A 55,219-nucleotide genomic window follows, 5' to 3' on the forward strand; every position below is an offset into this window, starting at 1 on the left:
GTGTACGACTTCCCTCACATCCGGGCGAGCCTGGGGAGATCTCTTATTGATAAATTGTCGATATTTTATCGAGAATGTATGCTACCTGTCGCGAGGCACAGCGTGCATCGTCCGACGAATCGGCTGCTCTCGACCCAATCCAGGATTTCGATGACTGAACCCCGCATCTTTCCGTTCGGCGATACCGCGCTCGTCTGCGAGGCGCCGCCGCCTGCCACGCTTGATTGCCAGCGCCGCGTCTGGGCGGCCGCGCAGGCCGCGCGCGACTGGCCGCATGTGCTTGAAGTGGTGCCCGGGATGAACAACCTCACGGTGATCTTCGATCCGCTCGAAGCCGATCCCGACGATCTGGCCGCGAAGCTCAAGGCCGCCTGGAAGCGCGCAAACGACGCGCCCGCCGCCGGCCGCGACGTGGAGATTCCCGTGCAGTACGGCGGCGAGTACGGCCCCGACCTGAAGGCCGTCGCCGATCACACGGGGCTTTCCGTGAAGCAGGTCGTCGAGCGGCATGCAGGCGGCGAGTACATCGTGTTCTTTCTCGGCTTCCAGCCCGGCTTCGCGTACATGGGCGGGCTCGAGGACGCGCTGCACACGCCGCGCCGCGCGGAGCCGCGTCTCGAAGTGCCCGCCGGCTCTGTCGGCATCGGCGGTGCGCAGACGGGCATCTATCCGGCGACGTCGCCGGGCGGCTGGCAACTGATCGGCCGCACGTCGCTCAAACTCTTTGACCCGTCGCGCAATCCGCCGACCCTTCTCCAACCGGGCGATCGCGTCCGCTTCACCATCGCAGGGCTACACGAATGATCGACGTGATACGCGCGGGTTTGCTGACGACGATCCAGGATCTAGGACGCCATGGCCACCGGCATCTCGGCGTCGCGATGGGTGGCGCGCTCGACCGGCTTTCGCTCGAAGTCGGCAACCGGCTGGTCGGCAACCGGCCCGATGCCGCCGGGCTCGAAATCACGTTCGGTCCGGCCGTGCTGCGTTTTCTGCGCCCGGCGCGCGTCGCGATCACGGGCACCGAGTTCGGCGCGACGCTCGACGGCAAGCCCGTATATTCATGGTGGAGCCTGCCCGTCAAGGCGGGCGAGGAGCTGACGTTGAACACGGCGAAGCGCGGGATGCGCGGCTACGTGTGCGTCGCGGGCGGCATCGACGTGCTGCCGATGCTCGGCTCGCGCAGCACCGATCTGCAAGCCGGCTTCGGCGGGCTCGGTGGCCGCGCGCTGCGCGACGGCGACCGCCTGCCCGTCGGCGCGCCGCGCGCGGGCGCCGGCTCGGGTTTCTCGCCCGACGCGCCCGAGTTCGGCGTGAAAGCGCCCGCGTGGTGCAAGTTCGTGCTCGTCGACGAGCCCGTGCGACGCGGCCGTCATCCGTCGGGCGTCGCGTGGGCGCCGCCCATCCGCGTGCTGCCCGGCCCCGAGTACGACAGCTTCACGCCCGAGGCGCAAAAGGCTTTCTGGAACGACGAGTGGCTCGTCACGCCGAACAGCAATCGCATGGGCTATCGGCTGTCGGGCAGCGAACTGAAGCGCACGCAGAAGACCGATCTGCTGTCGCACGCGGTGATGCCCGGCACGATCCAGGTGCCGCCGAACGGCCAGCCGATCATCCTGATGAGCGATGCGCAGACGACGGGCGGCTATCCGAAGATCGGCGCCGTGATTCACGCGGACTTATGGAAGCTCGCGCAGGTGCGCCTGAACGGCGCGGTACGCTTCATTCCAGCGACGCCCTATGAAGCCCGCCAGGCGCTGATCGAAGAACGCAAGTACTTGCGGCAGATCGATGCTGCAATCGGCATGCATGAAGAACGCTGCGCGCGCGTTGCCGCGTCCGCAGTGGCCTAACCAAGAGGACATCATGGAAATCGACTTGAACGCCGACCTCGGCGAAGGATGCGGCTCCGACGAAGCGCTGCTCGATCTCGTCAGCTCGGCCAATATCGCGTGCGGCTGGCACGCGGGCGGACCCAACGCGATGCGCGACTGCGTGCGCTGGGCGGTGCAGAAAGGCGTGTCGATCGGCGCGCATCCGAGCTTCAACGATCCCGAGAACTTCGGCCGCAAGGAAATGGACTTGCCCGCAGGCGAAATCTACGCGGGCGTGCTGTATCAGCTCGGCGCGCTATCGGCGATCGCGCAGGCCGAGGGCGGACGCATCGCGCACGTGAAGCCGCACGGCGCGCTCTACAACCAGGCCGCGCGCGACCCGAAGATCGCCGATGCGATCGTTTCCGCCGTGCACGACTTCGATCCGTCCGTCGCCGTGTTCGCGCTGGCGAACAGCGGGCTCGTGACGGCCGCGCACAACGCTGGGCTCGTCGCCGTCGAGGAAGTGTTCGCGGATCGCGGCTATCGCGCCGACGGTTCGCTCGTGCCGCGCAAGGAGCCAGGCGCGCTGCTCGACGACGAGGACGAAGTGCTCGAGCGCACGCTGATGATGGTGCGCGAGCAGCGCGTGAAGGCCGTCAGCGGCGAGTGGGTGCCCATCAACGCGCAGACGATCTGCCTGCACGGCGACGGGCCGCATGCGCTCGCGTTCGCGCGCCGCATCCGCGCGGCGCTCGAAGCGGCGGGCATCGGCGTGCACGCGGCCAGCGCGGCGCGCGTCTGATTCCAGCACACAGGCCACACGCACCCGTCAGCAACCGGCGCCCCGCTCTTCGCGGGGCGTTTGCCAGAACGCAACGGCAACGGTTGTCGGCGATTTTTTGAAGCACCAGAAGTTCGGCAGTAGCCGGGCAGTAGCAGCAGCAATGACAGGCAGTCAGCCAAGCGGCCATCGAAGAGCCGCATGGCAAAGAAGGCATCCGCGCCGACATGGCCCGGAGTCACGAGAGTTCGCCGCCACGCGCGGTGTCCCAACGCAGGACCACCTCAGGAGATCCAGATGCAGTCAACCGTCAACCTGTGGCCGCTCATAGGAGTTGCCGTCATCATCGTCGGGTTCGTATTGCGCTTCAACCCGATGCTGATCGTGGCCGCCGCCGCGGTCATCACCGCCATCGCCGCGCATTTTCCGCCCGACAAGATTCTCGCTGCGATCGGCAGCGGCTTCATCAAGACGCGCAATATCCCGCTCATCATCCTGTTGCCGCTCGCGGTGATCGGCCTGCTCGAACGGCATGGGCTGCGCGAGCGCGCGCAGACGTGGATCGCGAGCATCAAGGCCGCGACGGCCGGGCGCCTGCTGATCGTCTATCTGCTCGTGCGTGAACTGACGGCTGCCGTGGGCCTGACGGGGCTCGGCGGTCATCCGCAGATGGTGCGTCCGCTGATCGCGCCAATGGCCGAAGGCGCGACGGAAACGCGCTTCGGCAAATTCAGCGACGCGGTGCGCTACAAGCTACGCGCGTTCGCGGCGGCAACCGACAACGTGGGCCTCTTCTTCGGCGAAGACATCTTCGTCGCGTTCGGCGCAATCGTGCTGATGGTCACGTTCCTGAAGGAAGCGGGCATCACCGTCGAGCCGATGCACGTCGCCGTGTGGGGCATTCCCACGGCCGTCAGCGCGTTTCTGATTCACGGCTTCCGGCTCTATCTGCTCGACCGCAAGCTCGAGCGCGAGTTGCGCGGCAACGCGGCATCGCAAGCGAGCACCAACACCAACGACAACAACGCGGCAGGCAAGCACACCACTCAATCGGCTACACGCGCGACAACCGGGGACGACGCATGACACTCACCATTAACTATCTTTTCTGGCTGGTCGGCATCGTGCTGCTCGTGATCGGCGGCATGATCGTCACGGACAAGGAACATCCGCGCCGTTTCACGGCGGGCGGCTTCTGGATCATCTATGCGGTGATCTTTCTCGTCGGCGACAAGCTGCCAGTCGAACTCGTCGGCGCGCTCGTGATCGCGATGGCGCTGATCGCCGGCTTCGGCGGCGTGACGGCGGGCAAGCCGAAGGTGCTGTCGGAGGCCGCGCGCAAGGCGAGCGCCGCGCGTCTTGGCAACAAGCTCTTCTTCCCCGCGCTGACGATTCCCGTCGTCACGGTGGTCATCACGCTCGGCGCGAGCCATCTGGTGTTCGGCGGCACGCCGCTCATCGAGCAGAAGAACGTCACGCTGATCGGCTTCGGCATTGGCTGCGTGATCGCGCTGGCGTTCGCGTGCATGATGACGCGCGACACCGTCGGCCAGTCGATGAAGGAAGCACGGCGTCTCGTCGATGCGCTGTCGTGGGCCGCCGTGCTGCCGCAGATGCTCGGCATGCTCGGCCTGGTGTTCTCGGACGCGGGCGTCGGCAAGGCGGTTGCGCACGTGACGACGGCCTATATCAGCCTCGACTACCGGCTGATCGCGGTGGCCGTCTACTGCATCGGCATGGCGCTCTTCACGATGGTGATGGGCAACGGCTTCGCGGCCTTTCCGGTGATGACGGGCGGCGTCGGCGTGCCGATTCTCGTCAACGTGTTTCATGGCAACCCGGCCGTGATGGTCGCGATCGGCATGTTCTCGGGCTACTGCGGCACGCTGATGACGCCGATGGCCGCGAACTTCAATATCGTGCCCGCCGCGCTGCTCGAACTGCCCGACAAGAACGCGGTGATCAAGGTGCAGGTACTGACGGCGCTGCCGCTGCTCCTCGTGAACATTTTCCTGCTGAACTTCCTGATGTTCCTGTAGCGGTAGCGCTCCGGCTGAAGCGAAGCGGCAAGGCGGCCTTTTCCATAAAATACGGACCGCCTGCGCCGCGTGCCTGCATGCACGCGCAACGTCAGATTCAGTAGGCGTCGACGACGAAGCCGCGCTGCCGGAGCAACTGCAACACGCCCTTCGGACCGCCCAGATGCAGCGCGCCGATCGCGACGAACACAGGCTTGTTCGGCGCGGCGATCAGCAGCATCCGGTTGACGAAACGCCGGTTGCGGTCGAACAGTATCTTGCTGTCGACCTGCGCGGAAATACGCTTGTCGCGCGCGAGCTTCTCCGACTTCGCCGCTTCCCACGCGGCGATCGCATCGGCATCGCCGACACGCCATAGCCGGTGCAGGGTCTGCACATCGGCGACGTTATCAGCGGGCGTCTGCACGAGATCCTGCGCGAGCATTTCGCGCTGCTGCGCGAGCGTGAGTCCCGTGAACGCGCGCATCTGCTCGCCGAGCGTCTCCAGTCCGACGATCCTGCCCTTCTGCTTCAGATAGACGTTCTGCAACTGCGCCTCCGTTCCGAACTCCGTCTGCAAGCCGGCGCTCAGCGAATCGTAGGTTTCCACCAGCAACGCGGCGAGCCAGGGCCGCATCTTCCTGATCTCATCGAGCGCGGCGGGATTGCCGTGCAGGCGCATCGCGAGCTTGTGCCACAGCGGCTCGGGCAGCAGCTTCGGCAGGCATCGGTACGAGCAGACACCGTACTTCGACACATCGTCCTGCGACACGAGCAGGTCGTCGGGCGACAGTTCGAGCGCGAGCGTCGGCGATGCAGCGAGCGCGCCGAGTATCGGCGGACGGAACGGCTGGGCGGGCGGATAGTCGTTCGGATCGCCGACATGCAGCGTGCCCAGCAGATAGATCGTGGTCGTGCCGCGCGTGGCGACATAGAAAGGCATGCGCGCCGGTTGCACGCGCACGGGCCCGCTTGCCATCGTGCCGCTCGCGGTCGACGGCGGCGGATTGAAGCCGGGCAACGTCGCGCGCGGCTGCGAAGCATTGCGCGAACCCGGCACGGGCACGGCGGGCCGTCCCGCCTGGTTGGCCTGCGCGCCTTGAACGGTCGTGTTCGCGGCAGCGCCCGCGGCGTGCGCCGGAACAATCACGGCATCCAGCCAATGAAACGAAAGCTGCGCGGCGGCGAGCATGGCGCACGCGACAACGTATGCAGCCCGCCGCCGCATCGACACAGCGCGCGCGCCGCGCGCATGACCGACATGCGAACGACGCGCGTGACGGCGCGCAAGACGACGCGCCGCCACCCCATCATGCATTCGTGTCGTCTCCCACCTCTTCGGCGCGATGACACGACACCTGACGGCCATCCACTTCGCGCAGCTTCGGCTCTTCCTTGCGGCAACGCTCGATCGCATACGGGCAGCGCTGATGGAACGTGCAGCCCGACGGCGGATTGAGCGGCGAAGGCATTTCGCCTTGCAGCTTGATCTGGATGCGGCGGTCGGCTTCGAAGATCGACGGCGTCGCGGACATCAGCGACCGCGTGTACGGATGCCGCGGCTTGCTGAAGATGCGCTGCTTGTCGCCGAGTTCCGCGATGCCGCCGAAGTACATCACCATCACGTCGTCCGCGATGTGCTCGACCACCGACAGGTTGTGCGAGATGAACACATAGCTCGTCTTGAACTCGTCCTGCAGGTCCATGAACAGGTTCAGGATCTGCGCCTGGATCGACACGTCGAGCGCGGAAACCGGCTCGTCGGCGACGACGATCTGCGGATCGAGAATCATCGCGCGCGCAATCGCGACGCGCTGACGCTGGCCGCCCGAGAACATATGCGGATACCGCTTCGCATGTTCCGGCCGCAAGCCGACGATGCGCATCATGTGCGCGATGCGCTCCGTGCGTTCGACCGCGTTCAGTTGCGTGTTGATGGCGAGCGGCTCGTTGAGCGTTTGCTCGACGGTCTTGCGCGGATTCAGCGACGCGAACGGGTTCTGGAACACCATCTGCACGCGGCGGCGCAGTTGCGCGATCTTCTCGTGGTTCGCGCCCGCCACGTCCTCGCCGTTGATCAGGAGACGACCGGACGTCGGCGATTCGATCATCGTCAGCTGACGCGCGAGCGTCGACTTGCCGCAACCGGACTCGCCGACTACGGCGAGCGTCTTGCCGCGTTCGAGTTGAAACGACACGCCGTTCAGCGCCTTTACGGTGCCGTGGCCGAACATGCCACGCTTCACGTCATAGTGGCGCGCGAGGTTGTCGGCGACCAGCACGTGATCGCCTGCGGGCTTGCGTGCTCCATCGTCGGGGCGCCGCGTTTCGGGTACTGCATTCATCGTGCGCCTCCGTGTTGAATGGCATCGCGAACCAGGTTCAGCGGCTTGATGCAGCGAACCTGGGCTGCGGCGTCGTGGTCAGCCATTGACGACAGCGCGGGCCGTGCCTTGTTGCAGTCGTCGACGACGTACTTGCAGCGCGGCGCAAACAGACACCCCTTCGGGCGATCGTCGCGTCCCGGCACCATGCCCGGCAGCGCGGCAAGACGCACCGCGCCGACGTTGTGCTCGGGAATCGCCGCGAGCAACGCTTCCGTGTACGGATGATGCGGCGCGCTGAAGATATCGGGCACGCGGTTCGTTTCGATGATCTCGCCCGCGTACATCACGGCCACGCGCTGCGCGACTTCCGACACCACGGCCAGATCGTGCGAAATCAGCACGAGCGCCATGCCGCGCTCTTTCTGCAACTGCACGAGCAATTGCATGATCTGCGCCTGAATGGTCACGTCGAGTGCCGTGGTCGGCTCGTCGGCGATCAGCAGCTTCGGATTGCATGCGACAGCCATCGCGATCATCACGCGCTGATTCATGCCGCCCGACATCTGATGCGGGAACGTCGAAATGCGGTTCTTCGCGTCGGGAATGCCGACCTGGTCGAGCAGCTCGAGTGCGCGCTTATGCAGCGCGTCGCCGTGCAGGCCTTCGTGCAGCTTCAGCACTTCCTTGATCTGATAGCCGACGGTGTAGCTCGGGTTCAGGCTCGTCAGCGCGTCCTGGAACACCATCGCCACATCTTTGCCGATGATCTTGCGGCGCGCCTTCGGCGTAGCGTTCAGGAGGTCCTTGCCGTTGAACGTGACTTCGTCGGCGGTGACGATGCCCGGCGCGTCGATGAGGCCCATCAGCGCCATCATCGTCACGCTCTTGCCGGAGCCCGATTCGCCGACGACGCCCACCACTTCGCCCGGCGCCACGTCGAGATTGATTCGATCGACAGCGGGCATGCCGCTGAAGTTGACCGCCAGATTGCGGATGGTCAACAGATTTCCGTTGGTAACGTTTTGCATGTCAGGCCAACCGTTTGAGTTTCGGATCGAGTGCATCGCGCAGCCCGTCGCCGAGCAGGTTGATCGAGAGCACCGAGATCAGGATGGCGAGACCGGGCATGGTGACGATCCACCATGCGCTGTCGATGTAGTCGCGTGCCGACGCGAGCATCGCGCCCCACTCCGCCGACGGCGGCTGCACGCCGAGGCCGAGGAAGCCGAGCGCGGCGGCATCGAGAATCGCCGACGAAAAGCCGAGCGTGGCCTGCACGATCAGCGGCGCCGTGCAGTTCGGCAGCACCTGCGAGAACATCAGGCGCAGCGTGCCCGCACCCGCGACGCGCGAAGCCATCACGTACTCCTTGTGCAGTTCGCCGAGCGCCGATGCGCGCGTGAGACGCACATAACCCGGCAGCGCGACGATTGCGATGGCAAGCATCGTGTTCGTCAGGCCCGGACCGATGATCGCGACGACGGCCACCGCGAGCAGCAGCGACGGCAGCGCGAGCAGCACGTCCATGATGCGCATTATCGGCGTGTCAGCCCACTTCTCGAAGAACGCGGCGATCAGGCCGAGCACGATGCCGGGGATCAGCGCGAGCATCACCGACACGAAGCCGATCCAGAACGACAGGCGCGCGCCGTACATCAGACGCGAAAGGATGTCGCGGCCAGCTTCGTCGGTGCCGAGGATGAACTTCCAGCTGCCGCCGTCGAGCCATGCGGGCGGAATCTTCACGGAATCGCGGTACTGCTCGATCGGGCTGTGCGGCGCGATCAACGGCGCAAAGACCGCGACGAAGATCAGCACCAGCACGATGATGCCCGCGCTGACGGCGCCGCGGTTGCGCGAAAAGTTGGTCCAGAATTCACGTGCGGCGATGGCACGGCCGCTGGGCGGCGTGACCGCCTGGGGGACGGTGTTTTGAATGTCAGCCATCATGCCTCCCGCCGAGCCGCCTCAAGGGAGGCATGCGCCCCCCTGGGGGACAGCGAACGAATGTGAGCGTGGGGGTACATATTCATTACCTCGTATGGCGAATGCGTGGATTGAGCACGCCGTACAGCAAATCGACGACGAGGTTCACGACGATCACAAGCGTTGCGATCATCAGGATACCGCCCTGCACGACAGGATAGTCGCGCCGGCCGATCGCATCGATCAGCCATTTGCCGATGCCCGGCCACGAGAACAAGGTCTCCGTCAGCACCGCGCCCGCGAGCAGCGTGCCGACCTGCAGACCGATCACCGTCACGACGGGAATCAGCGCGTTACGCAGCGCATGCACGACGATCACGCGCGCCGGCGACAGGCCCTTCGCGCGAGCCGTGCGGATGTAGTCCTCGCGCAGCACTTCGAGCATCGACGAACGCGTCATCCGCGCGACGACTGCGAGCGGAATCGTGCCGAGCACGATTGCGGGCAGGATCAGATGCGAAAGCGCCGAGCGGAACGAGCCTTCGTCGGTGCCCGGCAACAGCGAGTCGATCAGCAGGAAGCCGGTCACGTGCGGAATGTCGTATTCGACCGCGATGCGGCCCGACACGGGCGTCCAGCCGAGCTTCGACGAAAACATCATGATGAGGATCAAGCCCCACCAGAAGATCGGCATCGAATAGCCGGTGAGCGCCGTGCCCATCACGCCGTGATCGACGACGGTGCCGCGCCGCAGCGCCGCGAACACGCCCGCCGGCAGCCCGACGATCAGCGCGAACAGCATCGCGCAGAACGACAGCTCGACGGTGGCGGGAAAGCGCGCAAGGAACTCGTCCATCACGCTCGTATTGGTGATGATCGATGTGCCGAGGTTCCCCTGCAGCGCATGACCGACGTAATGGAGGTACTGGATGGGCAGCGGCTCGTCGAGTCCGAGGCGATGCATCGCGGCTGCGTGCATGGCCGGGTCGACGCCGCGCTCGCCCATCATCACTTCGATGGGGTCGCCCGGGATCAGGTGGATGAGCGCGAATGCGAGGATCGTGATACCGATGAAAGTCGGTATGACCATCCCGATGCGGCGCAAAACGAATCGGAACATGGTTCGTCCCTATGGTCTTGGTGAGAAAAAACGCAACCGGCGACGAGGGCTCGTGACCCCGGTCGCCGGACCATTTCGACCAGTCTTCTAACCGAACGAAAAGCGTACTGCGTCTGGGACGCGGCGGGCAACGAAACCCGCCGCATCGCGAGATTTACTTCATCGTCACGCCGTCGAAGCGTGCATAGCCCAGCGGCTCGATACGCATGTCGACGACCTTCTTGCTGACAGGCTGATACACCGTCGAGTGAGCGATCGGCGAGAACGGCAGCTGCTGCGCGAAGATCTGCTGAGCCTGCGTGTAGGCCTTCGTGCGATCCGCCTGAGCCGTCGTTTCGCGGCCCTTCTTCACCAGATCGTCGAACGGCTTGTAGCACCACTTCGAGAAGTTGTTGCCGTTCACCGCGTCGCAGCCGAGCAGCGTGCCGAGCCAGTTGTCCGGGTCGCCGTTGTCGCCCGTCCAGCCGATCAGCATCGTGTCGTCTTCGCCCGCGTGCGCGCGCTTGATGTACTCACCCCACTCGTACGTGACGATCTTCGCCTTCACACCGATCTTCGCCCAGTCGGCCTGGATCATTTCCGCCATCAGGCGGCCGTTCGGGTTGTACGCGCGCTGCACGGGCATCGCCCACAGCGTGATGTCGAAGCCGTTCGGGAAGCCTGCCTTCGAGAGCAGCGCCTTCGCCTTCTCGGGATCGTAAGCCGGCATCTTCAGGCTCTTGTCGTACGACCATTGCGTGGGCGGCATCGGGTTCGTCGCGGCCTGGCCTGCGCCCTGGTAGACGGAGTCGATGATCGCCTTCTTGTTGATCGCCATGTCGAGCGCCTCGCGCACTTCGAGCTTGTCGACGGGCTTGTGGCTCACGTTGTACGCCAGATAGCCGAGGTTGAAGCCCGGCTGCGACGGCATGTCGATGTTCGAATCGGCCTTCAGCGGCGCGATGTCGGCGGGGCGCGGATAGCTCATCACCTGGCATTCGTCGCGCTTGAGCTTCTGCACGCGCACGCCCGGATCAGGCGTGATCGAGAAGATCAGCTTCGACAGCTTGACCGTGTTCGGCTTCCAGTAGTCCGGGTTGCCGTCGTAACGGATCGTCGCGTCCTTCGTGTAGCTGCGGAAAATGAACGGGCCCGTGCCGACCGGCTTCTGGTTGATGTCGGCAGCCTTGCCTTCCTTCATCAGCGAATCCGCATATTCGGCAGACAGGATCGACGCGTATTCCATCGCCAGGTTCTGGATGAACGGCGCGTTGACTTCCTTCAGCGTGAAGCGGACGGTGTACGGGTCGACCTTCTCGACCTTCTCGATCAGCTTGTCGAGGCCCATGTCGGTGAAGTACGGGAACTGCACCGGGTAGGCTTTGCGGAACGGCTGATTCGGGTCCAGCATGCGCTGGAACGTGAACACGACGTCATCCGCATTGAATTCGCGCGTCGGCTTGAACCAGGAAGTCGTGTGGAATTTGACGCCGTGGCGCAGATGGAACGTGTACGTCTTGCCGTCCGGCGAAACGTCCCACTTCTCTGCAAGGCCCGGCTCGACCTTCGTGCCGCCGCGCTCGAATTCGACGAGACGGTTGTAGACGGTGAACGTGTTGGCCGTGAAATCCACGCCCGTGGTGTACTGCGCCGGATCAAAGCCCGCTGGACTCCCTTCGGAGCAGTAGACGAGGGTCTTGTTCGGAATATCGGCGGCGTTCGCCAGTTGGGCTCCTGCCATCGATGCCGCTGCCGTCGCGACCAGCATCGTGAGCCGAGCCGCGCGCAACAGTTTGTTTTGCTTCATGTTTCCTCCAGGTTCAGCGCCGGCAAAAACCAGCGTAGCGCGATATTACTGAGCTTTGCCAGGGGCCACAAGCGGAGGAAATTCCTTGTGTTGACGATCGGAAACAGCTGTGCGCAGGACTGCCGCGGGCCGCGCGGCAGCCATCCCGGACTAGAGCGAACTTGCATAAAGAAGCGTCGAATTCGTTACTTCAGGCCGACGTTCCAGAATTGCGTCGGGCCAAACGGGTCGATTTTGAAGCCTGTGATCGACTTCGACAGCGGCTGATAAACGGTCGAATGTGCAATGGGAGTGAAAGGAACCTCCTGCTTGAAGATTTCCTGGGCCTCGGTGTAATCCTTCGTGCGCGTCGCCATGTCGGTCGTGCTGCGCGCCTGCTTGATCAGGTCGTCGAAAGGTTTGTAGCACCATTTGGAAAAATTGCTGCCGTTGACGGCGTCGCAGCCGAGCAGCACGCCGAGCCAGTTGTCCGGGTCGCCGTAGTCGCCTGTCCAGCCGATCAGCATCGCTTCGTGCTCGCCGCTGTGCGCGCGGCGAATGTACTCACCCCACTCGAAGGTGACGATCTTCGTCTTCACACCGATCTTCGACCAGTCCGCTTGCAGCATTTCGGCCATCAGGCGCGCGTTCGGGTTGTACGGGCGCGAAACGGGCATTGCCCACAGTGTGAGATCGAAGCCATCGGGGTAGCCCGCCTGCTTCAGCAGCGCTTTCGCCTTATCGACGTCATACGGCGCGTCTTTCAGATTCTTGTCGTAGCCCCATTGGGTCGGCGGCATCGGGTTCGTCGCGGCTTGGCCCGCGCCCTGGTAGACGGAATCGATGATCGCCTTCTTGTTGACGGACATATCGAGCGCGCGCCGAACGAGCACGTTGTCGAGCGGCTTTTTCGTCGTGTTGTACGCGATGAAGCCAAGGTTGAAGCCCACCTGATGCGGCAGCGCGATCGACGAGTCCGCCTGGATCTGCGGGATGTCGGCGGGCTTCGGATAGCTCATCACCTGGCATTCGTTGCGTTTGAGCTTTTGCAGACGCACGGACGGGTCGACGGTGATCGCGAAGATCAGCTTGCTCACCTTCACGACGCCCGGTTTCCAGTAGTTCGGGTTGCCGTCGAAGCGAATCGAATCGTCCTTCGTGTAGCTGCGGAAGATGAACGGCCCCGTGCCGACAGGGAACAGATTGATGTCGGAAGCCTTGCCCGCCTTCAGCAACTGATCCGCATACTCGGCCGACAGGACCGACGCGAACGGCATCGCAAGCTGCTGGAGGAATGGGGCATCCACCTCCTTCAGCGTGAAGCGGACGGTGTACGGATCGAGCGCCTCGATCTTGCTGATGTTCTTCGCGAGGCCCAGGTCGTTGAAGTACGGGAACGACACGGGGTACGCCTTGTGGAACGGGTGCTCCGGATCGAGCATCCGCGTGTAGGTGAAGACCACGTCGTCGGCGTTGAAGTCGCGCGTCGGCTTGAACCAGGCCGTCGTGTGGAACTTGACGCCATGTCGCAGATGAAACGTGTACTGCAGGCCGTCGCTGGAAACTTCCCATTTTTCGGCGAGGCCGGGCTCGATATCGGTGCTGCCGTGACCGAACTCGACGAGCCGGTTATAGACGGTGTACGAACCGGCGCTGAACTCGACGCTCGTCGTGTACTGCGCGGTATCGAATCCGGCGGGACTGCCTTCGGAACAGAACACGACCGTCTTGTCGGGCAGCGACGCCGCGGCGCTCAGGCTGGGCGCCGCGCATGCGGCGGCGATCGCGACGGCGGACAAAATGGGCAGGCAGGACTGGCGAACTGCAGACAGCGTCGATGACATTGACATGTTGTTCTCCGCAAGGCAGTTGGGTCGAGTGCCATTTGGATCATAGTCAGTCAATATTCCGATTCAATATGGGTTTTCACCCCGCTTTCGTGACAGCGAAGTGAATCGAAACGATGAGCGCGACAGTACGCGTGAAATGAAACGGGCGGCGCGCGCCCGCGCGCACGCCGCCCATATTTGCCGCCTATAAGAGATCAGATGCAGAGATCAGATGCGAAAAATCAGAGGCTCAGCCGCTCGCAAATGGCTTTCGTCGCCGCCGCGCCGTTGAGCGTATAGAAATGCAGGCCCGGCACCTTGGCGTCGACGAGACGGCGGCACAAGTCCGTCACCACGTCGAGGCCGAACGCGCGGATCGCATCGCGGTCATCGCCGAAGCTCTCGAGCCGCTTCGCGACCCAGCGCGGCACTTCCGCGCCGCACATTTCGGAGAAACGCATCAGCTGGGAGAAGTTCGTGATGGGCATGATGCCCGGCACGATGGGCACATCCACGCCGAGCCTGTGCGTATCGTCGACGAAGCGGAAATACGCGTCGGCGTTGAAGAAGTACTGCGTGATCGCCGAATTGGCGCCCGCCTTCACCTTGCGCGCGAAGTTCTCCAGATCGTGACGCGGCGAGCGCGACTGCGGGTGGTACTCGGGATACGCCGCGACCTCGATGCGAAACCAGTCGCCGAACTCGGCGCGAATGAAGCTCACCAGTTCCGACGCGTAGCGCAGTTCGCCGACTTCGCCCATGCCCGACGGCAGATCGCCGCGCAATGCAACGATATGACGGATGCCATGCGAGCGGTACTCGTTGAGAATCGCTCGCAGGCTTTCCTTCGACGAGCCGATGCACGACAGGTGCGGCGCGGCATCGACGCCGTCCTTCCCCATCTCGAGCACGGTGTCGAGCGTGCCTTGCTGGGTCGAGCCGCCGGCGCCGAACGTGACGGACACGAACTTGGGCTTGAGCGGCAACAGTTGGGCGCGCGTGGCGCGCAGCTTGTCGAGTCCTTCCTGCGTCTTCGGCGGGAAGAATTCGAATGATAGTTCGATGGGGTTCATGGTCCTGTTGGCAGTTCCGTCAGCCGATGCTGCGGTTGCCGAAGATGAGCGCGGACAGCAGCCACGAAACGATGCTGTACAGGATCGAGCCGAAGAACGCCGACCAGAAACCCGACACTTCGAAGCCCTTCAGCAGCGACGCGCACAGCCAGAAGCACAGCGCGTTCACCACCAGTATGAAGAGCCCGAGCGTGAGTATCGTGACGGGCAGCGTCAGCAGGATCAGCACCGGCCGCAAGACGGCATTGATGAGCCCGAGCACGAGCGCGACGATCAACGCAGTGCCGAAACTGCGGATGTGGATCGACGGCACAAGGTAAGTGATGATCAGAAGCGCGAGCGCGTTGATCACCCAGGTCAGCAATACAGTCATTTACAGCTCCTCGTCGCTTGCGGGCGTGAAGTCCGGGTTGAACGCCAGGGCATGCGCGAAACACGGGCCCACGCGACGCATCGCGTGGGCCGCGTCCAGCCACATGCGGCCACGTGTGAGGCCGCATCGGCCATCCGCTTCGTGCTGCTTCGTGCTTCGTGCTTCGTGCTTCGCGCGATGCAGCCGCATGCCGTGGCACGTGGCTGCATCCGTCATGCCGCCTGGTTGCCGATCAGTAACGGTAGTGGTTCGGCTTGAACGGACCGCTCTTGTCGACGCCGATGTACTTCGCCTGCTCGGCCGACAGCTCGGTCAGGTTCGCGCCGATGCGCGCGAGGTGCAGTCGCGCGACCTTCTCGTCCAGTTGCTTCGGCAACACGTAGACCTTGTTCTCGTACTTGCCGCCTTGCGTGAACAGTTCGATCTGCGCGAGCGTCTGGTTCGTGAACGAGTTCGACATCACGAACGACGGGTGGCCCGTTGCGCAGCCGAGGTTTACGAGGCGGCCTTCCGCCAGCAGGATCACGCGCTTGCCGTCCGGGAAGATGATGTGGTCGACTTGCGGCTTGATGTTTTCCCACTTGTACTGGCGCGTCGACGCGACGTCGATTTCCGAGTCGAAGTGGCCGATGTTGCAGACGATCGCGTTGTGGCGCATCGCCTTCATGTGATCGTGATTGATCACATGGTAGTTGCCCGTTGCCGTCACGAAGATGTCGGCCTTGTCGGCGGCGTATTCCATCGTCACGACACGGTAGCCTTCCATCGCGGCTTGCAGCGCGCAGATCGGATCGATTTCCGTGACCCACACGGTCGCGCCCAGGCCGCGCAGCGATTGCGCGCAGCCCTTGCCCACGTCGCCGTAACCCGCGACCACGGCGATCTTGCCCGCGATCATCACGTCCGTCGCGCGCTTGATGCCGTCCACGAGCGACTCGCGGCAGCCATACAGGTTGTCGAACTTCGACTTCGTGACGGAATCGTTGACGTTGATGGCCGGGAACGGCAGACGGCCTTCCTTTTCCATCTGATACAGGCGATGCACGCCCGTCGTCGTTTCTTCCGTCACGCCCTTGATGTGCGCGAGACGCGTCGAGTACCAGGTCGGGTCGGCGTCGAGATGCTTGCCGATGGCCTTGTACAGCGCGACTTCTTCCTCGTTGGTCGGCTTCGCGATCACCGAGCGGTCCTTCTCGGCCTTCGCGCCGAGAATCAGCAGCAGCGTTGCGTCGCCGCCGTCATCGAGGATCATGTTCGCGAATTCGCCGTTCGGCCATTCGAAGATGCGGTGCGTGAACTCCCAGTATTCGTCGAGCGATTCGCCCTTGAACGCGAACACGGGCGTGCCGCCCTTCGCGATCGCGGCAGCGGCGTGGTCCTGCGTCGAGAAGATGTTGCACGACGCCCAGCGGACGTCGGCGCCGAGCGCCTTCAGCGTTTCGATCAACACGCCCGTCTGGATGGTCATGTGCAGCGAGCCGGCGACGCGCGCGCCCTTCAACGGCTGCTGCGCCTTGTACTCTTCGCGGATCTGCACGAGGCCGGGCATTTCCGTTTCGGCGATGTCGAGTTCCTTGCGGCCCCAGTCGGCGAGCGACAGGTCGGCAACGACAAAATCCTGGGAATTTTTTGAATCGTAGACTGCGGCGTTCATCACGCCCTCCTTTCTAAAAAAGACTAGAAATGTGACGTGAGCGCCGTTCGATGCGGTTGGTTTGTCAGCGCGGCGCGCGTCCAATCCTTCCGATTGAAAGCCTTCGAGCCTGGCGGGCCGAACCCGTCGCAACGCTCCTCGAAGACGAACGGCGATTGTAGCAAAACGAGATGGCTTGCGTGGGGCGTTTCGGCCTATGCCGATTGACCTGCCGGCGCTGCGTCGGCGGGCGGCGGCGACAGATGCGGCGCCAGTTCGGCGTCGCGCAGTTCCTTTATGGCTGCGTAGGCGCGGTGGACGAAACGCCATGAAGCGTCACGGGTCGCGGCGATCAGTTCGTCGGGCGCCGCGAGCATGCCCATCGAAATGCGGAAATAGCGCTCGGCGTGGATGTTCGGGTGATAGTGCATGCGCACGCGCTTGCAGTCGTCGAGGCGCGGATTGCCGAAGATATTCAGCAGCGCCAGCGAAAACGCGCCGTCTTCGCCGCCGTGGCGCCGGAACACGTCATCGAGCGGAAAGCCGCCGAACGCCGCATAGACGGAACGGCGAATCACGAGACTGCTCGGCACCGTGTTACTCAGGACGGCCGCGTGACTTTCGAATTGCGGATGCCCGGTGATGTCGGCGGGAAAGCCGCAGAATTCGACGTCGAGCCGGATCGACGGCTGATGCGGATGCTCCGCCAAGAAAGCGGCGGCGCCCGCGAGCGCGCCAGGCAGGTACTCGTCGTCGGCGTCGATGAAGCCCAGCAGCGGATGAAGCACATGCATCGCGCCCCAGTTCCGCGCGCGAGCCGCGCCGCCGTTGTGCGGCATGCGCAGCAGCTCGACACGCGGGTGTTGCCGCGCGTAGTGCGCGACGATTTCGGCGCAAGCGTCCTGCGAGCCGTCGTCGACCACGACGATCTGCGCCGCCTCCGGCTGCGCGACGCAGCTATCGAGCGTGCGGGCGAGCGTCTTCTCGGCGTTGTAGCAGGGAATGACGACGGAGATGGGCAGCATCGCAAGGACGGAAACCGGGAAAGGACGGTGCGTCGATCATAAAGCCGACGCGCCGCTTTTTATCCCGATTTGGTCGCGGGTGCCCTTCGCGTCAGAGCGGCAGCATGCTGAAAAGCGGTGCGAGCAGCACCATCACGACGCCCGCGATCATCATCGTCAGGCTTGCGACGACGCCCTCTTCGCGGCCCAGCTCGCGCGCCTTCGCCGTGCCGACGCCATGCGCCGCCGCGCCGAACAGCGCGCCGCGCGCGAGCCGCGTGCGCAGCGGCATCAGCGCGAGCACGATCTCACCGAACAGCATCCCGCAGACGCCTGTCGCGATTACGAACAGCGCGGTCAGGTCCTTCGGCGCGTGGATCTTGTCGGAAACGGCGAGCGCGAACGGTGTCGAGACGGAGCGCGTCATCAGGGCGCGCTGCAGTTCCGGCGACAGATGCAGCAGCTTCGACAGCGCGAGCGATCCGCCCACCGCGACCACGATGCCGACCGTCACGCCGACGGTGAGCGAAATCCAGTGACGCTTGAGCAGCTCGCGATAGTCGTAGATCGGCACCGCGAACGCGACGGTTGCCGGGCCGAGCAGCCACATCAGCCAGCGCGTGTCCTCGAAGTAGACGGCGTATGGAATCCGCGTGACCAGGACGATCGCGGCGAGCACCGCGGGCACCGCGACGAGCGGCGTCAGCCACGGCGACCTGAAGCGCGCGTACAGCGCCTTCGACACGAAATACAGCGCCACCGTCAGTACAAAGCAGCCTGCGGCGATGAGCCGGGACGCGTCGTCGGCGAAAAGGGACGTGTAGAAGGCGCTCATGATGGCGTGGCTCGCAACAGCGATTAGCGGAAGCTCCGACGGTCGAGGCCACGCTCGACCCGTTGGACCCGTTGGACCCGTTGGACCCGTTGGACCATCACGCGGCGCAGCGCGAGGCGTCGTTCGAGGCGCGCGGCCTGCTCGACGGCGAACGCGACGGCCACCATCACCATCAGCGTGCCCGCGACGACCACGAGCGCGAGGCGCCAGCCGTCTTCGCGGAACAGGCCGCCGTACTGGACGGCCGCGACTGCCGCCGGGATGAAGAACAGCAGCATGTCGGACAGCAGCCAGTCGGCGCCCGCCTTGATCCAGCGAGGTGCGACGCCGCCGCAAAACAGCAGCGCGAGCAACGCGACAAGCCCCACGACGCCGCCAGGCACCGGCAAGCCGAAGCGTCGCACGACGAAATCGGCGGCGAACCAGACGCCCGCGATCGCAGCGCTCTGCGCGGCGATCCGGCTGATCCTCGCGAGCGGCGACGTCGCGTCCACGCGAACGGAAGCGGCAGTACGAGCGATGAGCGGCGAGATCATGGCAAACCCTAGGTGACTTTTCGATGGAATCAAGTATAGGGTGCACCGCAACATAAATAAAATGACTTAGAATTATTTGCTCCATTCCTAATTGGAATTCACGAGCTACGAGGGCTACGAACATGGAACTGCGCGCGTTGCGTTATTTCGTCGAGGTCGTCCGGCAGCAAAGCTTCACCGTCGCGGCCGAGCAGATGTTCGTCACGCAGCCGACCATCAGCAAGATGGTGAAGTCGCTGGAGGACGAGATCGGCTCGCCGCTGCTGCTGCGCGACGGCCGGCAGATGGTGCTGACGGACGCCGGCCGGATCGTCTATCAGCGCGGCCAGGACGTGCTCGCCGCCTACGCGCAGTTGCAGGCCGAGCTGAACGATCTCGGCACGCTCGGGCGCGGCGAACTGACGATCGGCATTCCGCCGATGGGCGGCTCGCTCTTCACGCCCGCCATTGCCGCGTTCCGGCAGCGCTATCCGAAAGTCGAGCTGAAGCTGTTCGAGCAGGGCTCGAAGGCGATCGAGGCCGCGCTGATTTCCGGCGAGCTCGAACTGGGCGGCGTCCTGCAACCCGTCGATCCGGAGATGATCGACGTACTGCCGATGACACGCCAGGTGCTGTGGCTGGTCGCACGCCGGGGCTCGCGCTGGGACGCGCTGCATGAAGTGCCGCTCGCCGATCTCGCGAGCGAGCCGTTCGTGTTCTACGGCGAGAGCCTCGCGCTGAACGACGTCGTGCTGACCGCCTGCCGCACGGCGGGTTTCGCGCCGACCATCGTCGGACGCAGCGGGCATTGGGATTTCATGGCGGCGCTGGTGCTGGCGGGCGTCGGCATTGCGCTGCTGCCCGCGCCATATTGCCGGCGGCTCGACGCGGCGCAGTTCACCTGCCTGCCCGTCGTCGCGCCGGAGATTCCGTGGGAAATGGCGATCGGCTGGCGGCGCAACGGCTATCTGTCCCACGCGGCGCGCGCGTGGCTCGAAGTCGCGCGCGAAACGCTCGCGGGACTGACCACCGACAACTTCACGCACACACCGACGTTCGACGTGCCCGTGCCGTCGCAGGATCGGCCGAAATCGACGTTGAAATGAAAAATGCCGCCCGGTCTGCGTCGGGCGGCATGCTGTTGTGCTTGCGGGCGCGGGCGCTTATTGGGCTTGGGCTCTCGCGGCTTGGGCTCTCGCGGCTTGGGCTTTCGCGGCTTGGGCTCTCGCGGCTTGGGCTCTCGCGGCTTGGGCTTTCGCGGCTTGGGCTTTCGCAGCTTGGGCTTTCGCGGCTTGAGCTTTCGCGGCCTGTGTCCGCGCGTCTTGTGTTTGCGCGTCGCGTGTCTCGTTTGCCGTAGCGCGCACGGCATCGAACGCGCTCACCTGATACGTCGCGCCCAATAGCGCGGTCAGCCGGTCCGCCCAGCCGGCCTTCGCGTCGGCGGCGGCGCCGCTCAGCTCGACGCGCGTGCCGCCGATCTTCATCTCGGCGCCCGGCGTCTGCATCAACGGCAACAGCGCGTCGATGTGCGCGAGCCAGTCGGCGGCCTTCGTGTTGTCATCGACGGTGATATCGGCGTTGAAATTGCCCGCGCCGAATTTCGCCGTCAGCGCATTCAGAAGCACGGATTTCTCCGCGACGTTCCGCACGCTTGCCGTAATCGTCGGCTTGCCGTGCTTGTCGACGGCGACGATCAGTCGCGCATCCTTCGCGGCCGTGGAGGTTTGCGGCTCGATCTTGCCCGTCGCGCTCGCCGCGTCATCCGCCCGCGCTTCCGATGCGGACTGCGCTGCGGCATCCGGCGCGTCGGCGGAAGGGCCAGCCTTGATCGTCGGAGCCGTTGCTGCGACGGCATTGCGGCCGAGGAAATTCACTGCCGACGGGCAGGAAGCCAGCGCGACCCACATCAGCATCGCGGCAACCGCGCCGAGCATCGCCGACAGGGCCACCGCGCCGAACCAGTGCTTCGCCTTCGGGCCGGTGTAGCGCACCTCGCGCACTTCGCGCACGGTCGGCGCCGCGGTCGCCGCAGCCGCAGACAGCGTTGACGCAGACGGCGCCGGTTCGGCAGGATCGCGAGCGGGCGCAGGTGCCGCAGCCGGACGCTCGAAATGCGCCGAAACCGCGCGCACATGCAGGCCAATGGCGTTCACGAACGCGGATGCGCCGCCCAGCCCGAGCACCGTCGTCAGACCGTCGTTCAGATACGGCGCGATGGTCGGCAACTGCTGGCCGAGCAGCGTCGGCAGTTGACCGATATTGCCCTGATGAGCCAGAAGGTGACGTTTCAGCACGCCCATCAGGATGCTGCCCGCAATGCCCGTCACCGCGTGCGTCGCGTGCGCGGGCACGCCCGTTTGCATCGACACGGTATCGCTCAGACCGTCGATGCGGCGCTCGAATGTATGCTCGAGCAACTGGCGCCCCGTTGACGACAATTGCGTCACGCCCGTCGTGCTCGCGAAGACGCGCGGCAACTGCTCGCCGATATCCGCATTGACTTCCTGGCCGAGAATCGTCGCGAACAGCGCACGCGCGCCGTCGAGTGTCGCGCACCGGTTCAGAAGACCCGCGACGAGCGCCGGCGCGGCCGCGTCCACGACTTTCGCCGTCGCCGCCGGCGGCAATCCGAGGCAGTTCGACAGTTGCCGAACCACCGCTTCCGGCAACGCCGACCGGATCAGTTCAATCACATTGACACTCATCGATTCGTTTCCCTGAAATTCGAGCGCGCGCCCACACGCGCTTCATTGGGGCGCGATTATAGGAGCGGGAAAATCTCAGAAATGAAGCGATGGCTGAATTTCGAGCTTTATCGGACTAATCCTATTTTGCTGCCGCGCCAGCGGGTTCATCCGCGATTTCGGACGACGCGCTCTCGCCGCGCGTGGCCGCGATTATGTCGGCGGCGCGCTCTGCGATCGTCACCGTGGACGCATTCGTGTTGCCCCCGATCAGCGTCGGCATCGCCGATGCGTCGACCACGCGCAAGCCCGTCACGCCACGCACGCGCAATTGCGTATCGATGGCGGTGCGTTCGTCGGCGCCCATCCGGCAAATCCCGACCGGGTGATAGATCGTGTCGGCATGCGCGGCGATCGTCGCACGCAAGCCGGCGTCCGTCTGACCGTGATGCGTGTAAAGCTCGCGGCCGCCGCACAGCGCACGCGACGGAGCATCGATGACAGAGCGATCCCTCTAAGCGGAACCCGCATCGGCCCCCTATGATGAAAGCTTCCGTCCGCGCGATGCTGCGCGCTCGGGCATCGTTCAAACAAGGTCTTTCGGGCGCCGCTGTCCGTACGCATGGCTTGCGCGCTCCAATCAAACAGCGCCTCGAAAGATGAACGGCGCGCGTCCGTCAAACGGAGACATGCGATGGAACGGTTCGGCCCCGGCAAGACGCACGAAGTGACCAATCAGGTCCCGCCGCTCGCGAACTACAACCTGTTTTCCAGCGATGCCGCGCTCGCCGCCGCCGTCGACCGCGAAGGCGCGGCATGGCATCGCGATGCGCTCGCACGCGACGGCGCCGCGCTGACGACACCCGAAGTGCTCGCGCTCGCCGATCTCGCGAACCGTCACACACCCGAACTCGCGACCTTCAACCCGCGCGGCGAACGCATCGATGCGCTCGAGTTTCATCCCGCGTGGCACACGCTGCTCGGCCTGCTGCGTCGCGAGGGCCTGCACGCGTTGCCGTTTTCCGATCCGCAACAAGGTGCGATGATCGCGCGCTGCGCCGGCTATTTCCTGCACGCGCAACTGGAATCCGGTTCGCTCTGTCCGCTGACGATGACCTTCGCGAGCATCCCAGTGTTGCAACGCGAGCCCGCGCTGTTCGACACGCTGCGCGACAAGCTCTATTCGCGCGAACACGATGCGCGCGACGTGCCGCTCGATCAGAAGACCTCGATGATGGTCGGCATGGGCATGACCGAAAAGCAAGGCGGATCGGATGTGCGCAGCAACCGGACGCAAGCGTTCGCGGCGGACGGCGGCGGCGGACGCGGCGCCGCGTATCGGCTCGTCGGACACAAATGGTTCTTCTCCGCGCCGCAGTGCGATGCGCATCTCGTGCTCGCGCGCACCGGCGATCACGAAGGCCTCTCGTGCTTCTTCGTGCCGCGCTTCGCGCCCGACGGCAGCAAGAACGCCGTGCGCATCCAGCGGCTGAAGGACAAGCTCGGCAACCGCTCGAACGCGAGCAGCGAAGTCGAATTCTTCGACGCCTACGGCCTCATGATCGGCGACGAAGGACGCGGCGTGCCGACCATCATCGAAATGGCGAACTACACGCGGCTCGACTGCGTGATCGGCAGCGCGGCGCTGATGCGCGCCGCGCTCGTGCAGGCCATCCATCACGCGCGACATCGCAGTGCGTTCGGCAAGCATCTCGTCGATCAGCCTCTGATGCGCAACGTGCTCGCCGACCTCTCGCTCGAATCGGAGGCGGCAACGCTGCTGTTCATGCGCCTCGCGCGCGCATTCGAGGACACGTCGAACGCGCCCGAAGAACGCGCGTGGCGGCGACTCGTGACGCCCGCGGCGAAGTACTGGGTCTGCAAGCGCACGCTCGAATTCACGGGCGAAGCGATGGAGGTGTGGGGCGGCAACGGCTACGTCGAAGAAGGACCGATGGCGCGCTTCTATCGCGAGGCGCCTGTGAATTCGATCTGGGAAGGCTCGGGCAACGTGATGTGTCTCGACGTGCTGCGCGCGACGGAACGCGAGCCCGATGCGGCGCAGGCGTTGCTGGCCGCGTGGCGCAAAGAGGCGCACGCGCATCCGGCGCTGAATGCGGCGCTCGAACGGCTCATGAACGCGATGACGTCGGCGCCCGAAGCGCGCGAGGCGTCCGCACGGCGCATCGCGCAGCAGATCGTGCTGATCGCGCAGGCGGTGTTGCTCGCGCAACATGCGCCGTCGCTCGTCGCCGATGCCTTCATCGCGACGCGGCTCGGCGAAGGCTGCGGCGAGAGTGGCCGCGTGTATGGCACGCTGCCGTCCGCGTTCGACCATGCGGCGATCGTCGATCGCGCTTTCGCGGGCTGACGGCGCGCGGCACGATCCGCAACACAAAACAATAGAGAGAGACGAACGATGAAAAACGACCTGCCGGAAATCGCAGCACTCGAAGGCCTGTTGCGCGAGCAACGGGCCGCGTATTTGCGTGCGCCGTATCCGTCGTGGGATCAACGTGCCGCGCACCTGAAGGCATTGCGTGATGTGCTGCTCGACAATCGCGATGCACTCGCGGACGCGATGCACGCCGACTTCGGCAATCGCGCGAAAGAAGAAATCCTGCTGGCCGAATTTCTGCTCGTGAAAGAGGAAATCGACGGCGCGCTGCGTCACGGCAGACGCTGGATGACAGCGCAGCCGCGCGCGACCAACAAATGGCTGTTGCCCGCGCGCGCGAAGATCGTGCCGCAACCGCTCGGCGTGGTCGGCATCATCGTGCCGTGGAACTACCCGGTGCTGCTCGCGGCCGGTCCACTGATCTGCGCACTCACGGCGGGCAACCGCGCGATCGTCAAGATGTCGGAGCTGACGCCGCGCACGTCGATGCTCTTCGAACAGTTGATCGCACAAACCTTCGCGCGCGATCACGTCGCCGTCGTCAATGGCGATGCAAGGCTTGCCGCCGCGTTCAGCGCGCAGCCGTTCGATCATCTGCTGTTCACGGGCTCGACGAAGGTCGGCCATGATGTGATGCGCGCCGCCGCCGGGCATCTGACGCCTGTGACGCTGGAACTCGGCGGCAAGTCGCCCGCGATCGTCGGGCCGAACGCGCGCTTCGACCATGCCGTCGACAGCATCGTCGCGGGCAAGACGCTCAACGCCGGGCAGACCTGCATCGCGCCGGACTATGTGCTCGTGCCGCGCGGCAAGGAGCAGGCGTTCATCGAACGGGCGCGCGTGCGCATGGCGCGCCTGTACCCGGATTTCGCGCGCAACCGCGATTACACGTCGATCATTTCGCCGCGCCATTTCGCGCGGCTGCAACGTCTCGCCGACGAAGCGCGCGAACAGGGCGCGCACCTGCACGCGCTCACCGATTCAACGGCCGATGCGAGCACGCGCCGCTTTCCGCTCGTCGCCGTGACTCAGGCACCCGACGCGTCCACGCTGATGCAGGAAGAGATTTTCGGACCGTTGCTGCCCGTCGTTCCGTACGATTCGATCGACGACGCCATCGCCTATGTCAACGCGCGGCCGCATCCGCTGTCGCTGTACCTGTTTGACGAGGACAAGGCCACGATCGCGCGCGTCACGCGCGAGACGATCGCGGGCGGCATGTCCATCAACGAGACGCTGATGCATCTCGCGTGCGAGAGCCTGCCGTTCGGCGGCGTCGGCGCGAGCGGCATGGGCGCGTATCACGGATATGAGGGCTTCGTCACGTTTTCGAAGATGAAGCCCGTTTTCACGCAGGCGCGCTTCAATGCGCGCGGATTGATCGCGCCGCCATACGGCAAGCGCGTGCGGGCGCTGCTTGCGCTGATGATGCGGCACTGAGTCGTGTCGTAGTCCCCGAGCCTGTTCCGGCGGCTACTGCGCCGCTTCCGATGGCGACGTGGAAAAGGTGAGTCCGGTGGACGGCGCGTCGTCGGCCGCGCCGCTTTCCAGCCGATGCAGCCACGCCAGCAGTTCCGCGACGGCCTGATACAGCTGCGGCGGAATGCGCGCGTCGAGATCGACCTGCATCAGCAGCGACACCATCTCCGGTGCTTCGTGCACGTACAGGCCCGCTTCCTTCGCGCGCTGCACGATCATGTCGGCGACGAGCCCGTAGCCCTTCGCGACCACGCGCGGCGACTCGTCGTGACCGTGCGCATCGTAGACCAGCGCCGCCGCGCTCTTGCGATGGGTGCGGCTCATTGCGGGTCCCAGTCGAAGTTGTTGCCGGCGGCGTCGTGCGAATGCGGCTTGCCCGCCGACGCATCCGTCGAGCGCGCATACGCCGAGCGCGCGTCCGTCGACCTCGCATACGCCGAACGTGCGCCCGTCGAGCGCGCGTCCGTCGACCTCGCATACGCGGATGCCGCAGCAGCCGCCGCAGCCGCGCCGCCCGCAAGCGCATTCCCGCCGATCTCGCGAATCGACAGCCCGCTCAGCTCGATGCCCGCCTGCGCAAGCCGCTGCCGGAATGCGTCGCCCTGCGCCGACAGACGCGCCGCGCCGCCCGGGCTCGCGAGCACCCGCGCGGCGAGCCGCGTCCCCGTGAGCGTGAGCTCGGCGTCGACGGTGCCGAGCGTCGGAAGCGACAGCGTCAGGCGCGTGCGCCACGGATACTCGTCGTCGGCGGATAAAGCGCCGCTGCCGCCGCGCCGCCATTCGTCGCCTTCCTGCTCGATCATCCAGTCGAGCCGCGCGCCGGGCCATGCCTCGCCCGTCCAGCGGAACTGTCCCGTCGCGAGCAGATCGAGCTGCTGGCGCACGAGCGGAATCGTCGCGGGATGCAGCGACGCCGTCATCGGCTGCGGCTGACGCCCGTTGCTGTCGTCGATGCCCGCTGCGTTGGCCGAAGCCGAATGCGGCACCGTGTGCTCGTCCGTCATGTCGATGATGTCGTGCGTCGCCATGTCGAACGTCGTGAAGCGCGCAGGCTGCACATGCGGACCGTCGGGCGCGCCGCGCGCCGCGAAATTCGCCGAAGCCGCCGCGCCCGAACCCGGGCCGCTCGACGGACGGCCTTGCGTCCACGACAGCGGATCGTCGGCGTCGTGGCTCCAGTCGAGCGGCAACTGCGACGCCATGTCGGCAAGATGATTCTGCGGCTCGGCGGCGAGCGATTCGGCGGGCCTTTGCCCCGAGAGCCACTGCGCGAGATGCGATTCGTAGAAGAGCCCGCTTTCGTCGACGGTGCGCCTGAGCGCCGCCGCGAGTTCGGCGACAGGCACGGGCGCCGCGACGACATTCGATGCAGCGTTCGATCCCTGCGCCGCGTTCGCGCTGTTCGCGCCCGTCGCGCCTTGCGATGCCGCCGCGTTCCCCGCCGCGTTCGCCGCAGTAGAAGCACCCGATGCACCCGATGCACCCGTTCCCGCATCGAACAACGGCAATGGCGCGACATCGATAGCGGGCGCGGCGGGCCACACGGGCAGCTGCCCGACGAGCGCGGGCGTCGCCTCGCCGCCCGAGCGTGTGATCGCGTCGAGCGTCAGGGCGACGGCTGAGAGGGCCGTCTGCGCGGAAGCGGGCAAAGGCGCGGGCGTGGCCGCAATGGGCGAAGGAGGTGTTCTGACGTCGAGCGACGCGTCCGCCTGCGATGCCGTCGCACCGGCGCGCGTGCCGACGGAAAGGAGGCTGTCGATGCGGCTAGCCAGCAGCGTTGCCACTGCCGAGTCGATTCCGTTCATGCCCGCTTCCTTTCGCGTCTTGACGATGCGTGGCCGCTAGCGGCGCTCACGCGCATGCGGCTCATGTTGGACCGTGTTACTGGACCGGAAAAAAGGCGCCTAGCGCGCCTGGTAGAGTTCCTTCAATACGATCGCGGGGCGGGTCGGCGCAAAGAGCGCTTGCAGCTTCGCCATGCGCGGATTCGCCAGATCGCGGACTGTTGCATCGTTCGCGAGAATCTGGCGGATCAGATCGAACTTGCGCGCGCGGTCGTCCTCGGACAGCCGCACGGCCGATTCGGCGTTCTTCAGCGCGTCGACGAGATGACGGTAGTCGTCCTGCAACAGGACGAGATCGTTCCACGCCGCGTTTCGCGCCGCCATCACCATCCGCACCGAAATCACTGCAATTGCCTCGTAGCGGGCAAGATATTCTTCGTTCGAATTCATCTCATGCTTTCCGCGGACGACTGCGTCGCCATCCGCGCGATCTCCGGCGCGATTCCGAGCCAGGCCTCCTCAAGTGTCGCCAGCAGGCCGTCGACCTCGACGAGCATCGCTTCGCTTTGCTTGATGTTCGCCTCGAGCAATCGCCGCGTCATGTACGAATAGAGCGCATCCAGACGACTCGCGACGTCTCCGCCGGCTTCCAGATTGAGCGCCTGCTGCAATCCCTCGCCGATGATCCTGATCGCCTTGCTGATCGCCAGCCCGCGCCCCGGAATGTCGCCCTGCTGCAGATGCATGCGGGCCTGCGCGATTGCCTGACGCGCGCCCTGGTACAGCATCACGATCAGGCGGTGCGGGCTCGCGCCCATCGCTCCTGTCTCCAGGCCGACGCGAGCGTAGGCGTTGGCTCCAGAGTGTCCCGGGGAAAACATCGGCGCTCCTCCTGTATTGCAGATGACGATCGATACGACAGCGGCAGACTTGCCGGGAGACGTGCTGCATCGGCGTGCAGCACGCCTTCCCGTCAGCCCTTGTACCAAGGTTATCGGATCGTACGAATAAAGCTTTAGGCCGCCGAAAGGAAGCGTCAAAAATGACAGGCAGTCCGGCGGAGCGCCTGCGCGCCGCCGCGCGGCAGCACGGTGGCTGCCGGCCGCGAGCGCCGCTTCAGACGGCCATCTGCATGATCTCGTTGTAGGCCGACACGAGCTTGTTGCGCACCTGCAGGCCGAACTGGAAGCCGACGTTGGCCTTCTGCATGTCCACCATCACGTCGTTCAGCGACACGTTCGGCGCGCCGATCTCAAATGCATGAGCTTCGCCGACCGCGTTCTGCTGGTCGTTGCTGATCTTGTCGATCGAGGCCTTCAGCGCCGACGCGAAGCCGCCCGCCGTGGCCGCGCCGGACCCGTGAGCGACGGCCGCGCTGCCGCCCGCAGCCTGGGCGGCCATCGACTGCATCTGCTGCAACGCCGACGTAAGCGGATTGATGGGCACAGTCATGTTCTCTCCAGAAGTGGGATGCGGCGAGCCTTCGCGCCATGCACCGATTGGACAGGAAGCATAGCAGCGGGCCCCTTCCGAAAGCCGCGAAAGTAAGGGGGAAACCCCCCGCTATTCGAAGCATCGGGTTGCCAGCCCATGCGGATAATCCCTAGCGTGAAAGTCTCTGCCGGTGCGCGCCGCAAGCCCGGGCGCCGCCGGCGGAACTCGAAAGCATTCCGGAGAAACCCGACGCATGGATTCGTCAGCCAACTCTTTGATCAACCCCGACGCCCGCATGGGCCTCGCCGGCGCGCAGCCGGGCACGGCTGGCGCTGCCACGGCCGGTGCAGCGGGCATCGACCTCGGCGGCACGGGCGGCGGTGGCTTCGCCACGCGCTTTCCGGGCCTGCCCGCGTCGCTGTCGCAGATGCGCGGCAACCCGCGCGCGCCGCTGATCTTCGCGGTGGCGGTGCTGGCCGCCGTCATTGCGGGGCTGATCCTCTGGTCGCGCGCGCCGGACTACAAGGTGCTCTACAGCAACGTCTCCGATCAGGACGGCGGCGCAATCGTTGCCGCGCTCCAGCAGGCGAACGTGCCGTACAAGTTTTCCGACGCGGGCGGCGCGATCCTCGTGCCCGCCGACCAGGTGCATGAAATGCGTCTGCGCCTCGCTTCACAGGGCCTGCCCAAGAGTGGCTCGGTCGGCTTCGAGCTGATGGACAACCAGAAGTTCGGCATCAGCCAGTTCGCCGAGCAGGTCAACTATCAGCGCGCGCTGGAAGGGGAATTGCAGCGCACGATCGAGTCGATCTCGACGGTGAAGACGGCGCGCGTCCATCTGGCGATTCCGAAGCCGACCGTGTTCGTGCGCGACCGCGAAGCGCCGTCGGCGTCGGTGCTCGTCAATCTGTATCCGGGCCGCATGCTCGACGAAGGCCAGGTCGTGGCGATCACGCATATGGTGGCGTCGGCCGTGCCCAACCTGCCCGTGCGCAACGTGACGATCCTCGATCAGGACGGGAACCTCCTCACGCAGGCGGGCGCCAACGGCAGCGGCCTCGACGCGACGCAGCTCAAGTACGTGCAGCAGGTCGAGCACAACACGCAGCAGCGCATCGACGCGATCCTGGCGCCGCTGTTCGGCTCGGGCAACGCGCATTCGCAGGTGAGCGCCGACATCGATTTCACGAAGGGCGAGCAGACCTCCGAAAACTACGGCCCGAACGCGAACGCACAGCAGGCCGCGATCCGCAGCCAGCAGACCAGCACGGCGACGGAAATGACGCAGAGCGGCGCGCAGGGCGTGCCGGGCGCGCTGTCGAACCAGCCGCCGCAGCCGGCCTCGGCGCCCATCGTCGCGAGCGCGAACGGCGCAAGCGGCGTGACGACGACGCCCGTCAGCGATCGCAAGGATTCGACGACCAACTACGAACTCGACAAGACCGTGAGCCACACGGAAAAGGCGACGGGCGGCATCAAGCGCCTGTCCGTGGCCGTGGTGGTGAACTACATGCGCGTCGTCGATGCGAAGGGTCACGCGACGATGCAGCCGGTTCCCGCCGACAAGCTCGCGCAGGTCACGCAGCTGGTGAAGGACGCGATGGGCTTCGACCAGGCGCGCGGCGACTCGGTGAACGTGGTGAACAGCGCATTCACGACGATCCCCGATCCGGACGCCGACCTGCCGTGGTGGCGCACGAAGGACATGATCGCGCTGTACAAGCAGATCGCGACGTACGCGGGCATCGGCCTCGTCGCCCTGTTCCTCTACTTCGTGCTGGTCAAGCCGGCGCTGCGCCGCGCGTTCCCGCCGCCCGCGCCGCCCGCCGCGCTGCCGTCGCCGGAAGAGCCCGTGCTCGACGGTCTGCCGGGCGCGGCCGCGATCGACGTCGAAGAGGAAGAAGGCACGCTGGTCGCGCTGGAAAGCGACAAGGCCAGATATGAGCGGAACCTCGAATACGCGCGTCAGATCGCGCGCCAGGATCCGAAGATCGTTGCAACCGTCGTGAAGAGCTGGGTGTCCGATGAGCACTGAAGGCGTATTGAAGAGCGCGCTCCTGCTGATGTCGATCGGCGAGGAAGAGGCGGCTCAGGTATTCAAGTTTCTCGGGCCGCGCGAGGTCCAGAAGATCGGCGTCGCGATGGCGTCGCTGAAGAACATCACGCGCGAGCAGATCGACGAGGTGCTGCACGAGTTCGTCGCGGAAGCCGACAAGCACACGGCCCTGTCGCTGGATTCGAACGAGTACATCCGCTCCGTGCTGACCAAGGCGCTCGGCGACGACAAGGCTGGCGCGATCATCGACCGCATTCTGCAAGGCAGCGACACGAGCGGTATCGAAGGCCTCAAGTGGATGGACTCGGGCGCCGTCGCCGAGCTGATCAAGAACGAGCATCCGCAGATCATCGCGACGATTCTCGTGCATCTGGACCGCGATCAGGCGTCGGAGATCGTCTCCTGCTTCACCGAGCGCCTGCGCAACGACGTGCTGCTGCGCATCGCGACGCTCGACGGCATCCAGCCCGCCGCGCTGCGCGAACTCGACGACGTGCTGACGGGCCTCCTCTCGGGCAGCGACAACCTGAAGCGCAGCCCGATGGGCGGCATCCGGACGGCAGCGGAAATTCTCAACTTCATGCCGAGCAATCACGAAGAGTCCGTCATCGACAACGTCCGCCAGTACGACGCCGAACTCGCGCAGAAGATCATCGACCAGATGTTCGTGTTCGACAACCTGCTCGACCTGGAAGACCGCGCAATCCAGTTGCTGCTGAAGGAAGTAGAGTCGGAAACGCTGATCATCTCGCTGAAGGGCGCGCAGCCCGCGCTGCGCCAGAAATTCCTGTCGAACATGTCGCAGCGCGCCGCCGAACTGCTCGCGGAAGACCTCGACGCGCGCGGCCCGGTGCGCGTGTCGGAAGTGGAAACGCAACAGCGCAAGATCCTGCAGGTCGTGCGCAATCTCGCCGAATCGGGAGCGATCGTGATCGGCGGCAAGGCGGAAGATGCGTATGTCTGACCACGATCCCGTGCGCGAGGAAAGCCGCCCGGCCTACCAGCGCTGGGAGATGGCCTCGTTCGACCCGGTGCCCGAGCCGGAGCCCGTCGACGACGGCGCGTTCGAAGCCGAGCTGGAACGGCTGCGCGAGGCCGCGCATGCGCAAGGCGTCGCGTCCGGCCACGTCGCGGGCCAGGCGCTCGGCTATCAGGCCGGCTACGAGCAAGGCCGCGCGCAGGGCTTCGAGCAGGGTCAGGCGGAAGCGCGCGCGGAAGCCGCGCAGCTCGCCGCGCTCGCCGAGACGTTCAAGGCAGCGCTCGACAACGCGCAGCACGAATTGTCCGAAACGATCGTCGCGCTCGCGCTCGACATCGCGCAACAAGTGGTGCGCCAGCACGTGCAGCACGATCCGACGGCGCTCATCGCCGCCGCGCGTGAAGTGATGGCAACGGAACCGGCGCTGATCGGCGCGCCCGCTCTGATCGTGAGCCCAGCCGATCTGCCCGTCGTCGAAGCGTATCTGCTCGAAGAATTGCAGACGCGCGGCTGGAGCGTGCGCACCGATCCCGCGATCGAACGCGGCGGCTGCCGTGCGATTGCGACCACGGGCGAAGTGGACGCCGGCATCGGCACGCGCTGGGAGCGCGTCGCCGCCGCGCTCGGCAAGGCAAGCACATGGTAAAGCCGACCATCGAAGACATTCAGCAGAGCGACCTCACGCCGCTCGAAAGAGAATTGGCGCTGGCGTCGTTCGGCGCCGAGGCGCTCACCGTCGCGCAGATGGAAGCGTCGCTCGCTGCATTGGAATCGGCGATTTCGTCGGCCCATGCGGGCACCGACACCATCACGCCCGATGCGCCCGACGCCGACGCGAGCACGCCGCATCCCGCAGTGCATCCCACTGCCGCGCCCGCGAGCCGCGAATCGGCGCCGCCGCCCAAGCGAGCGCCTGATCCCGCGCTCGCCGGCAATCCGCATCTGCAAGCCTGGCGCGAGCGCCTTAACGGCTTGCGCGAACGCAACCAGATCGCGCGGCCGCTGCGCGCGTGCGGACGTCTCACGCGCGCAGCGGGTCTCGTGCTCGAAGCCGTCGGACTGCGGCTGGCCGTCGGTGCGGAAGTGATGATCGAACTGCCGCCCGGCAGCACGCGCACGATGGCGGAAGCCGAAGTGGTCGGCTTCTCCGGCGACAAGCTCTTTCTGATGCCGACGACGGAGGTCGCGGGCCTCCTGCCCGGCGCGCGCGTCTACCCGCTCGAAACCGCGCCCATCGCCGATCCGATGGCGGGCGCGAAGCGTCTGCCCGTCGGCTGGGAGCTGCTCGGCCGCGTGGTCGATGCGTCGGGCAAGCCGCTCGACGGCTTCGGCCCGCTCAACGCGCGCAACGACGCGCCCCTCACCGCGCCGACCATCAACCCGCTGCATCGCGAGCCGATCCACAAGGTGCTCGACGTCGGCGTGCGCGCGATCAATGCGCTGCTCACCGTCGGACGCGGGCAGCGCATGGGTCTCTTCGCCGGTTCGGGCGTCGGCAAGTCGGTGCTGCTCGGCACGATGGCGCGCTACACCACCGCGGAAGTGATCGTGATCGGCCTGATCGGCGAACGCGGACGCGAAGTGAAGGAGTTCATCGAGCAGATTCTCGGCGAGGACGGTCTCGCGCGTTCCGTCGTCGTGGCCGCGCCCGCCGACGTGTCGCCGCTCCTGCGCATGCAGGGCGCCGCGTACGCGACGTCGCTCGCCGAATATTTCCGCGATCAGGGCAAGCATGTGCTGCTGCTGATGGATTCGCTGACGCGCTTCGCGATGGCGCAGCGTGAAATCGCGCTCGCGATCGGCGAGCCGCCCGCGACCAAGGGCTATCCGCCGTCGGTGTTCGCGAAGCTGCCCGCGCTCGTCGAGCGCACGGGCAACGGCCCCGAAGGCGGCGGCTCGATCACCGCGTTCTATACGGTGCTGACGGAAGGCGACGACCAGCAGGACCCGATCGCCGATTCGGCGCGCGCGATTCTCGACGGCCATATCGTGCTGTCGCGCGCGCTCGCCGAAGCGGGCCACTATCCGGCCATCGACATCGAAGCGTCGATCAGCCGCGCGATGACGTCGCTCATCAGCGACGCGCATCTCGACCGCACGCGCCAGTTCAAGCAGATGCTGTCACGCTATCAGCGCAACCGCGATCTGATCAACGTCGGCGCGTACTCGTCGGGACGCGACGCGGTGCTCGATCGCGCGATCGCGCTGTATCCGCGCATGGAAGCGTTCCTGCAACAAGGCTTTCGCGAAAGCGCCGGGTTCGAAACCAGCGTCGCGCACCTCGATTCGCTGTTCGGTTAAGGAGACTGAATGAGCAAGCACTTTCCGATCAAAACGCTGATCGGCCTCGCGCAAGACGACGTCGACGCCGCCGCTCGCAAGCTCGGCCGCGTGCAGCGCGAGCGCAACGAGATCGAAGCGCAGCTGAATTCGCTGATCGAATACCGCGACGAGTATCACCGCCGCTTCACGGCAACGGCGCAGGCGGGCATGGCCGCCGGCAACATGCGCAATTTCCAGGCGTTCATCGACACGCTCGATGCCGCGATCGAACAGCAGCGCCAACTGTTGGCAACCGCGACGGCGCGCGTCGAAGCGGCGAAGCCCGAGTGGCAGCGCAGCAAACAGAAGCTCGGCTCTTTCGAAGTGCTCGAGGCACGCGGCATCGCTGCGGAAGCGAAGATCGCGGCACGCCGCGAGCAACGGGACGCCGACGAGCACGGCGCACGAATTCTCCGGATGCGGGCGGAAGGCGCATGAAGAGCGCTTCCGCGCATCGCGCTCCGCATCGCGCTCCGCATCGCGCTCCGCATCGCGCTCCGCATCGCGCGCACAACGGGACTGACACGACCAAACGAGATTTAGCATGTCGCCTCTTTCACTGATCAATTCGCTGCTCGGCGCAACGAGCGGCACATCGGGCAGCAGCGCGTCGAATGGCGCAGGCGCGGGCAGCGCGCTGCCGTTCTCGACGACGCTGCAACAAAGCATCGATACGCAGAATCAGGCAGCCGCCGCGCCGGCGCCTTCTCCGGCTGCTTCGCCTGCTCCCGGCGCGGCACCGGCGCCGTCGGCATCGAACGGTGCGACTGCTGCGACGGGTGCGGGCAACTCCAGCGTGCACGACACGCCACCGCCCGCCGACGCATCGAAGAACGCGAGCACGGCCGACAGCGCGAACAGCACCGACAGCACGAAGTCAGCGAGCCAGACGGGCGGTGCGCAGCAGACGGTATCGACGAGCGACGCGAACGGCAAGGACAAGACCGACTCCGCTTCGAAGCAGAACGACCACGCGCCGACCACGAGCGCGGCCACGGCTGGAACGGCAGCTGCCGCAGCAGTTCAGGCCCAAGCCCAGGCGAGCAACGCGGCAAACGCGGCGGCCACGGCCGACAGCGACACGCAGCCGACGACGCCCGCCACCGCGCCTGTCGCCGGCAACACGACGACGCCCGTCATCCAGACGCCTTCGAAAAAGATCGCATCGCTCGATCCGAAAGCCACACAAGACGCGCTTCAGGCGGCGTTTGCCGCGATGGCGAACGGCCAGGGCGCGGCGCCCGCGATGAACGCGGCGTCAGCGAAGGCGGGCACGCCCGCTACGGGCGACGCGACGCTCGGCGGCCATGGCGCGAGCGCCGGCAAGAGCCTGACGATCGGCGATTTCCACGGCGCGAAGGGCGACGCCGCATCGACGAACTCAGCCGCCGCGACGGCCAGCGCATCCACGGGAACCGCGACGCCGCAAAGTCCCGCCGAGGCGCTCGCCGCCGCGACCGCGAGCGCGCCGCAGAATGCTCCCGCTGCGCCCGCCGCCGGCACGAACGACGCGCTTGCCGCGACCCAGGCCGCATCGGCAGCAGCGGCGGCGACGGCATCGACGGTTGCGAGCCAGGCTTCCAATCCCGCGACGGCCGCAATGGCGAACGCGGTCGCGCCGCACGTCGGCACGCCCGACTGGGAAGATGCCTTTAGCCAGAAAGTCGTGTTCCTCACCAATGCGCATCAGCAGTCGGCGGAACTCACGCTGAACCCGCGCGACCTCGGGCCGCTACAGGTCGTCCTCCAGGTTGCCGATAACCATGCACATGCCCTCTTCGTTTCGCAGCATCAGCAGGTGCGCGACGCGGTCGAAGCCGCGCTGCCGAAACTGCGCGAAGCGATGGAACAAGGCGGCATCGGATTGGGAAGCGCGAGCGTCAGCGACGGCTTTGCCCGGCAGACCGGCCAGCAGGGCGACGAGCGCAGCGGCAGCGCGCGCGGCGGCCGGGGCGGCAGTCGCGGAAACGCGGGCATCGGCGTCGCGGACAGCGCGACGGCCGTGAACATGCCCGTGCGCCGCACCGTCGGACTCGTCGACACGTTCGCCTGATTCCGCGCGCACAGCGCAAGCGGCCCGCCGTGAGGGCGGCGGCCGCGCCGTGCTTCCCTGATAACGATTGAAGGCATGCGTTGCGCGCGCAACGGTCGCGCGCATGCCGATGACGAAAACGACAGGAGCTTTCAGCGCACGGCCAGGCGATGCTCGGGTGAGGCAAGGATACGCATCGCGCTTGCACCCGCATCACAGCCATCTCTGAACACTCACGGCCGCGGCCAAGGCGGTCGCCCGTCCGGGCAACACGCGCGGCATGCGGCTCGCCGCGCCGCGCGTCGACGAAGGGCCGGTAAAAGCGGCCGGAACGGGGCAAACAAACGAGCTAAACGTGAATATCCCTTCTTTTCGACCCATCGCGGCACTGTCAGACACCTGAAAATTCACCCACAGCATTGAGGCAATCAATTCCATGGCATCCACGACCGCAAACCAGCCAGCCAACGCGAAGCCCTCGTCCCCGGGCCTCGTCAACCGCATTGTGGTGATCCTGCTGATCGCTCTGGTCGCGGCAGGCGCAGCCGGCGCAGCCACCTGGTTCTTCATGTCGAAGCGCGCGCCGTCCGCCGCGATGGCGGCAGGACCCGTGATCGCCGCCGCTCCCCTCTTCTTCCCGCTCGAATCGATGACGGTCAACCTGCAATCCGACGACGGCCAGCTGCACTACCTGCGCATCGGCCTGACGCTGAAGCTCGCCGACCAGAGGGTTCAGGAGCATCTGACCGAACACATGCCCGAGATTCGCAGCCGCGTGCTGCTCGCGCTGTCGGCCAAGCATCCCGATGAACTCGCGACGCTCGACGGCAAGAAGACGCTCGCGAAGGAACTCGAAACGCTGGTCGAACAGCCGACCGAGCCCAATGGCCAGCACGTGCGCGTCGAAGACGTGCTGTTCACCGAATTCGTCGTCCAGTAACGGCGCTTCGCGCTGACTGACTTGATCTTGAACCGCGCCATCCATCGCGAAGGGACGCACGAGGAATAGGAATGGGCCACGAAGAGTTCATGTCCCAGGAGGAGGTCGATGCCCTCCTCAAGGGCGTTACGGGCGAATCCGACTCGCAATCCGGCGAGGCCGACAAGGGCGGCGTCCGCCCGTACAACATTGCGACGCAGGAACGCATCGTCCGAGGCCGGATGCCCGGCCTCGAAATCATCAACGACCGCTTCGCGCGGCTCTTGCGCGTCGGCATTTTCAACTTCATGCGGCGCACGGCGGAAATCTCCGTCGGCCAGGTGAAGGTGCAGAAGTACAGCGAATTCACGCGCAACCTGCCGATCCCGACGAACCTGAACCTCGTCCACGTGAAGCCGCTGCGCGGCACGTCGCTGTTCGTGTTCGATCCGAACCTCGTGTTCTTCGTGGTCGACAACCTGTTCGGCGGCGACGGGCGCTTTCATACGCGCGTCGAAGGCCGCGACTTCACGCAGACCGAGCAGCGCATCATCAGCAAGCTGCTCGGCCTCGTGTTCGAGCACTACTCGACGGCTTGGAAGAGCGTGCGTCCGCTGCAGTTCGAATACGTGCGCTCGGAGATGCACACGCAGTTCGCAAACGTTGCAACGCCGAACGAGATCGTGATCGTCACGCAGTTCTCGATCGAATTCGGCGCGACGGGCGGCACGCTGCACATCTGCATGCCGTACTCGATGATCGAGCCGATCCGCGATGTGCTCTCGTCGCCGATCCAGGGCGAAGCGCTCGAAGTGGACCGCCGCTGGGTGCGCGTGCTGTCGCAGCAGGTGCAGGCCGCCGAAGTGGAGCTGACGGCCGATCTCGCGCAGATCCCCGTGACGTTCCAGGAGATTCTCAACATGAAGGCGGGCGACGTGCTGCCGATCAATGTCCCCGAGCACATCACCGCGAAAGTCGACGGCGTGCCGGTGATGGAATGCGGCTACGGAATTTTCAATGGTCAATATGCGTTGCGGGTCCAGAAGATGATCAGCGCAGCGGACACGATGAAGGAAGCGGGATATGACTGAGCTGAACTCGACACCCGAAATGGACATGCCGGAAGAGTCCAAGGTCAACGATCCGGCGGCGGCTGTCAGCGCCGACGAAGCGGCCCTCGACGACTGGGCGAGCGCGCTCGCCGAGCAGAACAACAATGCGCCCGTGAGCACGAGCACGGCAGGCGTATTCCAGCCGCTGTCGAAGGTCGAGCCGACCACGACGCGCAACGACATCGACATGATCCTGGACATTCCCGTCCAGATGACGGTCGAGCTCGGCCGCACGAAGATCGCGATTCGCAACCTGCTGCAACTCGCGCAAGGTTCCGTCGTCGAGCTGGACGGCCTCGCGGGCGAGCCGATGGACGTGCTAGTCAACGGTTGCCTGATCGCGCAGGGCGAAGTGGTCGTGGTGAACGACAAGTTCGGCATTCGCCTGACCGACATCATCACGCCGTCCGAGCGTATCCGGAAGCTGAATCGATGAAGCACGCTGTACACCGGGCCGCGTTTTTTGCAAGCGGCGTGTCGCTTGCCCGCGCCCGTTTCATGTCGGCCGTGGCGCTAGCGGGTGTTGCGCTCTGCGCAGGCGCGTCGAACCTCGCGCACGCCGCCGACATGAACGCCGTCAACAATGCCGCGAAGATCGCGTCGAGCGTCGGCGCGGGAACGGCGGTGCCGTCGCTGGGCGTCGGCGCCGTGTTGCAGACGATCGTGGGGCTTTCCGTCGTGATCGGCCTCGTGTTCGGCTGCGCATGGCTCGCGCGGCGCTTCGGCCTGCAACCGGGCCAGCGCGGCGGCATCGTGAAGACGATCGGCGGCACGTCGCTCGGCGGCAAGGAACGCGTGGCCGTCGTCGAAATCGGCGACACGTGGCTCGTGCTCGGCGCGGCGCCCGGCAATGTGCGTCTGTTGCACACGATGCCCGCGGGCTCGGCCGCGAGCGGAATTCCTCTCACCGGCTCGGCCGCTGTGCCCGGCGCAGCCGGTTCGACCATCGGCGGCGGTCCCGTCCAGTTGAGCGGCACCTTCGGACAACGCTTTCGCGACGCGCTCAAACACGAAGCCAGCAGACGTTTCCAGCGGCGCGCGAGCGGAGAACAGTAATGCAGTACGACCGATCTGACGCGCAGCGTGGCTGCGCTCGGGGTTTCCACGCCCCTGCCCCCGTATCTTCCCACACCTCTTCTTCGGCGCCCGCTTCGATAACGATGCACTTCGTCCAACGCGCGGCACATGTGGCGTCGCGTGTCGCGCCGTTCGCCGTGCCAGCGCTGATGATGCTCGCGCTGCCGACGCTCTCGTTCGCGCAGACGGCGGGCTTGCCCGCGTTCAACACGAGCCCCGGCCCGAACGGCGGCACGACGTATTCGCTGAGCGTGCAGACGATGCTGCTGCTCACGATGCTGTCGTTCCTGCCCGCGATGGTGCTGATGATGACGAGCTTCACGCGCATCATCATCGTGCTGTCGCTGCTGCGCCAGGCGCTCGGCGCGCCGACGACGCCGCCCAATCAGGTGCTGGTCGGCCTCGCGCTGTTTCTGACGCTGTTCGTGATGTCGCCCGTGCTCGACAAGGCGTATAACGATGGCTACAAGCCCTTCTCCGAAGGCACGATCCAGATGGACGAAGCGGTGAAGCGCGGCGTCGCGCCCTTCAAGGCATTCATGCTGAAGCAGACCCGCGAAAGCGATCTCGCGCTCTTCGCGCGCATCTCGCACGCAGCGCCGATGCAAGGCCCGGAAGACGTGCCGCTGTCGCTGCTGGTGCCGTCGTTCGTGACGAGCGAGCTGAAGACGGGCTTCCAGATCGGGTTCACCGTGTTCATTCCGTTCGTGATCATCGACATGGTGGTGGCGAGCGTGCTGATGTCGATGGGCATGATGATGATCTCGCCCGCGACCATCTCGCTGCCCTTCAAGCTGATGCTGTTCGTGCTGGTCGACGGATGGCAGCTGATCGTCGGCTCGCTTGCGCAGAGCTTCACCTGATACCCGGGAGACTGACGTCATGACACCCGAAACCGTCACCACGCTCGCGCACGACGCGATGTACATCGCGCTGCTGCTGGCCGCGCCGCCGCTTTTCGTGGGACTGATCGTCGGTCTAGTCGTGAGTCTTTTCCAGGCCGCGACGCAGATCAACGAAGCCACGCTGTCGTTCATTCCGAAGCTGTTCGCGATCGCCGTGACGCTCGTGCTGATCGGCCCGTGGATGCTCGCGAAGATGCTCGACTACATGCGCCACATGTTCACGAGCATTCCGACGCTCGCCAACTGAGCGCGCTGCCGTTTTCTTCCCCTTTCCTTCCTCCGACGCGCGATGTTTTCCGTCACCTACGAGCAGCTGAACGTCTGGCTCACTGCGTTTCTGTGGCCGTTCGTGCGGATTCTGGCGTTGATGGCGACGGCGCCGGCATTCGGCGAGAAGTCGCTGCCGACTCGCGTGAAGATCGGCCTCGCCGCGTTCGTCACGATCATCGTCGCGCCGACGCTCGGCGCGATGCCGCAGGTGACGGTGTTTTCCGCGCAAGGCATCTGGATCATCGTCAACCAGTTTCTGATCGGCGCCGCGCTCGGCTTCACGATGCAGATGGTGTTCGCGGCCGTGGAGGCCGCGGGCAACTTCATGGGCATGAGCATGGGGCTCGGCTTCGCGACGTTCTTCGATCCGCACGCGACGGGCTCGACTGATGTGATGTCGCGCTTCGTGAATATGATCGCGCTGTTGACCTTTCTCGCCCTCGACGGGCATCTGCAGATGCTGTCGGCGCTGCTCCAGACATTTCAGTCGCTGCCCGTCGCGGCGAACGTGCTGGGCGCGAACGGCTGGCGCGTGCTCGTCGGCTGGGGCAGCACGGTGATCAGCGCGGGGCTGCTGCTGTCGTTGCCCGTCGTGACGGCGCTGCTCATCACGAATCTCGCGCTGGGTATTCTGAATCGCGCTGCGCCGCAGATCGGGGTGTTTCAGGTCGGTTTGCCGGTGACTGTGATTACCGGGTTGCTGCTGATCCAGTTGATGCTGCCGAATATGATGCCGTTCTTTTCACGGCTGTTTGACAGTGGGATTGATCAGATGGGGCGGGTGGCGGCGGGTATGCACTAGGCTTTTTTTGTGTCTGCGACGCTGTTGTGTTTTTGGCTTTGTCGCTGTCATCAGCTTTAGCGCCGGGCGGCGCGGGCGTTGCGCCTGTGCGGGGCGGCACTTGCTTTTGTTTGCAACGGCTTTTGTTTTGGTGTTTTTGCCTTTGCGCTGGCATCCGCATTAGCGCCTGGCGGCGCGGGCGTTGCCCCTGTGCGAGGCGCGAATGCGGATGCCAGCGATAAAGGCAAAGCGAACCAGCGCAATCGCGAATGCCAGCGGCACGCTAAAAAAGCCGGCAACAAAAAGCCGTCGCAGACAAAAGAGCCAGGCGCCAAACCTTCAAAAACCAGCGGGCCACAACAGCCCGCCATCAACCCCCGATGTAATCGAACAACGACAGCTTCTGGATCATCGAGAAGCCCTGCTGCGCAGCCTGCAACGAGTACTGCGTCATCGTGTACTGGCTGATGACCTTGGTCAGATTCGTCTGCGTCAGATCGGCGAGATTGCTTTGCGTCTGCAGCGAATTGGATTGCGTGACGGCCTGCAACGCCTCGATCTCCTGCTCGCGCCCGCCCACGGACGTCTGGATCGTCGTCACGTTGTTCAGCGTGTTTTGCATCTGGGTCAACGCCGTGCCCAGCGCGTTCGTCAAATTCGCCTGCCCGCTCGCGCTCGTCGCCGGCGTTTGCAGTGCCGCGATCACGCTGTCCAGGTTGGCGAACACGTCGGTGCTCGACTGCGCCGCCGGCGTCACCGTGAACGAGTCACCGCCGTTCGGCGCGCCGGAAATCGTCACGCTCTCACCGCCGAGCGAAATCGCCTGACCGGCCGCGAAGGTCTGCGCCGGACCCGCTGGCGTCCCCGCCGTCACGTCAGTGATCGTGTACGTGGTCGACGACGTGAAGTCGATCTGAAACTTGTGCTGGTTCGTCGGACTAGCGGTATTGGTGACCGACACGTTGCCCAGCACGCCCGAGCCCGTGTTGCTCGCAGAGCCTGCACCGACGGGTGAACTGCCGGCCGCAGAAATGCTTCGGAATACGGCGTTCCCCGTTTCCCCCGTCGCGATGCTGCGGCTGCTCGTCACCTGCACAAACTGCACGCCGTTGTCGCCGCTGTATTGCACGGCGCCCGCCGCATCGACCGAAAACGGCGGCGTCGAGGCCTGATACCCCGCGTACAGATAATTGCCCGAAGCATCGGTGCCGTTCGCGAGCCCCATCAGCTGATTGCGCAGACCCTGTAACTCCGTAGCGATCGATCCGCGATCGCCGTTGTTGAGCGACCCATCGCCCGCGCGCACGAGCTGCGTGTTGATCGCCGTCAGCACGCCGCTGATGCTGGAGAGCGAGCTGTCCTCGGCCTGCAGCGACGCCAGCGCCGTATTCTGGTTGCTCGCGTACTGCGAAAGCGTCGTGCCCTGCATGCTGAGCTGCACCGCCTGCGCCGCGCCGACAGGGTTGTCCGACGGCGTCGCGAGGCTCACGCCGCTCGACAGCTGCTGATACAGCTGCGCGAGCGTCGCCTGCTGATCGTCCATCGTCTGGACGTTCATGCCGAAATATTGCGAAGTAGAGATGCGCATATGCGTTCAACGCCTCACTGGAAGATGCCGAGGATCGTCTGGAACAGCGTCGCAGCCGTCTGGATGACCTTGCTGTTCGCCTGATACAGCTGCTGGTATTGCAGCAGGTTCGCCGCTTCCTCGTTGATGTTCACGCCGGATATCGCCTGCTGCGCCGTCGTGATCTGCGTGACGAGCGATGTCTGAGCCTTGCTCGACGTCTGTATCTGGTTCGTCTGGTTGCCGATGTCGTTCACATAGTTCGCATACGAATCGGTCAACGTGAGCGTGCCGCTGCCCATCGCCTTCGACGTCACGAGATTCGACATCTGCTGCGCGTTGCGGCCGTCCTTGCCGCCCGACGGATTCGCCGCGATCGTGAACGTATCGCCATTGGCGGGCGTTCCCGTGATCTGCAACGAGACGTTGTTGATCGAGCCGCCTGTGATCGTCAACGATGCGCCCATCGCCGGGTTGTACGGCACGTTGGGCGTCGTTCCCGTGTTGTAGCTCGTCGGAGGCGTGCCCGCGACCGTCACGATCGAGCCGGCCGGAAAGCCCGACAGCGTACCCGTCGACGCGTCGTACGTCAGCGTCGTCGGGCTGCTGCTGGCGGGCACCGAGTAGCCCGCCGACACCGTGCCTTGCGTCACCGTCGCCGTGCCCGTGTTCGCGGCGCCCGCCGTCACCAGAACGGGCGACGAAGCGGCGATCGCGGCGCCCGCCGTGGTCGTCAGCGCAAAACCGTTCAGCGCGCCGCGCGTCGGCTCGATCGTGAACGAATCGCCGCCGTTCATCGTGGTCGTTCCCAGCGAGAACTGCATGCCGCCGATCGGGTTGGTCAGATTCGGCGCCTGACCGACGACCTGGCCCGTCTCGCGATCGGTGAGCGTGTAGTTCGTCCCGTCGTACGACAGCGTGTAGTCGCCCGTCGGCGGCTGCGCCGGGTTCGTCAGCGTGACGCCGAGGTTGCCATTGCCCGTGTTGTTCGCGTTCGCATAGACGGTCGGATTGCCGACGGTGAACAGCGCGCCGCCCTTGTTGCCGTTCAGGTCGATGCCGAGCGCGTTCTGTGCGTTCACCTGGGCCGCGAAGCTCGTCGCAATCGCGCCGAGTTGCGCTTCAGCGGGATCGAGCGTTTGACTGCGGAACGTCATCAGCCCGCCGAGCTGTCCGCCCAGCGCGGTGCTGTCGGGCAGGATTTGCGGCGTCGACGTTGCGGCCTGGCTCGCAAGACCCGCGTATGCAACGGCCGTTTCCGTCGGGTCCGACGGCGACGTGACCGTCGTGAGATTGAAGCTCTTGTCGGCGACGACGAGCGGCTGGCCGTTGCCCATGAAGACGCTGTAGCCGGTGTCGCCCTGCACGACCTGCACGCCGACCAGTTGCGACAGGTTCGATACGGCGAGATCGCGCTGGTCGAGCAGCTGGTTCGGCGGCTGGCCTTGCGCACTCAGCGCCTGGATCTGCGAATTCAGTTGCGCGATCTGCGCGGTGTAGCTGTTGACCTGCTTGACGGTGTCGCCGATCTGCGTGTTGACGCTCGCGCGCAGCTGGTCGTACTGGTCGCCCGCCGCGTTGATCTGGTCCGCCAACGATTGCGCGTTGCTGATGGCGCTTTGGCGCATCGCGGGATTCGACGCATCGTTCGCGACGTTCTGCAGGCCCGTGAAGTAGCTCGTGATCGCGCTCGAAATGCCCGAGGTCGGACTGCCGACCATGTTGTTGAGCTGCGCGATCATGTTGTAGTACGTGGTCAGCGAACCGGACTGCGACTGCGCGTTGTTCAGCTCGGTCGTCAGGTACTGGCTGTACTGGCGCTGGATGGTCGTCGTCGACACGCCGCTGCCGATGTAGCCGGAACCCGTGTACTGTCCGCTCGATTCCGCGTAGACGGGACGTTCGACCGAATAGCCGGGCGTCGCCTGGTTGCTGATGTTCTGACCCGTCGTCGTCAGCCCCCACTGGGCTGCATTGAGTCCGCTGAGGCCGATGCTAAAGAGGTTGCTGGACATGCGTCATCCTGAAAGACGGCGTAAGAGGCGGCGCATGCAGCGCCGCCAGGTTGACCGGACACTTTGTATATCGGCCTCGGCGCGTGAACATTGAGGGCCAATTGACGGCGCCGCATCATTTTTTGCCGCGCTTTTTGAGGCGCTTCCTGCAGCGCTGCATGCGGCATTTCTCGATGCAGGCCGCGCAGCTCAGGATCGCTGCATGTGGGCACGCACGCGCTTGCCGCGAACTCGGCCGCGTCAGCGCATGCGTATCGAATCAGGTGACGGTCAGGCGCGTTCGAATTCAGGCGCGCGCGAGCGAGCGGCGCTTCATTTCGAGTTGCGTGATGAGGCGTTGCAGCGTGTTTTCCGCATTGCCCGGCAGGGACAGGAAACGGAAGCCGAGCGTATAGCGCCGCGAGCCGTTGGGCAGCGCGATGGCGCGGTTCGACATCAGTTCGAGATCGAGTTGCAGCGTGCCGAGCGAACCCAGCGACACTTCCGTGTCGAGCAGCCGCACGCCGTGTTCGAGCGTCGTCACGCGCTCGTCGCTGGTGCGCATCGCGATGCCGCCCAGCGACAGGTCCTGCACCTCGAAGCGGAAACCGTCGCCGTCCGGCAGGCGGCCGCGGCAGACGTACGGATCGAGCAACGGCGCATCGACGCGGAAGTACTCGCGGCGCTGCACGTAATAGAGCACGTCGGGAAAATCGGCCTCGAACGAAGGACGGCCTTCGAACTTCGTCTCGCGCGGCGTCCGCGTGACGAAGTGCACGCGCACGCCGTCGGGTGTCGCGTGGAAATGCCCTTCCGGCGAGGACAGCAGGCCCCGGTTCTGATCCGCGAGCGCGCCCCAGTCGAACGTAAAGGTACGCTCCCGCACGTCCACTTCGAGAATCTTCGTCACCAGCTGGCCGCCTTTGTACTGCACGGTCAGAAAATCGCCGCGGTTGAGCAGGTTGCGCAATTGCACGCCGATCTCAAGCGGATTGCGGCGGCCGAAGTCGACGCCTTCCGTCTCGCGGTCATCATCATTCGACTGGGTGGTATTCATGGCCTTGCCAATTTCTCTTCGTTCTTGCGGGCACGCCGCGCGAATACGGCTGGCCGGTTCTCAACTGGCCTTCCGGGGTCGCGAAACGCGCATCGGACCGGATCTCTTGTACGGCATTCCGGTATCGGGTCTGACTGTTTAGCGGCAGCATCAGGTCAAAGTTTAGACCGGTTTTGCGAAAAATTTTTCGCAAACGTTTGACACCGCAACAAAGAAAGGATACGCCAATTTGCGCGTGAATCCCGAGAGTGGAAAGGCAGCATGAACGCGGCGAGCGCCGCGTCCGGAAGCGGCGTCACACCATCTTCTGCATGATGGAGATGAGTTTTTTCGCGTAGTGCGGATCGGTCGCGTAGCCCGCGCGCTGCATGCCTTGCGCGAAGCCGTTCACGTCGCGCGACGAATTGATGACTTGCGCATAGCGCGGGTTCGACTTCAGGAAGCTCGCGTAATCGGTCATCGCTTCCTCGTACGAGTCGTACGCGCGGAATTTCTCGACCACGCGTTGCGAGCGGCCGTTGATGTACTCGGTCGTGACAGTCGCGACCGTCTTGCCCGTCCAGTCGGCGGTGGCCTTGATGCCGAAGACGTTGTGGGTCGTCGTGCCGTCCGCCTTCTTGATCTCGCGCTTGCCCCAGCCCGATTCGAGCGCGGCCTGGCCGATGATGAAGCGCGCCGGAATGCCCGTCGCCGCGCTGGCCGCCTGCGCGGGCGCCGCGAGCTTGTCGACGAACGCATCGACCTTTTCCGACGAGCCGTCGCCGTGCACGGGCGGCGTCAGCGCGCTGTTCGCCGTATAGCCGCGGCCCATCCGCAGCGCGCCGTTGCTCGCGGGATTCGCGTACGCCTTTGCGAGCGCATTCAGCGCGGCGTTGTTGCCCGCGTTCGCATCGTCGGCGGACATGCCCGAGTTGCGCATCAATTGCTTGAGCATCGCATCGGCGACGCCGATTCCTTTCGACGACATCTGCTGCGCAAGCTGCTGATCCATCATCGACGTGTAGGTCGCCGTATCGTGCGAATCGAACGGACCGTCGGACGGCGTTGCGTCGCGCATGCTCTTCAACATCATCTGCGTGAAGACGGCATCGAACTGCTTCGCCGCCGACTTCATCGCCTCGCGCGGATTCGCGGCCGCCTGGGCGCGCATCGCGTCGAAGCCCTGCACGTCGAGCGCAAAGCGGTTCGTCAGTTCGTTCGCTGCGTTGCGTGTCGTGTCGGAGTTCATTCTCGTTGTTCCTTAGATGATCTCAAGCTCGGCGCGAAGCGCACCCGCTGCCTTCATGGCCTGGAGGATCGACATCAGATCGGCGGGCGTCGCGCCGAGCGCGTTGAGCGCCTTCACCACTTCCGCGAGGTTCGCGCCTGCCGTGACGAGCTTGAGCGCGCCGTTGTCCTGCTTCATCGAAATCTGCGACTGCTGCGCGACCACGGTCTGGCCGTTCGAGAACGCGCCCGGCTGGCTCACGACGGGCTGCGTATTGATGATCACGGACAGATTGCCGTGCGCGACCGCGCAGTTTTGCAGCGTCACCATCTGGTTCATCACGATCGAGCCCGTGCGCGCGTTCAGGATCACCTTCGCGGCGGCCTGCGCGGGCTTCACGTCGAGGTTCTGCAACTGCGCCATGAACGAGACCTGCTGCGCCGGATCGGCAGGCGCGCGCAGCTGGATCGTGCGTCCGTCGAGCGCAACGGCCGTGCCGAAGCCGAACGCGTTGTTGATCGCGGACGTCACGCGCTGCGTCGTGTCGTAGTCCATGTCGTTGAGTTCGAGCTGCATCGTGCCCGCCTGCGAGATCGTCGTCGGCACGGAGCGCTCGACGATCGCGCCGCCCGCGATGCGGCCCGCCGCAAGCTGGTTCACCTGCACGCGGCTGCCGTTCGCGCTCGCGCCCGCGCCGCCGACGGCCATGTTGCCCTGCGCGAGTGCGTACACCGCGCCGTCCGCGCCCTTGAGCGGCGTGAGCAGCAGCGTACCGCCGCGCAGGCTCTTCGCGTTGCCGAGCGACGACACCGTGACGTCGATCGCTTCGCCGGGACGCGCGAACGCGGGTAGCGAGGCCGTCACCATCACGGCCGCGACGTTCTTCAGCTGCATGCTGGAGAGGGCATTCGCGCCCGAGTTGCTCGCGCCCGCCTGCTGGTTGTTGATCGAGATGCCGAGGTTCGCGAGCATGTTCGCGAGCGTCTGCGTCGTGAACGGGGTCTGCATCGTCTGGTCGCCCGTGCCGTCGAGTCCGACGACGAGGCCATAGCCGATCAGCGGGTTGTCGCGCACGCCCTGGATCTGCGCGAGGTCTTTCAGACGCTCGGCGTGCGCGACGTGCGTCGTGACGGGCAGCGCCGCGCAGGCGAGCGCGATCACGGCCAGTGCACGCGTCGCGAAGCTGAACACCGGGCCGAAGAGAGAAACGGTACGCATGATCACCACGGCGCGACGTTGAGGAAGAAGCGTTGCAGCCAACCCATGTTCTCGGCTTCGTCGATATAGCCCTTCGCCGAGTATTCGATCTTCGCGTCCGCGACCTGCGTCGAGTAGACGGCGTTGAGGCCGTTGATCGTGTTCGGATTGACGACGCCCGAGAAGCGCACGAACTCGTTGCCCTGATTGATCAGCATCTGCTTTTCGCCGCTTACGACGAGATTGCCGTTCGGCAACACGTTCGTCACCGTGACGGTGATCGTGCCGTTGAACGTGTTCGCCGCGCTCGCGCCGCCCGCTGCCTTGAATGTGTTGTCGCCGCTCGCGTCGAGGTTGACCTTGCCGAAGAAGCCGCTCAGAAACCCGGCTGTCGGCACGCCGAATTTCGTCGTGCCGTCGCGGTTGGCGTTGGCACCCGACGATTTCGTCGCGTTGATGTTTTCGGCGATGACGATGGTCAGGATGTCGCCGACATTGCGCGGCCGCTGGTCTTCGAACAGCGGCCGGCCAGCGTACCCCGGGTTGTAGATCGAGCCGGGCGTCTGCAGCGACGGCGGCGTCGGCGGAAGCGCCGACATCGGCTGCTGGGTGATCGGCTGCTTCGGCACGAGCCCGCAGCCGCCGAGCGCGGCTGCGAGCACGCCGGCGCACGCGAGCATCGAGGCTGCCCGCGCGCTGCGCAGAAGGACGGGGGTACGGGTGAAGTGCGACATCTTGATTACCGCCTGTTTGATTCCTGCTTTCAACAGCTCAGCCTGCTCAAACCGGCATCTGGCCGAGCGTCTGCAGCATCTGGTCCGACGTCGTCACGGCCTTGCTGTTGATTTCATACGCGCGCTGGGTCTGGATCATGTTGACCAGCTCCTGCACGACGTTCACGTTCGACGATTCGACGTAGCCCTGATTCAGCGTGCCCGCGCCGTTCAGGCCCGGCGTCGTGATGTTCGGCGCACCCGACGACGACGTTTCGGCGAACAGGTTTTCGCCCTTCGCGTCGAGGCCGACCGGATTGATGAACGTCGCCAGTTGCAGCGCGCCGATCTGCTGGGTGGCGCTCGAACCCGCGACCGTGATGGACACGGCGCCGTCGCTGCCGATCGTGAGCGACGTCGCGTTCTGCGGAATCGTGATCGCCGGCAGCACCTGATAGCCGCTCGACGTGACGAGCTGGCCTTGCGCGTTGGTCTGGAACGAGCCGTCGCGCGTGTAGGCGTTCGTGCCATCCGGCATCAGCACCTGGAAGAAGCCCTGTCCGTTGATCGCGACGTCCTTCGAGTTGCCCGTCTGTTGCAGGTTGCCCTGCGTGTACAGGCGCTCGGTCGCGACCTGCTGGACGCCCGTGCCGAGCTGGATGCCCGACGGCAGTTCCGTCTGCTGCGTCGAGTTCGCGCCGGGCTGGCGGATCGTCTGATACAGCAGGTCTTCGAACACGGCGCGCGAGCCCTTGAAGCCGTTCGTGCTGACGTTCGCGAGGTTGTTCGAGATCACGTCCATCTGCGCCTGTTGCGCATTCATGCCCGTGGCGGCGATATAGAGTGAGCGGTTCACTGTTCTTCTCTCCTGTGTGGACCGGAGTTAGCGCTTTAGCTGTCGGCTGGAGTTAGTGCTTTAGCACTTACTCCAGCCCCATGCAGAGCACTTACTCCGGTCCCATGCTTCGCGGTCGACGGGAGTTAGCGCTTTGTTGGCGTCACTCCCGTCCCATGCAACCTGGTTGTGAACGCAGCGTCGTGCGTTCCGTTGAATCCGTATCGGGTTAGCTGAAGTCGAGCAGCTTGTTCGCCGACTGTTCGTTCTGGTCGGCGGACTCGATCATCTTCGTCTGCATCTGAAACTGGCGCGCGTTGGTGATCATCGAGACCATCGCCGCCACCGGGTTCACGTTGCTGCCCTCGAGCGCCCCCGCCGCCACGACGACATTCGGATCGGCGTCCGCCGGATTGCCGTCGGCGGTGCGGAAGAGTCCGTCGTCGCCGCGCGTGAGCGAAGCGGGATTGGGGTTCACCAGTTTCAGCTGATCGACGATGGCAATCGACGTCGGCGGATCGCCCGGGATCAGCGCCGACACCGTGCCGTCGCGGCCGATCGTCACCTGCGAGCCGGGCGGCACCGACAGCGGGCCGCCGCCGCCCACGACGGGCATGTTGCTGGCCGTCACGAGCTGGCCGTTTTCGTCGACGTGCAAGTTGCCCGCGCGCGTGTAGGCTTCCGAGCCGTCCGGCGTCAGCACGGACAGCCAGCCCGGTCCCTGGACGGCGACGTCGAGCGGGTTGCCCGTCTGCTGGATCGGGCCGGGCGTGTAGTCCGCGCCCGGCGTCGACGACAGCACGAAAGTGCGCGTGGTGTCGTCCTGAATCGTGCTGCCGTCGCCGAACGCCATCGGCACGGCGCGGAACGTCGCGAGCTGCGCGCGAAAGCCCGTCGTCGAGGTGTTCGCGAGGTTGTTCGCGACCACGGCTTGCTGTTCGAGCGCCTGCGTCGCGCCCGACATCGCGGTGTAGATGAGCCGGTCCATGATGGTGTCGGTGCGTCAGCGTTACAGGTTGATGAGCGTCTGGTCGACGGCCTGCTGGGTCTTGATCGTCTGCGCGTTCGCCTGGTAATTGCGCTGCGCCGTGATCAGGTTCACCAGTTCGCTCGTCAGGTCGACGTTCGCGTTTTCGGTCGCGCCGCCTTGCAGCGAGCCGTGGTTCGTCGAGCCCGGCGCGGCCACCACCGCGACGCCCGAAGCCGCCGTCGCCTGGAACTGGTTATTGCCGAGGTTGATGAGGCCGTTCTGGTTCGCGAAGGTCGCGAGCGCGACCTGGCCGAGCGCCGCCGTCTGGCCGTTCGAGTAGTTGCCCGTGATGGTGCCGTCGGTGCCGATCGTGAAGTTGGTCAGCTGGCCGGCCGCGAAGCCGTCCTGCACCAGCGAGTTCACGCCGTCCTTGCTGCCGAACTGCGTCGTGCCGCCGATCTTCAGCGTGAGGTTCTGCGGCGTGGCCGAGCCGTCCGAGTTCGGAATCGAGAAGTTGAACGCGAACAGCGTAGAAGTCGGGTTGCCGGCCTGATCCAGCGTGCTGACCAGATTGCCTGACGTGTCGAACTTCGCCGTGCCGATCTTCGTCGTCGGCACGTTGCCGTCCTTGCCTGCGTACACGTCCCACGAACCCGCCGCCGTCTTCACGAAGTACATGTCGACCTGCTGCTCGCCGCCGAGCGAGTCGTAGACGGGCACGGAAGTCGTGTAGCTGTACGTTGCATTGTTGGTCGGGTCGAACGCGAGGGCCGTCGGCGCGATCGTAACTGTGTCGTTTGCGCCGGGCGTGTTGGCGAGGGTAATCGTCTCACCGTTGCCGAGCTTGATGGGTGAATTGGCGGAATAGGTGCCCGTCGTGCTGGTGCCGTCGCTGGAGGCCAACGTGTAGGTGGTCGGCGGTGTGCCAGCGCCGAAGGTGATCGTATAGGTGTTGGCGTTCGTGCCTTGCGTCGCGTCCGTGATCGACACGCCGTTGTTCGTCAGGCTGCCCGTGTTGGTCGCGCCAAAGGAAACCGAAGGCGTGCCCAGCTTGAGCGCGTCTTGCGCGTTCAGGTTCAGGCCCGCCGTGATGGTCGTCGTGGCCGTCGGCGCGATATTGGCCGTCGGCACCTGCAGTGGCACCGTGCCCGCCGTATTGATGATGCCGTTCTTGTTCGCCGCGTAGCCCATCAGCTTGAGGCCGTCGGCGTTGACGATGTAGCCGTTCTTGTCGAGCTGGAACACGCCGTTGCGCGAGTACGTCAGCGCGCCGTTGTTCGACATCTGGTAGAAGCCGTTGCCGTTGATCGCGACGTGCAGCGCGATGTCATCGCTCGAAATCGTGCCTTGCGAGAAGTTCTGCTCGACTTCCGACAGGCGCGTGCCGATGCCGATCTGGTTGTTGACGGCCGTCGCGATCGAGTTCGCGTACATGTCGGCGAACTGCGCCTGGCCCTGCTTGAAGCCGACGGTGTTCGCGTTGGCGATGTTGTTGCCGATGACGTCGAGGTCGCTCGATGCGCCCGCCAGTCCGCTCAACCCTTGCTGATAACCCATGGAGGTCTCCGTATCCCGTGATGCCGAATGCGTTTAGATGATGGCGGCGATCGTCGACAGGCCGACCGTCTTGCCGTTCGAAAGGACGAGGCCTGGCGTGCCGTCCGTCTGCTTGATGACCCCTTGCACCGTGGCCGCCGACAGCGTGGCGGGCGAACCCGTGCCGCTTCCCGACGTGCTGGTGGCCGTGAACGTGTACGTGCCGTCGGGCAGCGCGTTGCCGCTCTTGTCGACGGGCGTCCAGCCGATGGGGATCGTGCCCGCCGACTGCTTGCCGAGATCGATCGTGTTGACCACCTGGCCCGCTGAGTTCTTCACCGTGATCTGCACGTCCGTCGCGCCGGACGCGAGCGTGACGCCGAAGCCCGTCGCCTTGCCCGATGCCACCGAGAAGCTGTCGCCCGGCGCGAGCACCGTCGTGCTGATGAGGTTCGCGGCCTGCGTCTGCTGGTTCGTCGTGAGCTGCGACGCAAGCGAGGTCAGCGACGTGTTCAACTGCTGGATGCCCGTCACCGTGTTGATCTGGGCGAGCTGCGAAGTCATCTGCGAGCTGTCCATCGGATTGGTCGGGTCCTGGTTCTTCATCTGCGCGATGAGCAGTTGCAGGAACGTGTTCTGCAGATCGCTGCCCGACGTCGCACCCGCTGCGCTGCCCGACGACGCGCTTTTCGTGCCGTTCATCGTGTCGAGCAGCGTCTGCGACACCGTCGCGCCGTTGTTGCCGATCGTGGTTTGCGTAGTCAAGAAGGCTCTCCTCAGGTTCCGATCGTGAGCGTCTTCAGCATCAGCTGTTTCGCGGTGTTGAGCGTTTCGACGTTGGCCTGGTAGGAGCGCGAAGCCGAAATCATGTTGACCATTTCCTGCACGGGGTCGACGTTGGGCAGCGTCACGTAACCGTTTGCGTCGGCGGCCGGATTGCCGGGGTCATACGACGTTTTCATCGGCGTCGGATCGTCGATGACGCCCTTCACCTGCACGCCGCCGATCTGCTGGCCCGAACCCGTGCGCGCGCCGCCGATCGGGTTGACGGCGAACACGACCTGCTTCGCCTTGTACGGCTTGCCGTCGGGGCCCGTCGTACTGTCGGCGTTCGCGAGGTTCGACGCCGTCACGTTCAGGCGCTGCGACTCCGCAGACATCGCCGAACCGGCGACATTGAAAATGTTCATCAGGGATGGCATGGCTTTTCGACCTCTCTTGCCGGCGCACCGGCGTCTAATCCCGTAGCGTTCTGGTTTTTAGCGTTGATCCAGCGCGCTGCCGCCTGTGCCGGCGGCTGCGCAATTCCATCAGCTGTTCGACGTGATCGCCGCCAGCATCGACTTGATCTGTTGCGACAGCACCGTCATGCCCGCCTCGAAGTGCAGCGAGTTGTCGGCGAACTGCACGCGCTCGGCATCGAGATCGACGGTATTGCCGTCGAGCGCGGGCTGCGTCGGAATCCGGTAGGCGACCTTGCCGAAGTCGTCGGTCGGGCCGCCCGTCGCGACGAGACGCGCCTTGCCCATCATGTGGCCGGCTTCCGTCGACGCCATCGACATGCCCTGGGTCACGCCCGCCGGCTGGGTCATCGCGAGCGTCGCGTTGTTCGATGCGCCCGCCGTCGCGCCGCCGCTTTTCTTCAGCGAGCCGGCGAGCGCCGACGCGAAGTCGATGTCGCGCGCCTTGTAGCCGGGCGTATCGGCATTCGCGACGTTCGACGACAGCAGCTCCTGCCGATAGGCGCGCACGTCGAGCGCCTGGCGGCCAAAGGCAAATTCGGCATCGAGTTTGTCGAGCATTGAGTTCTCCGTTGAACCGTCCGAGGCGTCCCGTTCGCATTCGTGGATACGCGCTGTCTGATAGCAGGCGTCTCGACCATGCGGGCCGGGACGGCCTTTTCGCATGTGGTGCATCTTATGGGCGCGGCGCAAGACTTAATCGGACGAATAGCCGGGGAAGGACGCCTCTATTCACCGTTTCTGCGAGGTGGCCTATCTCTAGAATGCGATTCGTACCTATGCATCAGATGGAGAACGACCATGCCCTCGCCTGCCGCCACCGCTTCGCGCCACGCTCGCCGCGTGGGTGCGCGCGCTGCCCGCACGCTGTCGGCGATGGTGCTGGTCGGCGCCTGCGCTGTCGTCTCGCATGCGCAGGCGCAGGAGAACGGCGGTCCGATCGTGATCGCGGGAACGGCAGAGAAAAATCCCGCCGAACTGCAAGCGATGGCCGAGCGCATGAATGCGTCCGCGCCGCGTGGCACTGTGGCCGCCGTTGCCACTCCGGGCGTTGCTGCGCCTGCCGTTGTGCCGTCAATGCTCGGCCCGAATCGTCGCAACGATGCCGACCGCTTCGCGCAAGCCGCGCACGCCGATGGCGCGATCGTGATTCCCGGCGCTGCCGAAGCCGTCGTGCAAAAGGAACCCGCCGTCGCGGCAAACGCGCCGGGCATCATGCGCGTGAGCCTGCAACCGGCCTCGCGTCAGGTGATGCCCGTGATGGTCGCGCCGGCCCAGGCCGCCGCCCGTCAAACAGCGGGCGTGCAGCCGATCGCCGTGAATCCTCCCGCTGGCAACGCATTCCCGAATGCAGCGACGGCGCAGCCTCGCGGCGGCGTCGCGCGCAATAACGCGGCGGCTGCGTCCGCACCGGCTGTCGCTGTGCCGGCGCAAGTTCAGGCTCAGGCTCAAGTTCAAGCGGCGGCGCAACCCGCCGCGCCCGTTCCCGCTGGACAGCAGGACGGCGAATCGATCCGCCGGGCCGCGCTCGCCTATCTGCAACAGCAATCGGCGGGATTGCCGGGCAAAGTCGAGATCAGCGTGGCGACGGCATTTCCGCGCGGCCTCGCGGCGTGCACGACGCTCGAACCATTCATGCCGACGGGCGCGCGCC

55 protein-coding genes, 1 pseudogene and 1 riboswitch (1 of these 57 cut by a window edge) are annotated in these 55,219 nt (G+C 65.3%); of the genes and pseudogenes, 22 read left to right on the top strand and 34 right to left on the bottom strand.

Annotated features, from left to right (window positions below):
• Positions 1–150: 150 nt before the first annotated feature.
• The 5 genes from pxpB to AB4Y32_RS27670 all read left to right on the top strand — a co-directional run bounded on the left by pxpB (position 151) and on the right by AB4Y32_RS27670 (position 4,637).
• A complete protein-coding gene (gene pxpB / locus AB4Y32_RS27650; protein WP_368724410.1) occupies positions 151–804 on the top strand; it encodes a 5-oxoprolinase subunit PxpB in 654 nt (217 codons plus the stop codon).
• On the top strand, positions 801–1,853 hold the full coding sequence (locus tag AB4Y32_RS27655) for a biotin-dependent carboxyltransferase family protein (protein WP_368724411.1): 1,053 nt from the start codon (positions 801–803) through the stop codon (positions 1,851–1,853). Before pxpB ends, AB4Y32_RS27655 begins: the two co-directional genes overlap by 4 nt.
• Before the next feature lie 13 nt (positions 1,854–1,866).
• Positions 1,867–2,619 carry a 5-oxoprolinase subunit PxpA gene (gene pxpA / locus AB4Y32_RS27660; protein ID WP_368724412.1) on the top strand — a complete coding sequence of 251 codons (753 nt, stop codon included), beginning with the start codon at positions 1,867–1,869 and terminating at the stop codon, positions 2,617–2,619.
• A 276-nt stretch (positions 2,620–2,895) separates the two neighbouring features.
• Complete coding sequence (locus tag AB4Y32_RS27665) at positions 2,896–3,684, top strand: DUF969 domain-containing protein (RefSeq protein ID WP_368724413.1); 789 nt, start codon at positions 2,896–2,898, stop codon at positions 3,682–3,684.
• The gene (locus AB4Y32_RS27670; protein ID WP_368724414.1) at positions 3,681–4,637 is read left to right on the top strand and encodes a DUF979 domain-containing protein; all 957 of its coding nucleotides are present in this window, start codon (positions 3,681–3,683) and stop codon (positions 4,635–4,637) included. The genes AB4Y32_RS27665 and AB4Y32_RS27670 overlap by 4 nt, the downstream gene beginning before the upstream one ends.
• A gap of 97 nt (positions 4,638–4,734) precedes the next feature.
• On the opposite strand, the gene AB4Y32_RS27675 is transcribed toward AB4Y32_RS27670, so the two are convergent.
• The 14 genes from AB4Y32_RS27675 to AB4Y32_RS27740 form a co-directional block, all read right to left on the bottom strand.
• Positions 4,735–5,934, bottom strand: a complete 1,200-nt coding sequence (locus AB4Y32_RS27675; protein WP_368724415.1) for a TraB/GumN family protein — start codon at positions 5,932–5,934, stop codon at positions 4,735–4,737.
• Positions 5,927–6,961, bottom strand: a complete 1,035-nt coding sequence (locus AB4Y32_RS27680) for a peptide ABC transporter ATP-binding protein (protein ID WP_368724416.1) — start codon at positions 6,959–6,961, stop codon at positions 5,927–5,929. Before AB4Y32_RS27680 ends, AB4Y32_RS27675 begins: the two co-directional genes overlap by 8 nt.
• Entirely contained in the window at positions 6,958–7,971 is a 1,014-nt protein-coding gene (locus AB4Y32_RS27685) for an ABC transporter ATP-binding protein (protein WP_368724417.1), read from the bottom strand. Before AB4Y32_RS27685 ends, AB4Y32_RS27680 begins: the two co-directional genes overlap by 4 nt.
• Position 7,972: 1 nt before the next feature.
• Positions 7,973–8,890 carry an ABC transporter permease subunit gene (locus AB4Y32_RS27690; RefSeq protein WP_368724463.1) on the bottom strand — a complete coding sequence of 306 codons (918 nt, stop codon included), beginning with the start codon at positions 8,888–8,890 and terminating at the stop codon, positions 7,973–7,975.
• A gap of 85 nt (positions 8,891–8,975) precedes the next feature.
• A complete protein-coding gene (locus tag AB4Y32_RS27695; RefSeq protein WP_368724418.1) occupies positions 8,976–9,989 on the bottom strand; it encodes an ABC transporter permease subunit in 1,014 nt (337 codons plus the stop codon).
• Between the two features lie 154 nt (positions 9,990–10,143).
• Positions 10,144–11,775: an ABC transporter substrate-binding protein gene (locus AB4Y32_RS27700; protein WP_368724419.1), complete on the bottom strand. Its 1,632-nt coding sequence runs from the start codon at positions 11,773–11,775 to the stop codon at positions 10,144–10,146.
• 185 nt (positions 11,776–11,960) lie between these two features.
• Positions 11,961–13,604, bottom strand: coding sequence for an ABC transporter substrate-binding protein (locus tag AB4Y32_RS27705; RefSeq protein ID WP_368724420.1), 1,644 nt, complete (start codon positions 13,602–13,604; stop codon positions 11,961–11,963).
• 221 nt (positions 13,605–13,825) lie between these two features.
• Positions 13,826–14,656: a methylenetetrahydrofolate reductase [NAD(P)H] gene (metF, locus tag AB4Y32_RS27710; protein ID WP_368724421.1), complete on the bottom strand. Its 831-nt coding sequence runs from the start codon at positions 14,654–14,656 to the stop codon at positions 13,826–13,828.
• A gap of 19 nt (positions 14,657–14,675) precedes the next feature.
• Positions 14,676–15,029, bottom strand: coding sequence for a phage holin family protein (locus AB4Y32_RS27715; RefSeq protein WP_087736270.1), 354 nt, complete (start codon positions 15,027–15,029; stop codon positions 14,676–14,678).
• Positions 15,030–15,245, bottom strand: a complete 216-nt coding sequence (locus AB4Y32_RS27720; protein ID WP_368724422.1) for a hypothetical protein — start codon at positions 15,243–15,245, stop codon at positions 15,030–15,032. It lies immediately after the preceding gene.
• A gap of 16 nt (positions 15,246–15,261) precedes the next feature.
• Positions 15,262–16,683, bottom strand: a complete 1,422-nt coding sequence (ahcY, locus tag AB4Y32_RS27725; protein ID WP_368724423.1) for an adenosylhomocysteinase — start codon at positions 16,681–16,683, stop codon at positions 15,262–15,264.
• A gap of 31 nt (positions 16,684–16,714) precedes the next feature.
• Positions 16,715–16,829, bottom strand: a riboswitch (S-adenosyl-L-homocysteine riboswitch).
• 48 nt (positions 16,830–16,877) lie between these two features.
• Positions 16,878–17,687, bottom strand: coding sequence for a glycosyltransferase family 2 protein (locus tag AB4Y32_RS27730; protein WP_368724424.1), 810 nt, complete (start codon positions 17,685–17,687; stop codon positions 16,878–16,880).
• 91 nt (positions 17,688–17,778) lie between these two features.
• A complete protein-coding gene (locus tag AB4Y32_RS27735) occupies positions 17,779–18,501 on the bottom strand; it encodes an LrgB family protein (RefSeq protein ID WP_368724425.1) in 723 nt (240 codons plus the stop codon).
• 23 nt (positions 18,502–18,524) lie between these two features.
• A complete protein-coding gene (locus AB4Y32_RS27740) occupies positions 18,525–19,037 on the bottom strand; it encodes a CidA/LrgA family protein (protein WP_368724426.1) in 513 nt (170 codons plus the stop codon).
• A gap of 122 nt (positions 19,038–19,159) precedes the next feature.
• Between AB4Y32_RS27740 and AB4Y32_RS27745 the strand changes: the two genes are divergently transcribed.
• On the top strand, positions 19,160–20,122 hold the full coding sequence (locus AB4Y32_RS27745) for a LysR family transcriptional regulator (RefSeq protein ID WP_368724427.1): 963 nt from the start codon (positions 19,160–19,162) through the stop codon (positions 20,120–20,122).
• Between the two features lie 57 nt (positions 20,123–20,179).
• Here the strand turns inward: AB4Y32_RS27745 and AB4Y32_RS27750 are convergent, their stop codons facing one another.
• Entirely contained in the window at positions 20,180–21,721 is a 1,542-nt protein-coding gene (locus tag AB4Y32_RS27750) for a DUF937 domain-containing protein (RefSeq protein WP_368724428.1), read from the bottom strand.
• A gap of 121 nt (positions 21,722–21,842) precedes the next feature.
• A pseudogene (locus AB4Y32_RS27755) lies at positions 21,843–22,208 on the bottom strand (GMC oxidoreductase); the annotation flags it as partial.
• 186 nt (positions 22,209–22,394) lie between these two features.
• Between AB4Y32_RS27755 and AB4Y32_RS27760 the strand changes: the two are divergent.
• Positions 22,395–24,071, top strand: coding sequence for an isovaleryl-CoA dehydrogenase (locus AB4Y32_RS27760; protein WP_368724429.1), 1,677 nt, complete (start codon positions 22,395–22,397; stop codon positions 24,069–24,071).
• 48 nt (positions 24,072–24,119) lie between these two features.
• Positions 24,120–25,538, top strand: coding sequence for a coniferyl aldehyde dehydrogenase (locus AB4Y32_RS27765; protein WP_368724430.1), 1,419 nt, complete (start codon positions 24,120–24,122; stop codon positions 25,536–25,538).
• A 33-nt stretch (positions 25,539–25,571) separates the two neighbouring features.
• Here the strand turns inward: AB4Y32_RS27765 and AB4Y32_RS27770 are convergent, their stop codons facing one another.
• The 5 genes from AB4Y32_RS27770 to fliE all read right to left on the bottom strand — a co-directional run bounded on the left by AB4Y32_RS27770 (position 25,572) and on the right by fliE (position 28,813).
• Entirely contained in the window at positions 25,572–25,901 is a 330-nt protein-coding gene (locus tag AB4Y32_RS27770) for an EscU/YscU/HrcU family type III secretion system export apparatus switch protein (RefSeq protein WP_368724431.1), read from the bottom strand.
• Positions 25,898–27,382, bottom strand: coding sequence for a flagellar hook-length control protein FliK (gene fliK, locus AB4Y32_RS27775; protein ID WP_368724432.1), 1,485 nt, complete (start codon positions 27,380–27,382; stop codon positions 25,898–25,900). The genes AB4Y32_RS27770 and fliK overlap by 4 nt, the downstream gene beginning before the upstream one ends.
• A 99-nt stretch (positions 27,383–27,481) precedes the next feature.
• A complete protein-coding gene (locus tag AB4Y32_RS27780; protein ID WP_368724433.1) occupies positions 27,482–27,811 on the bottom strand; it encodes a flagellar protein FliT in 330 nt (109 codons plus the stop codon).
• Positions 27,808–28,242, bottom strand: a complete 435-nt coding sequence (gene fliS / locus AB4Y32_RS27785; RefSeq protein ID WP_368724434.1) for a flagellar export chaperone FliS — start codon at positions 28,240–28,242, stop codon at positions 27,808–27,810. Before fliS ends, AB4Y32_RS27780 begins: the two co-directional genes overlap by 4 nt.
• Before the next feature lie 235 nt (positions 28,243–28,477).
• Complete coding sequence (gene fliE / locus AB4Y32_RS27790; protein ID WP_368724435.1) at positions 28,478–28,813, bottom strand: flagellar hook-basal body complex protein FliE; 336 nt, start codon at positions 28,811–28,813, stop codon at positions 28,478–28,480.
• A gap of 235 nt (positions 28,814–29,048) precedes the next feature.
• On the opposite strand from fliE, the gene fliF reads away from it, so the two are divergent.
• The 6 genes from fliF to AB4Y32_RS27820 all read left to right on the top strand — a co-directional run bounded on the left by fliF (position 29,049) and on the right by AB4Y32_RS27820 (position 36,205).
• On the top strand, positions 29,049–30,830 hold the full coding sequence (gene fliF, locus AB4Y32_RS27795; RefSeq protein WP_368724436.1) for a flagellar basal-body MS-ring/collar protein FliF: 1,782 nt from the start codon (positions 29,049–29,051) through the stop codon (positions 30,828–30,830).
• Entirely contained in the window at positions 30,820–31,815 is a 996-nt protein-coding gene (gene fliG / locus AB4Y32_RS27800; protein ID WP_368724437.1) for a flagellar motor switch protein FliG, read from the top strand. The genes fliF and fliG overlap by 11 nt, the downstream gene beginning before the upstream one ends.
• Positions 31,808–32,476 (top strand): flagellar assembly protein FliH, encoded by a 669-nt coding sequence (gene fliH / locus AB4Y32_RS27805; protein WP_368724438.1) that lies wholly within the window; start codon positions 31,808–31,810, stop codon positions 32,474–32,476. The genes fliG and fliH overlap by 8 nt, the downstream gene beginning before the upstream one ends.
• Entirely contained in the window at positions 32,470–34,131 is a 1,662-nt protein-coding gene (gene fliI, locus AB4Y32_RS27810; protein ID WP_368724439.1) for a flagellar protein export ATPase FliI, read from the top strand. The genes fliH and fliI overlap by 7 nt, the downstream gene beginning before the upstream one ends.
• A 9-nt stretch (positions 34,132–34,140) precedes the next feature.
• The gene (gene fliJ / locus AB4Y32_RS27815; protein ID WP_368724440.1) at positions 34,141–34,590 is read left to right on the top strand and encodes a flagellar export protein FliJ; all 450 of its coding nucleotides are present in this window, start codon (positions 34,141–34,143) and stop codon (positions 34,588–34,590) included.
• Between the two features lie 106 nt (positions 34,591–34,696).
• Positions 34,697–36,205: a flagellar hook-length control protein FliK gene (locus AB4Y32_RS27820; RefSeq protein WP_368724441.1), complete on the top strand. Its 1,509-nt coding sequence runs from the start codon at positions 34,697–34,699 to the stop codon at positions 36,203–36,205.
• 192 nt (positions 36,206–36,397) lie between these two features.
• Here the strand turns inward: AB4Y32_RS27820 and AB4Y32_RS27825 are convergent, their stop codons facing one another.
• On the bottom strand, positions 36,398–36,622 hold the full coding sequence (locus tag AB4Y32_RS27825; protein WP_368724442.1) for a hypothetical protein: 225 nt from the start codon (positions 36,620–36,622) through the stop codon (positions 36,398–36,400).
• Between AB4Y32_RS27825 and fliL the strand changes: the two genes are divergently transcribed.
• The 7 genes from fliL to fliR all read left to right on the top strand — a co-directional run bounded on the left by fliL (position 36,621) and on the right by fliR (position 41,269).
• Positions 36,621–37,124 (top strand): flagellar basal body-associated protein FliL, encoded by a 504-nt coding sequence (gene fliL / locus AB4Y32_RS27830; RefSeq protein WP_368724443.1) that lies wholly within the window; start codon positions 36,621–36,623, stop codon positions 37,122–37,124. The two genes, AB4Y32_RS27825 and fliL, sit on opposite strands and share 2 nt — an antisense overlap.
• Positions 37,125–37,195: 71 nt before the next feature.
• On the top strand, positions 37,196–38,194 hold the full coding sequence (gene fliM, locus AB4Y32_RS27835) for a flagellar motor switch protein FliM (protein WP_368724444.1): 999 nt from the start codon (positions 37,196–37,198) through the stop codon (positions 38,192–38,194).
• Positions 38,187–38,651, top strand: a complete 465-nt coding sequence (gene fliN, locus AB4Y32_RS27840) for a flagellar motor switch protein FliN (protein ID WP_368724445.1) — start codon at positions 38,187–38,189, stop codon at positions 38,649–38,651. Before fliM ends, fliN begins: the two co-directional genes overlap by 8 nt.
• Positions 38,648–39,271: a flagellar biosynthetic protein FliO gene (gene fliO, locus AB4Y32_RS27845; RefSeq protein WP_368724446.1), complete on the top strand. Its 624-nt coding sequence runs from the start codon at positions 38,648–38,650 to the stop codon at positions 39,269–39,271. Before fliN ends, fliO begins: the two co-directional genes overlap by 4 nt.
• A 104-nt stretch (positions 39,272–39,375) precedes the next feature.
• Entirely contained in the window at positions 39,376–40,155 is a 780-nt protein-coding gene (gene fliP, locus AB4Y32_RS27850) for a flagellar type III secretion system pore protein FliP (RefSeq protein WP_368724447.1), read from the top strand.
• Positions 40,156–40,174: 19 nt separating this feature from the next.
• Positions 40,175–40,444 (top strand): flagellar biosynthesis protein FliQ, encoded by a 270-nt coding sequence (gene fliQ, locus AB4Y32_RS27855; RefSeq protein ID WP_090871401.1) that lies wholly within the window; start codon positions 40,175–40,177, stop codon positions 40,442–40,444.
• Positions 40,445–40,486: 42 nt separating this feature from the next.
• A complete protein-coding gene (gene fliR, locus AB4Y32_RS27860; protein ID WP_368724448.1) occupies positions 40,487–41,269 on the top strand; it encodes a flagellar biosynthetic protein FliR in 783 nt (260 codons plus the stop codon).
• A gap of 349 nt (positions 41,270–41,618) precedes the next feature.
• Here fliR and flgL read toward each other — a convergent pair whose 3' ends face one another.
• The 12 genes from flgL to flgB form a co-directional block, all read right to left on the bottom strand.
• Positions 41,619–42,836, bottom strand: coding sequence for a flagellar hook-associated protein FlgL (gene flgL / locus AB4Y32_RS27865; protein ID WP_368724449.1), 1,218 nt, complete (start codon positions 42,834–42,836; stop codon positions 41,619–41,621).
• A 14-nt stretch (positions 42,837–42,850) separates the two neighbouring features.
• Positions 42,851–44,830 (bottom strand): flagellar hook-associated protein FlgK, encoded by a 1,980-nt coding sequence (gene flgK / locus AB4Y32_RS27870; protein WP_368724450.1) that lies wholly within the window; start codon positions 44,828–44,830, stop codon positions 42,851–42,853.
• Positions 44,831–45,116: 286 nt separating this feature from the next.
• Entirely contained in the window at positions 45,117–45,866 is a 750-nt protein-coding gene (locus AB4Y32_RS27875; protein ID WP_368724451.1) for a flagellar brake protein, read from the bottom strand.
• A gap of 295 nt (positions 45,867–46,161) precedes the next feature.
• Complete coding sequence (gene flgJ / locus AB4Y32_RS27880; RefSeq protein ID WP_368724452.1) at positions 46,162–47,094, bottom strand: flagellar assembly peptidoglycan hydrolase FlgJ; 933 nt, start codon at positions 47,092–47,094, stop codon at positions 46,162–46,164.
• A gap of 12 nt (positions 47,095–47,106) precedes the next feature.
• Positions 47,107–48,291 (bottom strand): flagellar basal body P-ring protein FlgI, encoded by a 1,185-nt coding sequence (locus AB4Y32_RS27885; RefSeq protein WP_368724453.1) that lies wholly within the window; start codon positions 48,289–48,291, stop codon positions 47,107–47,109.
• A 2-nt stretch (positions 48,292–48,293) separates the two neighbouring features.
• Positions 48,294–49,004, bottom strand: a complete 711-nt coding sequence (gene flgH, locus AB4Y32_RS27890) for a flagellar basal body L-ring protein FlgH (RefSeq protein ID WP_439899854.1) — start codon at positions 49,002–49,004, stop codon at positions 48,294–48,296.
• 46 nt (positions 49,005–49,050) lie between these two features.
• The gene (gene flgG / locus AB4Y32_RS27895; RefSeq protein WP_368724454.1) at positions 49,051–49,839 is read right to left on the bottom strand and encodes a flagellar basal-body rod protein FlgG; all 789 of its coding nucleotides are present in this window, start codon (positions 49,837–49,839) and stop codon (positions 49,051–49,053) included.
• Positions 49,840–50,047: 208 nt separating this feature from the next.
• On the bottom strand, positions 50,048–50,806 hold the full coding sequence (gene flgF, locus AB4Y32_RS27900) for a flagellar basal-body rod protein FlgF (RefSeq protein ID WP_368724455.1): 759 nt from the start codon (positions 50,804–50,806) through the stop codon (positions 50,048–50,050).
• A 21-nt stretch (positions 50,807–50,827) separates the two neighbouring features.
• Entirely contained in the window at positions 50,828–52,345 is a 1,518-nt protein-coding gene (locus AB4Y32_RS27905) for a flagellar hook protein FlgE (RefSeq protein WP_368724456.1), read from the bottom strand.
• Between the two features lie 33 nt (positions 52,346–52,378).
• Positions 52,379–53,089, bottom strand: coding sequence for a flagellar hook assembly protein FlgD (locus tag AB4Y32_RS27910; protein ID WP_368724457.1), 711 nt, complete (start codon positions 53,087–53,089; stop codon positions 52,379–52,381).
• 11 nt (positions 53,090–53,100) lie between these two features.
• Complete coding sequence (gene flgC, locus AB4Y32_RS27915) at positions 53,101–53,526, bottom strand: flagellar basal body rod protein FlgC (protein WP_087736305.1); 426 nt, start codon at positions 53,524–53,526, stop codon at positions 53,101–53,103.
• Between the two features lie 108 nt (positions 53,527–53,634).
• The gene (gene flgB, locus AB4Y32_RS27920; RefSeq protein ID WP_368724458.1) at positions 53,635–54,126 is read right to left on the bottom strand and encodes a flagellar basal body rod protein FlgB; all 492 of its coding nucleotides are present in this window, start codon (positions 54,124–54,126) and stop codon (positions 53,635–53,637) included.
• 240 nt (positions 54,127–54,366) lie between these two features.
• Between flgB and flgA the strand changes: the two genes are divergently transcribed.
• Positions 54,367–55,219 carry the 5' portion of a flagellar basal body P-ring formation chaperone FlgA gene (gene flgA / locus AB4Y32_RS27925; RefSeq protein ID WP_368724459.1) on the top strand. It continues 461 nt past the right edge of the window, so the window shows 853 of its 1,314 coding nt (coding positions 1–853); its start codon is at positions 54,367–54,369; its stop codon lies off the right edge, out of view.

The sequence above is a fragment of the Paraburkholderia phymatum genome (assembly GCF_040965635.1).
Classification (GTDB): domain Bacteria; phylum Pseudomonadota; class Gammaproteobacteria; order Burkholderiales; family Burkholderiaceae; genus Paraburkholderia; species Paraburkholderia phymatum_B.

What these genes read in the sequence shown, in the direction of transcription:
- fliN (WP_368724445.1), top strand. Translation starts at nt 38,187, where the DNA reads ATGACTGAGCTGAACTCGACACCCGAAATGGACATGCCGGAAGAGTCC.
- pxpA (WP_368724412.1), top strand. Translation starts at nt 1,867, where the DNA reads ATGGAAATCGACTTGAACGCCGACCTCGGCGAAGGATGCGGCTCCGAC.
- AB4Y32_RS27685 (WP_368724417.1), bottom strand. Translation starts at nt 7,971, where the DNA reads ATGCAAAACGTTACCAACGGAAATCTGTTGACCATCCGCAATCTGGCG.
- AB4Y32_RS27885 (WP_368724453.1), bottom strand. Translation starts at nt 48,291, where the DNA reads ATGCGTACCGTTTCTCTCTTCGGCCCGGTGTTCAGCTTCGCGACGCGT.
- AB4Y32_RS27670 (WP_368724414.1), top strand. Translation starts at nt 3,681, where the DNA reads ATGACACTCACCATTAACTATCTTTTCTGGCTGGTCGGCATCGTGCTG.
- AB4Y32_RS27745 (WP_368724427.1), top strand. Translation starts at nt 19,160, where the DNA reads ATGGAACTGCGCGCGTTGCGTTATTTCGTCGAGGTCGTCCGGCAGCAA.
- metF (WP_368724421.1), bottom strand. Translation starts at nt 14,656, where the DNA reads ATGAACCCCATCGAACTATCATTCGAATTCTTCCCGCCGAAGACGCAG.
- AB4Y32_RS27680 (WP_368724416.1), bottom strand. Translation starts at nt 6,961, where the DNA reads ATGAATGCAGTACCCGAAACGCGGCGCCCCGACGATGGAGCACGCAAG.
- fliM (WP_368724444.1), top strand. Translation starts at nt 37,196, where the DNA reads ATGGGCCACGAAGAGTTCATGTCCCAGGAGGAGGTCGATGCCCTCCTC.
- AB4Y32_RS27735 (WP_368724425.1), bottom strand. Translation starts at nt 18,501, where the DNA reads ATGAGCGCCTTCTACACGTCCCTTTTCGCCGACGACGCGTCCCGGCTC.
- AB4Y32_RS27690 (WP_368724463.1), bottom strand. Translation starts at nt 8,890, where the DNA reads ATGGCTGACATTCAAAACACCGTCCCCCAGGCGGTCACGCCGCCCAGC.
- AB4Y32_RS27905 (WP_368724456.1), bottom strand. Translation starts at nt 52,345, where the DNA reads ATGGGTTATCAGCAAGGGTTGAGCGGACTGGCGGGCGCATCGAGCGAC.
- fliE (WP_368724435.1), bottom strand. Translation starts at nt 28,813, where the DNA reads ATGACTGTGCCCATCAATCCGCTTACGTCGGCGTTGCAGCAGATGCAG.
- fliR (WP_368724448.1), top strand. Translation starts at nt 40,487, where the DNA reads ATGTTTTCCGTCACCTACGAGCAGCTGAACGTCTGGCTCACTGCGTTT.
- AB4Y32_RS27765 (WP_368724430.1), top strand. Translation starts at nt 24,120, where the DNA reads ATGAAAAACGACCTGCCGGAAATCGCAGCACTCGAAGGCCTGTTGCGC.
- AB4Y32_RS27720 (WP_368724422.1), bottom strand. Translation starts at nt 15,245, where the DNA reads ATGACGGATGCAGCCACGTGCCACGGCATGCGGCTGCATCGCGCGAAG.
- AB4Y32_RS27715 (WP_087736270.1), bottom strand. Translation starts at nt 15,029, where the DNA reads ATGACTGTATTGCTGACCTGGGTGATCAACGCGCTCGCGCTTCTGATC.
- flgH (WP_439899854.1), bottom strand. Translation starts at nt 49,004, where the DNA reads ATGTCGCACTTCACCCGTACCCCCGTCCTTCTGCGCAGCGCGCGGGCA.
- fliG (WP_368724437.1), top strand. Translation starts at nt 30,820, where the DNA reads ATGAGCACTGAAGGCGTATTGAAGAGCGCGCTCCTGCTGATGTCGATC.
- AB4Y32_RS27675 (WP_368724415.1), bottom strand. Translation starts at nt 5,934, where the DNA reads ATGCATGATGGGGTGGCGGCGCGTCGTCTTGCGCGCCGTCACGCGCGT.
- fliK (WP_368724432.1), bottom strand. Translation starts at nt 27,382, where the DNA reads ATGAACGGAATCGACTCGGCAGTGGCAACGCTGCTGGCTAGCCGCATC.
- AB4Y32_RS27730 (WP_368724424.1), bottom strand. Translation starts at nt 17,687, where the DNA reads ATGCTGCCCATCTCCGTCGTCATTCCCTGCTACAACGCCGAGAAGACG.
- fliI (WP_368724439.1), top strand. Translation starts at nt 32,470, where the DNA reads ATGGTAAAGCCGACCATCGAAGACATTCAGCAGAGCGACCTCACGCCG.
- AB4Y32_RS27770 (WP_368724431.1), bottom strand. Translation starts at nt 25,901, where the DNA reads ATGAGCCGCACCCATCGCAAGAGCGCGGCGGCGCTGGTCTACGATGCG.
- AB4Y32_RS27780 (WP_368724433.1), bottom strand. Translation starts at nt 27,811, where the DNA reads ATGAATTCGAACGAAGAATATCTTGCCCGCTACGAGGCAATTGCAGTG.
- flgJ (WP_368724452.1), bottom strand. Translation starts at nt 47,094, where the DNA reads ATGAACTCCGACACGACACGCAACGCAGCGAACGAACTGACGAACCGC.
- ahcY (WP_368724423.1), bottom strand. Translation starts at nt 16,683, where the DNA reads ATGAACGCCGCAGTCTACGATTCAAAAAATTCCCAGGATTTTGTCGTT.
- AB4Y32_RS27665 (WP_368724413.1), top strand. Translation starts at nt 2,896, where the DNA reads ATGCAGTCAACCGTCAACCTGTGGCCGCTCATAGGAGTTGCCGTCATC.
- fliP (WP_368724447.1), top strand. Translation starts at nt 39,376, where the DNA reads ATGCACTTCGTCCAACGCGCGGCACATGTGGCGTCGCGTGTCGCGCCG.
- AB4Y32_RS27875 (WP_368724451.1), bottom strand. Translation starts at nt 45,866, where the DNA reads ATGAATACCACCCAGTCGAATGATGATGACCGCGAGACGGAAGGCGTC.
- flgC (WP_087736305.1), bottom strand. Translation starts at nt 53,526, where the DNA reads ATGCCATCCCTGATGAACATTTTCAATGTCGCCGGTTCGGCGATGTCT.
- AB4Y32_RS27695 (WP_368724418.1), bottom strand. Translation starts at nt 9,989, where the DNA reads ATGTTCCGATTCGTTTTGCGCCGCATCGGGATGGTCATACCGACTTTC.
- AB4Y32_RS27825 (WP_368724442.1), bottom strand. Translation starts at nt 36,622, where the DNA reads ATGGAATTGATTGCCTCAATGCTGTGGGTGAATTTTCAGGTGTCTGAC.
- fliL (WP_368724443.1), top strand. Translation starts at nt 36,621, where the DNA reads ATGGCATCCACGACCGCAAACCAGCCAGCCAACGCGAAGCCCTCGTCC.
- pxpB (WP_368724410.1), top strand. Translation starts at nt 151, where the DNA reads ATGACTGAACCCCGCATCTTTCCGTTCGGCGATACCGCGCTCGTCTGC.
- AB4Y32_RS27655 (WP_368724411.1), top strand. Translation starts at nt 801, where the DNA reads ATGATCGACGTGATACGCGCGGGTTTGCTGACGACGATCCAGGATCTA.
- fliQ (WP_090871401.1), top strand. Translation starts at nt 40,175, where the DNA reads ATGACACCCGAAACCGTCACCACGCTCGCGCACGACGCGATGTACATC.
- AB4Y32_RS27705 (WP_368724420.1), bottom strand. Translation starts at nt 13,604, where the DNA reads ATGTCAATGTCATCGACGCTGTCTGCAGTTCGCCAGTCCTGCCTGCCC.
- flgB (WP_368724458.1), bottom strand. Translation starts at nt 54,126, where the DNA reads ATGCTCGACAAACTCGATGCCGAATTTGCCTTTGGCCGCCAGGCGCTC.
- fliF (WP_368724436.1), top strand. Translation starts at nt 29,049, where the DNA reads ATGGATTCGTCAGCCAACTCTTTGATCAACCCCGACGCCCGCATGGGC.
- AB4Y32_RS27700 (WP_368724419.1), bottom strand. Translation starts at nt 11,775, where the DNA reads ATGAAGCAAAACAAACTGTTGCGCGCGGCTCGGCTCACGATGCTGGTC.
- AB4Y32_RS27740 (WP_368724426.1), bottom strand. Translation starts at nt 19,037, where the DNA reads ATGATCTCGCCGCTCATCGCTCGTACTGCCGCTTCCGTTCGCGTGGAC.
- AB4Y32_RS27820 (WP_368724441.1), top strand. Translation starts at nt 34,697, where the DNA reads ATGTCGCCTCTTTCACTGATCAATTCGCTGCTCGGCGCAACGAGCGGC.
- fliO (WP_368724446.1), top strand. Translation starts at nt 38,648, where the DNA reads ATGAAGCACGCTGTACACCGGGCCGCGTTTTTTGCAAGCGGCGTGTCG.
- flgL (WP_368724449.1), bottom strand. Translation starts at nt 42,836, where the DNA reads ATGCGCATCTCTACTTCGCAATATTTCGGCATGAACGTCCAGACGATG.
- AB4Y32_RS27750 (WP_368724428.1), bottom strand. Translation starts at nt 21,721, where the DNA reads ATGAGTGTCAATGTGATTGAACTGATCCGGTCGGCGTTGCCGGAAGCG.
- AB4Y32_RS27760 (WP_368724429.1), top strand. Translation starts at nt 22,395, where the DNA reads ATGGAACGGTTCGGCCCCGGCAAGACGCACGAAGTGACCAATCAGGTC.
- fliS (WP_368724434.1), bottom strand. Translation starts at nt 28,242, where the DNA reads ATGTTTTCCCCGGGACACTCTGGAGCCAACGCCTACGCTCGCGTCGGC.
- flgF (WP_368724455.1), bottom strand. Translation starts at nt 50,806, where the DNA reads ATGGACCGGCTCATCTACACCGCGATGTCGGGCGCGACGCAGGCGCTC.
- fliJ (WP_368724440.1), top strand. Translation starts at nt 34,141, where the DNA reads ATGAGCAAGCACTTTCCGATCAAAACGCTGATCGGCCTCGCGCAAGAC.
- fliH (WP_368724438.1), top strand. Translation starts at nt 31,808, where the DNA reads ATGTCTGACCACGATCCCGTGCGCGAGGAAAGCCGCCCGGCCTACCAG.
- flgK (WP_368724450.1), bottom strand. Translation starts at nt 44,830, where the DNA reads ATGTCCAGCAACCTCTTTAGCATCGGCCTCAGCGGACTCAATGCAGCC.